Origin of the sequence: Streptomyces sp. NPDC001093, from assembly GCF_040298985.1 — a bacterium.
Lineage (GTDB): Bacteria > Actinomycetota > Actinomycetes > Streptomycetales > Streptomycetaceae > Streptomyces.
Window position 1 is genome coordinate 1 of sequence record NZ_JBEPBF010000043.1, and the last position, 57,369, is coordinate 57,369.

General features: G+C 70.2%; 49 protein-coding genes and 3 pseudogenes (1 of these 52 only partly in view). 25 read left to right on the forward strand and 27 right to left on the reverse strand.

Annotated features, from left to right (window positions below; genetic code table 11):
* The first annotated feature begins 412 nt into the window (after positions 1-412).
* Complete coding sequence (locus tag ABT288_RS22045; protein ID WP_351610324.1) at positions 413-862, forward strand: hypothetical protein; 450 nt, start codon at positions 413-415, stop codon at positions 860-862.
* Here ABT288_RS22045 and ABT288_RS22050 read toward each other — a convergent pair.
* The 4 genes and pseudogenes from ABT288_RS22050 to ABT288_RS22065 all read right to left on the reverse strand — a co-directional run.
* Positions 841-1,668 (reverse strand): annotated as a pseudogene (locus ABT288_RS22050) (ABC transporter substrate-binding protein); the annotation flags it as partial. The gene ABT288_RS22045 and the pseudogene ABT288_RS22050 overlap by 22 nt on opposite strands.
* Positions 1,669-1,907: 239 nt before the next feature.
* A complete protein-coding gene (locus ABT288_RS22055) occupies positions 1,908-2,534 on the reverse strand; it encodes a sigma-70 family RNA polymerase sigma factor (RefSeq protein ID WP_450864034.1) in 627 nt (208 codons plus the stop codon).
* Positions 2,535-2,738: 204 nt separating this feature from the next.
* The gene (locus ABT288_RS22060) at positions 2,739-3,425 is read right to left on the reverse strand and encodes a hypothetical protein (RefSeq protein ID WP_351610330.1); all 687 of its coding nucleotides are present in this window, start codon (positions 3,423-3,425) and stop codon (positions 2,739-2,741) included.
* Positions 3,426-3,696: 271 nt separating this feature from the next.
* The gene (locus ABT288_RS22065) at positions 3,697-3,921 is read right to left on the reverse strand and encodes a hypothetical protein (RefSeq protein ID WP_351610333.1); all 225 of its coding nucleotides are present in this window, start codon (positions 3,919-3,921) and stop codon (positions 3,697-3,699) included.
* 157 nt (positions 3,922-4,078) lie between these two features.
* On the opposite strand from ABT288_RS22065, the gene ABT288_RS22070 reads away from it, so the two are divergent.
* Positions 4,079-4,615: a DinB family protein gene (locus ABT288_RS22070; protein WP_450864036.1), complete on the forward strand. Its 537-nt coding sequence runs from the start codon at positions 4,079-4,081 to the stop codon at positions 4,613-4,615.
* Positions 4,616-5,212: 597 nt separating this feature from the next.
* Positions 5,213-5,998 carry a pentapeptide repeat-containing protein gene (locus ABT288_RS22075; protein ID WP_351610467.1) on the forward strand — a complete coding sequence of 262 codons (786 nt, stop codon included), beginning with the start codon at positions 5,213-5,215 and terminating at the stop codon, positions 5,996-5,998.
* A gap of 637 nt (positions 5,999-6,635) precedes the next feature.
* Here the strand turns inward: ABT288_RS22075 and ABT288_RS22080 are convergent.
* The gene (locus tag ABT288_RS22080) at positions 6,636-7,202 is read right to left on the reverse strand and encodes an SMI1/KNR4 family protein (protein WP_351610338.1); all 567 of its coding nucleotides are present in this window, start codon (positions 7,200-7,202) and stop codon (positions 6,636-6,638) included.
* Between the two features lie 278 nt (positions 7,203-7,480).
* Here ABT288_RS22080 and ABT288_RS22085 point away from each other — a divergent pair, with 278 nt between their 5' ends.
* Positions 7,481-7,945 (forward strand): SRPBCC family protein, encoded by a 465-nt coding sequence (locus ABT288_RS22085; RefSeq protein WP_351610340.1) that lies wholly within the window; start codon positions 7,481-7,483, stop codon positions 7,943-7,945.
* 365 nt (positions 7,946-8,310) lie between these two features.
* Here ABT288_RS22085 and ABT288_RS22090 read toward each other — a convergent pair whose 3' ends face one another.
* Positions 8,311-9,591: an MFS transporter gene (locus tag ABT288_RS22090; RefSeq protein WP_351610342.1), complete on the reverse strand. Its 1,281-nt coding sequence runs from the start codon at positions 9,589-9,591 to the stop codon at positions 8,311-8,313.
* Between the two features lie 133 nt (positions 9,592-9,724).
* On the opposite strand from ABT288_RS22090, the gene ABT288_RS22095 reads away from it, so the two are divergent.
* Positions 9,725-10,660, forward strand: a complete 936-nt coding sequence (locus ABT288_RS22095; protein ID WP_351610345.1) for a LysR family transcriptional regulator — start codon at positions 9,725-9,727, stop codon at positions 10,658-10,660.
* 544 nt (positions 10,661-11,204) lie between these two features.
* On the opposite strand, the gene ABT288_RS22100 is transcribed toward ABT288_RS22095, so the two are convergent.
* Together ABT288_RS22100 and ABT288_RS22105 are read right to left on the reverse strand one after the other, a co-directional pair.
* On the reverse strand, positions 11,205-11,744 hold the full coding sequence (locus ABT288_RS22100; RefSeq protein ID WP_351610470.1) for a GNAT family N-acetyltransferase: 540 nt from the start codon (positions 11,742-11,744) through the stop codon (positions 11,205-11,207).
* 376 nt (positions 11,745-12,120) lie between these two features.
* Positions 12,121-13,407, reverse strand: a complete 1,287-nt coding sequence (locus tag ABT288_RS22105) for a phosphatase PAP2 family protein (RefSeq protein ID WP_450864039.1) — start codon at positions 13,405-13,407, stop codon at positions 12,121-12,123.
* Positions 13,408-13,849: 442 nt separating this feature from the next.
* Here ABT288_RS22105 and ABT288_RS22110 point away from each other — a divergent pair, with 442 nt between their 5' ends.
* Entirely contained in the window at positions 13,850-14,005 is a 156-nt protein-coding gene (locus ABT288_RS22110) for a DUF6131 family protein (protein WP_351610347.1), read from the forward strand.
* Between the two features lie 343 nt (positions 14,006-14,348).
* Here ABT288_RS22110 and ABT288_RS22115 read toward each other — a convergent pair whose 3' ends face one another.
* On the reverse strand, positions 14,349-15,599 hold the full coding sequence (locus ABT288_RS22115) for an ATP-grasp domain-containing protein (RefSeq protein WP_351610350.1): 1,251 nt from the start codon (positions 15,597-15,599) through the stop codon (positions 14,349-14,351).
* A gap of 1,119 nt (positions 15,600-16,718) precedes the next feature.
* Here ABT288_RS22115 and ABT288_RS22120 point away from each other — a divergent pair.
* Positions 16,719-17,633: a GNAT family N-acetyltransferase gene (locus tag ABT288_RS22120; RefSeq protein ID WP_351610353.1), complete on the forward strand. Its 915-nt coding sequence runs from the start codon at positions 16,719-16,721 to the stop codon at positions 17,631-17,633.
* Positions 17,634-18,008: 375 nt separating this feature from the next.
* On the opposite strand, the gene ABT288_RS22125 is transcribed toward ABT288_RS22120, so the two are convergent.
* A complete protein-coding gene (locus ABT288_RS22125; RefSeq protein WP_351610356.1) occupies positions 18,009-19,010 on the reverse strand; it encodes a tetratricopeptide repeat protein in 1,002 nt (333 codons plus the stop codon).
* A 203-nt stretch (positions 19,011-19,213) separates the two neighbouring features.
* On the opposite strand from ABT288_RS22125, the gene ABT288_RS22130 reads away from it, so the two are divergent.
* Entirely contained in the window at positions 19,214-19,750 is a 537-nt protein-coding gene (locus ABT288_RS22130; protein WP_351610358.1) for a hypothetical protein, read from the forward strand.
* Between the two features lie 269 nt (positions 19,751-20,019).
* Here ABT288_RS22130 and ABT288_RS22135 read toward each other — a convergent pair whose 3' ends face one another.
* Positions 20,020-20,967 (reverse strand): DUF2218 domain-containing protein, encoded by a 948-nt coding sequence (locus ABT288_RS22135; RefSeq protein ID WP_351610361.1) that lies wholly within the window; start codon positions 20,965-20,967, stop codon positions 20,020-20,022.
* 122 nt (positions 20,968-21,089) lie between these two features.
* On the opposite strand from ABT288_RS22135, the gene ABT288_RS22140 reads away from it, so the two are divergent.
* From ABT288_RS22140 to ABT288_RS22155, 4 genes are all read left to right on the forward strand, one after another.
* Positions 21,090-21,671: an ArsR/SmtB family transcription factor gene (locus ABT288_RS22140; protein ID WP_351610364.1), complete on the forward strand. Its 582-nt coding sequence runs from the start codon at positions 21,090-21,092 to the stop codon at positions 21,669-21,671.
* A gap of 439 nt (positions 21,672-22,110) precedes the next feature.
* A complete protein-coding gene (locus ABT288_RS22145; protein WP_351610366.1) occupies positions 22,111-24,282 on the forward strand; it encodes a TerD family protein in 2,172 nt (723 codons plus the stop codon).
* A 180-nt stretch (positions 24,283-24,462) separates the two neighbouring features.
* A complete protein-coding gene (locus ABT288_RS22150; RefSeq protein WP_351610369.1) occupies positions 24,463-24,885 on the forward strand; it encodes a hypothetical protein in 423 nt (140 codons plus the stop codon).
* Positions 24,886-25,402: 517 nt separating this feature from the next.
* Positions 25,403-26,596: a permease gene (locus ABT288_RS22155; RefSeq protein WP_351610371.1), complete on the forward strand. Its 1,194-nt coding sequence runs from the start codon at positions 25,403-25,405 to the stop codon at positions 26,594-26,596.
* A gap of 42 nt (positions 26,597-26,638) precedes the next feature.
* On the opposite strand, the gene ABT288_RS22160 is transcribed toward ABT288_RS22155, so the two are convergent.
* The 4 genes from ABT288_RS22160 to ABT288_RS22175 form a co-directional block, all read right to left on the reverse strand.
* Positions 26,639-27,856: a threonine synthase gene (locus ABT288_RS22160; RefSeq protein ID WP_351610374.1), complete on the reverse strand. Its 1,218-nt coding sequence runs from the start codon at positions 27,854-27,856 to the stop codon at positions 26,639-26,641.
* Positions 27,857-28,135: 279 nt separating this feature from the next.
* On the reverse strand, positions 28,136-28,336 hold the full coding sequence (locus ABT288_RS22165; RefSeq protein ID WP_351610377.1) for a hypothetical protein: 201 nt from the start codon (positions 28,334-28,336) through the stop codon (positions 28,136-28,138).
* 276 nt (positions 28,337-28,612) lie between these two features.
* Positions 28,613-29,719 carry a carboxylate-amine ligase gene (locus ABT288_RS22170; protein WP_351610379.1) on the reverse strand — a complete coding sequence of 369 codons (1,107 nt, stop codon included), beginning with the start codon at positions 29,717-29,719 and terminating at the stop codon, positions 28,613-28,615.
* A gap of 276 nt (positions 29,720-29,995) precedes the next feature.
* Positions 29,996-30,496 carry a DUF3592 domain-containing protein gene (locus tag ABT288_RS22175; RefSeq protein WP_351610382.1) on the reverse strand — a complete coding sequence of 167 codons (501 nt, stop codon included), beginning with the start codon at positions 30,494-30,496 and terminating at the stop codon, positions 29,996-29,998.
* A gap of 192 nt (positions 30,497-30,688) precedes the next feature.
* Between ABT288_RS22175 and ABT288_RS22180 the strand changes: the two genes are divergently transcribed.
* A complete protein-coding gene (locus ABT288_RS22180; protein ID WP_351610384.1) occupies positions 30,689-32,065 on the forward strand; it encodes a glycoside hydrolase family 43 protein in 1,377 nt (458 codons plus the stop codon).
* Positions 32,066-32,210: 145 nt separating this feature from the next.
* On the opposite strand, the gene ABT288_RS22185 is transcribed toward ABT288_RS22180, so the two are convergent.
* Positions 32,211-33,698: an extracellular catalytic domain type 1 short-chain-length polyhydroxyalkanoate depolymerase gene (locus ABT288_RS22185; RefSeq protein ID WP_351610387.1), complete on the reverse strand. Its 1,488-nt coding sequence runs from the start codon at positions 33,696-33,698 to the stop codon at positions 32,211-32,213.
* A gap of 587 nt (positions 33,699-34,285) precedes the next feature.
* Entirely contained in the window at positions 34,286-34,858 is a 573-nt protein-coding gene (locus tag ABT288_RS22190) for a TetR/AcrR family transcriptional regulator (RefSeq protein WP_351610389.1), read from the reverse strand.
* An 88-nt stretch (positions 34,859-34,946) separates the two neighbouring features.
* On the opposite strand from ABT288_RS22190, the gene ABT288_RS22195 reads away from it, so the two are divergent.
* From ABT288_RS22195 to ABT288_RS22210, 4 genes are all read left to right on the forward strand, one after another.
* Positions 34,947-35,648 carry an SDR family oxidoreductase gene (locus tag ABT288_RS22195; RefSeq protein WP_351610392.1) on the forward strand — a complete coding sequence of 234 codons (702 nt, stop codon included), beginning with the start codon at positions 34,947-34,949 and terminating at the stop codon, positions 35,646-35,648.
* Positions 35,649-36,412: 764 nt separating this feature from the next.
* A complete protein-coding gene (locus ABT288_RS22200; RefSeq protein WP_351610476.1) occupies positions 36,413-36,622 on the forward strand; it encodes a ferredoxin in 210 nt (69 codons plus the stop codon).
* Entirely contained in the window at positions 36,612-37,967 is a 1,356-nt protein-coding gene (locus ABT288_RS22205; RefSeq protein ID WP_351610395.1) for an NAD(P)/FAD-dependent oxidoreductase, read from the forward strand. The genes ABT288_RS22200 and ABT288_RS22205 overlap by 11 nt, the downstream gene beginning before the upstream one ends.
* 31 nt (positions 37,968-37,998) lie before the next feature.
* On the forward strand, positions 37,999-39,183 hold the full coding sequence (locus ABT288_RS22210; RefSeq protein WP_351610398.1) for a cytochrome P450: 1,185 nt from the start codon (positions 37,999-38,001) through the stop codon (positions 39,181-39,183).
* 211 nt (positions 39,184-39,394) lie between these two features.
* Here the strand turns inward: ABT288_RS22210 and ABT288_RS22215 are convergent, their stop codons facing one another.
* From ABT288_RS22215 to ABT288_RS22225, 3 genes are all read right to left on the reverse strand, one after another.
* Complete coding sequence (locus ABT288_RS22215; protein WP_351610400.1) at positions 39,395-39,664, reverse strand: TetR/AcrR family transcriptional regulator; 270 nt, start codon at positions 39,662-39,664, stop codon at positions 39,395-39,397.
* Between the two features lie 823 nt (positions 39,665-40,487).
* Entirely contained in the window at positions 40,488-41,483 is a 996-nt protein-coding gene (locus ABT288_RS22220) for a hypothetical protein (protein WP_351610403.1), read from the reverse strand.
* 92 nt (positions 41,484-41,575) lie between these two features.
* Positions 41,576-42,013 (reverse strand): PPOX class F420-dependent oxidoreductase, encoded by a 438-nt coding sequence (locus tag ABT288_RS22225; protein WP_351610404.1) that lies wholly within the window; start codon positions 42,011-42,013, stop codon positions 41,576-41,578.
* Positions 42,014-42,137: 124 nt separating this feature from the next.
* Here ABT288_RS22225 and ABT288_RS22230 point away from each other — a divergent pair, with 124 nt between their 5' ends.
* Complete coding sequence (locus ABT288_RS22230; protein ID WP_351610407.1) at positions 42,138-42,950, forward strand: amidohydrolase family protein; 813 nt, start codon at positions 42,138-42,140, stop codon at positions 42,948-42,950.
* A gap of 24 nt (positions 42,951-42,974) precedes the next feature.
* Here the strand turns inward: ABT288_RS22230 and ABT288_RS22235 are convergent, their stop codons facing one another.
* The gene (locus ABT288_RS22235) at positions 42,975-43,778 is read right to left on the reverse strand and encodes a hypothetical protein (RefSeq protein ID WP_351610409.1); all 804 of its coding nucleotides are present in this window, start codon (positions 43,776-43,778) and stop codon (positions 42,975-42,977) included.
* Between the two features lie 235 nt (positions 43,779-44,013).
* Between ABT288_RS22235 and ABT288_RS22240 the strand changes: the two are divergent.
* From ABT288_RS22240 to ABT288_RS22265, 6 genes and pseudogenes are all read left to right on the forward strand, one after another.
* A pseudogene (locus ABT288_RS22240) lies at positions 44,014-45,351 on the forward strand (gluconate:H+ symporter).
* A gap of 116 nt (positions 45,352-45,467) precedes the next feature.
* The gene (locus tag ABT288_RS22245; protein ID WP_351610412.1) at positions 45,468-46,334 is read left to right on the forward strand and encodes a hypothetical protein; all 867 of its coding nucleotides are present in this window, start codon (positions 45,468-45,470) and stop codon (positions 46,332-46,334) included.
* Positions 46,335-46,413: 79 nt separating this feature from the next.
* Positions 46,414-48,270: a molecular chaperone DnaK gene (gene dnaK, locus ABT288_RS22250; RefSeq protein ID WP_351610415.1), complete on the forward strand. Its 1,857-nt coding sequence runs from the start codon at positions 46,414-46,416 to the stop codon at positions 48,268-48,270.
* 2 nt (positions 48,271-48,272) lie between these two features.
* Entirely contained in the window at positions 48,273-48,818 is a 546-nt protein-coding gene (grpE, locus tag ABT288_RS22255) for a nucleotide exchange factor GrpE (RefSeq protein ID WP_351610417.1), read from the forward strand.
* A gap of 127 nt (positions 48,819-48,945) precedes the next feature.
* Positions 48,946-50,190, forward strand: coding sequence for an LmeA family phospholipid-binding protein (locus tag ABT288_RS22260; RefSeq protein ID WP_450857038.1), 1,245 nt, complete (start codon positions 48,946-48,948; stop codon positions 50,188-50,190).
* Positions 50,191-50,300: 110 nt separating this feature from the next.
* Positions 50,301-51,578 carry an ATP-binding protein gene (locus ABT288_RS22265; RefSeq protein ID WP_450857040.1) on the forward strand — a complete coding sequence of 426 codons (1,278 nt, stop codon included), beginning with the start codon at positions 50,301-50,303 and terminating at the stop codon, positions 51,576-51,578.
* Between the two features lie 80 nt (positions 51,579-51,658).
* Here the strand turns inward: ABT288_RS22265 and ABT288_RS22270 are convergent, their stop codons facing one another.
* Entirely contained in the window at positions 51,659-52,882 is a 1,224-nt protein-coding gene (locus ABT288_RS22270) for a saccharopine dehydrogenase family protein (RefSeq protein WP_351610424.1), read from the reverse strand.
* Between the two features lie 137 nt (positions 52,883-53,019).
* Here ABT288_RS22270 and ABT288_RS22275 point away from each other — a divergent pair.
* Positions 53,020-53,727 (forward strand): annotated as a pseudogene (locus ABT288_RS22275) (TetR/AcrR family transcriptional regulator).
* A 433-nt stretch (positions 53,728-54,160) separates the two neighbouring features.
* On the opposite strand, the gene ABT288_RS22280 reads toward ABT288_RS22275, so the two are convergent.
* The 5 genes from ABT288_RS22280 to ABT288_RS22300 all read right to left on the reverse strand — a co-directional run.
* Entirely contained in the window at positions 54,161-54,301 is a 141-nt protein-coding gene (locus ABT288_RS22280; protein ID WP_351610427.1) for a hypothetical protein, read from the reverse strand.
* A gap of 121 nt (positions 54,302-54,422) precedes the next feature.
* Complete coding sequence (locus ABT288_RS22285; protein ID WP_351610429.1) at positions 54,423-54,773, reverse strand: ArsR/SmtB family transcription factor; 351 nt, start codon at positions 54,771-54,773, stop codon at positions 54,423-54,425.
* A gap of 159 nt (positions 54,774-54,932) precedes the next feature.
* A complete protein-coding gene (locus ABT288_RS22290; protein ID WP_351610431.1) occupies positions 54,933-55,358 on the reverse strand; it encodes an ATP-binding protein in 426 nt (141 codons plus the stop codon).
* The gene (locus tag ABT288_RS22295) at positions 55,358-55,765 is read right to left on the reverse strand and encodes a pyridoxamine 5'-phosphate oxidase family protein (RefSeq protein WP_351610434.1); all 408 of its coding nucleotides are present in this window, start codon (positions 55,763-55,765) and stop codon (positions 55,358-55,360) included. The genes ABT288_RS22290 and ABT288_RS22295 overlap by 1 nt, the downstream gene beginning before the upstream one ends.
* On the reverse strand, positions 55,762-57,369 hold the 3' portion of the coding sequence (locus tag ABT288_RS22300; RefSeq protein WP_351610437.1) for a SulP family inorganic anion transporter. 117 nt of this gene lie beyond the right edge of the window; 1,608 of the gene's 1,725 nt are visible here — the last part of the coding sequence; its start codon lies off the right edge, out of view; its stop codon occupies positions 55,762-55,764. The genes ABT288_RS22295 and ABT288_RS22300 overlap by 4 nt, the downstream gene beginning before the upstream one ends.

A 57,369-nucleotide genomic window follows, 5' to 3' on the forward strand; every position in this document is an offset into this window, starting at 1 on the left:
GGGGCGGGGCCCCGTACTGCGTCGGGAGCGGGCGGGGCCGGCGGAATCCCGCTCGGTCCGGCCGGTGGCTCCCGGCGACGACAGCAATGTTTAGCGGCGGCCGGGGCGGAAGGCAATGATGTGACCTACTACCCCACTACCGGCAAAACGCCTGAAATCGGAAACAATGCCTGCATCTGTCCTGTTCAGGGGCATCTCGTTCTACGATCCTGCTTAGGATGTGATCCCGCTCTCGTGGGCACCGTCACCCCTGGAAGCCCCTGCCGCCCGTGATTGACATGACCGGAATCAGCGCCGTCCAGCGGGGCAGGCGCCCGCGCGCGGCTGGTGGGGGGCGTGTGGAGTGCCGTTCGGAGGAGCGGCGGGTGTCGCGGAGAGGAGCCCGGGGACGCTGCTCGTACGTTCGGCTGGCGTGACGTACGTATCGAGTGATCGCGCATCCGGCCCCACCCGCCGCACCGCGCTCGCGGGGCTCGCCGGTGGGGCCGGGGCCGTGCTGGCCGCCGGGTGCACCTCGTCGGACGCGATGTCCGGGAATGCACCCACTCCCCGTGGCGCGACGTCGGCCTCCGCCCCGGCCCGCGGTCCCACGCCCGGGGTGATGACGCTCTTCGACGACCCGGGCTTCAACCTCAGCGGGCTCCTCGCGCTCGGCGCGTCCGGTTACTGCGCCGGTGAGGTGGGCCAGGTGCTCACCGCCGTGAACACGATCAACAAGGCCGGCCTCTCCGCACAGACGTACACGAAGACCTTCAAGAAGCTCGGCGATCAGCTGATGAGGGCGCCCCAGGGCAGCAAGCCCGGGACCGAGACCACACGCTTCCGTGCACTGCGAGCGGCGACCTGCCTGTGGTCGCCGTAGCAGTCGGCGAAGGCGTTGCGGGCGCCGGCCAGAGTGATCACGGCGTTGGCCACCTGGCGGTTGCAGGTGACGGTGGGCTGTTCGGCACCGGCGTCGTAGTCGAAGAAGAAGTACGTCGGCCGCTTGGTCTGTGCCGTGCCGGCGACCGCCTTCTGCACGGCGTCCACCTTGTTCTTCATCCCGGCGACGAGTTCCTTCGCCCGTGCGCTCGTGCCGGTGACCGCCCCGAGGGAGGTGATGTCGGCCTCGACCGCGGACAGGTCGGTCACCGGGGTCCTGCTCTGCGCCGCGCAGGCCGTGGACTTCAGGTAGATGTGCTTGATCCCGGCCGCCTTGAACTCCTCCGCCGTCGGCGTGTCCCCCATCCCTCCGCCGCCCATGCCGCCCACGGAGGCGAAGGTGTCGATGTACAGGTCGGCGCCAGAGCCGAGCAGCTTCTCCTTCGGGATGACGGTCCGGCTGAGCACCTTCACCTTCCGCGCCTGCGCGTCGAGCGTGCCGGGCAGTGTGCCCCTGCCGGGCGGGAAGCCGATGCCGATCACCTTGTCGCCGGCACCGAGGCGGAGCAGTAGCTCCAGGCTGGAGGCATTGCTGGTGACGATCTTCTTCGGAGCGGCGGAGAAGGTGGTCCGGGCCCCCATGCAGTCGGTGACGGACACCGGGTAGGCGCCCGAGACGGCGTTTCCGGCCCGCCCCGCGCTCTCGCTCCCCGTGCCCCCACTTCCGCGGCCCCCGCCGCCGCAGCCCGCCGCCAGCAGGCCGCCGAGCACGACGGCCGCCGTACCGCCCCACACACGAGAACGCATCGAAAAACTCCCGGACCCACTCGGTACGCGGGCGAATCTCCGTCGCCCGGTCCAGAAGTCGGAACAAACACCCGGCGAGTTCCCGGGAAGTCGGCGATACGGCTCGGGAGGAAACGCCACGGCCGCTCACGCCCCAGGTTCTCCTTCACCATCGCAAGCGCGGCCACCCCGGTTCGGTGTCAGCTGCTGACGACGGTGTCAGTGCCAGGACTTGCAGGCACCGACACCTTCCCGGATCGTCACGCCGCCAGCGCGGCGGGCCTCGACGCCTCGTCCAGCAGGTCCATCAGAGTCGCGCGAGCTCGGGCGACCCGGGAACGGACCGTGCCGATCGGGCAGTCGCTGACCTCGGCCGCCTCCGCATAGGGAAGGCCGAGCAGCTGCGTGAGGATGAACGCCTCCCGACGGTCTTGCGGCAGCGAAGCCAGCAGATCCAGCAGGGCGACGCCGTCGTCGAAGCCGGGCAGGTCGCACGACTGGGCCAGTTCGACGGCCAGTTGCCAGTCCGGTACGTCCGACAGGCGCGGCCGGGCGGCGCGATGCCGGTAGCTGTCGATCACCGCGCGGCGGGCGATGGACAGCAGCCAGGCACGGGCCGAGGAACGCCCCTCGAACCGGTGCAGACTGCCGAGCGCCCGCAGGAACGTGTCCTGCGCCAGATCGTCGACGGTCTGGGGATCGCCGCACAGATGGGCGACATAGCGCTGGACGTCCGAGTGCAGGGCCCGCACGAACAGCTCCACCGCGTCCGCGTCACCCCCTCGAGCGGCCAACGCCCACGCGGTGATCGATTCGTCGAGCGCTGCTGTTTCGTTGCGTGTTGTGCCGTGCTTGGCGCGCGAGGCGGGCAGGGCAGAGGTCATCACCTGGTGTCCTTCTCGGGTCGACCGTGATCCGGACCAGGGCACGCAAGGCCGCGTGCGGTCCGGTGAAGTGGGCAGACGGCCCTACGCCGCTGTGGCGCGGCAACGCCTGGATCACCTCGGTGGCGTTGCAGCGCCTGGATCACCCGTGCGGTCGTAGGACCTGGCCCGAGGCGCACATGGGCAGCCTCGGGAAACCAGCTGTCGTCAGACGACAGCCGTTCCCACAGGCGGACCCCGAGAGGTGATCGCGTGGACGAGAAGGAGGAGCCGCGGTGCCCGGTCCGAGCGGCGACGCCGGTTGCGAACGCGTGGGCGGTCCGGGGTGACGGGCAGAGCCAGCAGCAGCCGCATCGGCGCCGCCAGCCAGCCGGCCACCGCCCGCATGATCCGGAATGCGGCCCTCTCGCCGTACGCCAGCCACAGGCCGCACAGCACCGCGGCGAGCAGGTGGGCGGTGAACATGCCGAACGAGGACAAGCCGCCGCCCATGGAGTGGCCCATGCGGTCCATGTGGCTCATGCCCATGTGGCTCATGCCCATGTGCCCCATGTGTCCCATGTCCATGGAGCCCATCTGCATCGACGTCATGTCCATGGAGTCCATGCCACTCATGTCCAGGGAGGCCGAACGGCCGGACGCCGACTGGGCGTAGGAGAACGCCTCATGCAACACGGCCTGGGCGGCGACCACGACCGCGACGATCAACGGCAGGCCGCGCTCACGTCCCGCGAAACACCAGCCCGCGGCACCGGTCCCGGCCACGCCACCGGCCAACGCCCACGCGGGCACGTCGCTCCCGGACATCAGCACGTGGCCCAGGGCGGCGAGCAGCACGCAGACGGCCGCGAACACCGCGGCCCGTATCGCGCGAGCACACCACCCTGCTGTCATGGCGTCTCATCCTCGCATCCGGGCTTCGGTCGTCATGCGGGGGCATGGAAGTCCACCGGGCATGAGCTGACGGACGCGGAGCAGGCGCCCGACCAGGCCCGCACCTCGCCGGGTGCACAGCGACCACGACGGCCCTGGCCAGGATCGTGTGTGCTCTAATCCGCCGGGCCGCAGCAGACGCCCTGCGACGCGCCGCAGGGCCCAGGTCATCCAGGCCCTGGCGTCCGACGTTCGCACGCCGGCAGGGGGTGTGGCAGGACAACGAGGGCGACTACGCCTCGCCGGTGGCGAACAGCTCCAAGTGCCCGCACTTGGGGCAGAGGAACGCCTCTATCTGCCGTCGGGGCCGGCCCATCCGCTTGGCACCCCCGAAAATCCCCCTCTCCAACGCCCCTTCGATCCAGCGCGCGTAGCCACGCGAATGCTCGCCGGCGTCTTCGATGAAACCTTCCATCAGACCGACGGTGCCACATTGTGTGCACGTGTAGTTGCTCATCCGGTGAGTGTAGAAAACGGTGCGCACACTCCGCCGTCCCCGCCGGCCTCGCTCTTGCGGCACCTCACGGCACCGTGGCCTACGACGCCCCGGCCGGAGCCCGTGCTGCCGGCAGCGCCGCACGACCACCACCCAGGAGCGTAGATACTGGCCCTGAATGCAGGCACGGACGAGGAGCCGACCAGTGGTCAGTGACCATCGCACAGGACCCCCCAACTTCGGCAGCGAACGCGACATGTTGAGGGCCTTCCTGGACTACCACCGAGCGACCCTCGCCATGAAGTGCGAAGGGCTTACCGACGAGGAACTGCGGCAGCAGTCGATGCCGCCGTCGACGCTTTCGCTGCTCGGTCTGGTGCGGCACATGGCAGAGGTGGAGCGTGCCTGGTTCCGTCGCGTGTTCGAGGACAACGACGCGCCCATGGTCTGGTCCGACAAGATCGACTTCCAGGCCGCGTACGACGCGAGCGCTTCGACGAGGGCCGAGGCGTTCGCAGCCTGGGAGGCCGAGGTGGAGAACTCGCGCCGCATCGAGCAGCAGGCCGAATCCCTGGAGCTGGCCGGCTACCAGCCAAGATGGGGCGAGGAAGTATCGCTGCGGATGGTGATGGTGCACATGCTTCTGGAGTACGGCCGCCACAACGGTCACGCGGACTTTCTGCGCGAAGGCATCGACGGGACCGTGGGCGCATGAGCCCGCAGAGGCCCTCGCCCCCGTCCGCGCATACTGACCGTCACAGAGAAACGCAGCCGATCAAGCGCGCTCACTGACCGCCGACGTCGGATCACTGGCACTTGGAATCGATCATCTGGAGAATCCTCTGCTCCGGCTGGCCGCCAGTCGGATCGAGCGGTGCCGCAGAAGAACGGCAGCCGCGGTAGCGCGTGCCGTCTGCGAGAATGCAAGGCGTTCTAGGAGCGCCGCGTTGTGCGGTGTCATCGCCTCACAGGAGTACACACGGTGTCGCCACAGCACGGACCCCCCGCTGCCTCCGGGGAGCGCAAGCGGTCCCTTGCCGCCGACGGGCAAGGGCGGCCGTCCGAGGCCGGCGAGCGCAAGCGCCCTTCCGGGGCGCAGGGCCGGGAGCGTGCCGCCTCCACGGGCCAGGGGCGCGAGCGCGCCGCCGTCGGCCAGGACCGCAAGGCGCAGCAGGCCGGGAAGAACCGCCAGAACCGTGGGAAGGACCGACCGGACCAAAAGGGCGACGACCGAAGGGCATCCCACGCCCCCGAAGCACACCGGAACCGCAGGGCCACCCACGAGCGTGAGACCTCCCACGACCGCAAGGACCTGCAGGCCGACTGTGCCAACTGTTCCGGCCTGTGCTGCGTGGCATTGCCTTTCGCCCGGTCCGCCGACTTCGCCGTCACCAAGCCGGCCGGGCAACCGTGCTCGAATCTCCAGTCGGACTTCCGCTGCGGCATCCACGCGCAACTGCGCGACAAGGGCTACCCGGGCTGCACCGTCTTCGACTGCTTCGGCGCCGGCCAGAAGGTGTCCCAGATCACCTTCGGCGGCACCGACTGGCGTCAGGCACCGAAGACGGCGCGCTCCATGTTCGAGGTCTTCCCGGTCATGCGGCAGCTGCACGAGCTGCTCTGGTACGTCACCGAGGCCCTCGACCTCACACCGGCCCGCCCCGTCCACAAGGAGCTGCGGCGGGCGCTGGCCCACATCGACGACCTGACCCGCGGCAGCGCCGAGTCGATCATCGGACTCGACGTGAACGCGCTGCGCGGCGAGGTCAACACACTGCTGCTGCGGGCCAGCGAGCTGGCGCGGGCCCAGGTCCCGGGCCGCAAGAAGAACCACCGCGGAGCCGACCTCATGGGCGCGAAGCTGGCCGGCGCCGACCTCCGGGGGGCGAGCCTGCGCGGCGCCCTGCTCGTCGCCGCCGATCTCAGCGGGGCCGATCTGCGCGACGCCGACCTGATCGGGGCCGATCTGCGCGACGCCGACCTCAGCGGGGCCGACCTCACCGGCGCCCTGTTCCTCACCCAGGCACAGCTGAACGCGGCCAAGGGAGACGCGGCGACCGCGCTGCCTCCCACGCTCGGCCGCCCCGCTCACTGGTAGGCGCGGGGAGCACCACGGCCGTCCCACCAGCCCGTGACGCACCCGCCACCGCCCGTCGAAACGGTGCAGGCGCACCCGGCCCTCGACCGGCCCGGGCACATCCAGAGCCGCACTGAACGTGCCGTGCCGAATGGGATCGCAGCGCGCGCCGGGGTCGGCTGGCGTCGAGCCGCCCCAGCCGGGACCTCTCCGAGGACAGCCTGATCAACTCACGCGCTGCGCTCCATTGCGCTGCCGCCTTGCCGGGGTCCGTGGCGGATGTCTTTTCAACAGTCCACGGTGAGGCGGCGGTTCAGGTGCTCCGGGCTCTCGGTCTCGTCCGGCCGGCCAGCCGGGGCCGGTGTGGTAGACGCCGGTGCGCTCACCGGGGGGCGAAGTGGACCGGCGGCGAGGACCACGACGGCAAGGAACTCGACGAGGCCCCCGTCGAAGGCGAACCACCCGGCCCACGCGCCTGGTTCACGACAATGCTGCCCGTTCGCTCGGTCGGCTGCCGGCTGCCGGCTGCCGTTCCACGACACCGGTCATGGGCCCGGTCAGCGAGATCCAGTCGGTGGAGCCGAGGGGATTGCCGTATGCCGATGAAGGCGCCGAAGGCGCCAGTGGCGGACGAAGGCATCGAGAGCGGTCGGTGGGGTCACCGCGGGGGCGCCTCCAGCATCTCGGCGGCCGGCACGAATCGGTGCTCCTCCGGTCGCAGCACCTCGTAGAAGTAGCAGAAGTACTCCGTTTCCGCCGTCCCCGTGAGCACCGCCAGCAGGAAGGCGAGGCACCCGGTGTCGTGGTACTCCCACAGTGGGCCGCGCCCCTCGTTGTAGAGCACCGTCCACTCGTCGGGGTGCTGACCGGGCCGCACCAGCCAGTACAGGAACGCCCCCGTGCCCTCCTCGAAAGCCCATGGCAGCACCCGCGCATCCGTTTCCTGCAGTTCGGCGGGTCTCTCCTCGCCCGCGTCCCACAACGCGGCCAGGATCTCGGCCCGTTCCGCGGTCTGCGCGTGCAAGTCGCAGTCGCCGTGGGCGGAGTCGGGGACGAGCAGCCAGATCGTCTCGTCGAAGAGCCCGTCGCCGTACGTCTCGACCAGCAGCTTGTAGTCGGCGGGCAGAGCTGTGCCGAGGGAGCGTTCGGCCTTCGCCCAGTCCACCGCGCACCGTGAGCCGAGCGGAGGTGGGCAGAGGCGGACCAGGGCGTCAAGGGTGTTCACGGGTGGGACGCTACTGGAAGCCCGGTCGGCGAGCGAAACGATGTCGCGGGGCTGAGATGTTTCTGTAGCGCATTCCGACGAGTGCATTCCGACGCCCCACACCTGATCGCACATTCAACAAATTGAGCCCGGATATTGCCGCGATCAACTTCTCCACTGCGTTTTCGCGCAGCAAGGCCCGGTCGGTGCCGCCGGGTCGTGGAAGCACGAGCCCGAGGTAGTAGCCGGTGACTCGCCGGGTACTCGGCTCAGCACTAGATCCATCAACGGAGGCACTGATGAGCACGGTCAAGGAAACAGTGGAAGTCGACGTGCCCGTTCGCACCGCCTACAACCAATGGACGCAGTTCGAGACGTTCCCGGAATTCATGGAAGGCGTCGAGGAAGTCAGGCAGCTGGACGATCGCCACAACCACTGGACCACCAAGATCGGTGGAGTCCGCCGGGAGTTCGACACGGAGATCGTCGACCAGCATCCCGACGACCGCATCACATGGCGCACCACGAGCGGTGACACGTCACAGAAGGGTTCCGTCCGCTTCCAGCGTGTGGACGACATGCACACCAGGGTGGAACTCGTCATGGATGTCGAACCCAGTGGGGCCGCAGAGAAGGCCGCGGACATGCTCGGAACACTGGACCGGCGTGTCAAGGGCGACATGAAGCGCTTCAAGCAGTACATCGAGCAGCGCGGAGGAGAGTCCGGAGCGTGGCGCGGACGCATCAGGCCAGGGGGACAGTGACACCTGCCTGGGGCTGCGGTCGGCCGCCACGTCCTGGGCGATGGGGACTGGTTGCCGAGTCCACGGACAGGCCTACGGGAAGGCGCCGGACACACTGCTACTACGCGCACCGCGGACTTGGGCGGCCGCGTCGTCCACGCCCCGAGTCTGTCCTCGCAAGCCCAGCGGGGCCCGCCGGCGCACAGGCGCCGTGGCCTGCGGCTTGCTGTAGAGCACATTGAGTGCGGTGAGCCACGATGGGCCGCACCGCGCCCCCACTGGCTGCGGCGGAGGCCGTCGCGCTCGTCGCCGAGCTGAACGCTCAGGCGTGGACCGCTTCGAAGAAGGGCGGCGCAGCTCGATCACGGTGACGGCCGTGACAGCCGTCAGGTGCGGCTAGGTGCCGGTTCCGGGTCGCAGAGCTGCGCTGACGCACGACGCGGAAGCAGCAGCGGGGTCGCCAGCAGGAGCACGCCGGCCAGGCCAATGGCCGTACGCGGGCCGAGCAGGCTGCCCAGCACGCCCCAGACGGCCGTGAGGAGCGCGGTCGAGGCCTTGGTCGTCACTGTCCAGGCGGACAGCGTGCGGGTGACCCGGTCTGTCGGGGTGCGCTCGAGGCGGTAGGTGGCGTAGACAGGGTTGAAGACCCCGCAGCAGAAGATGAGCCCGAGCTCGACGCCCATCACCAGCAGGAGCCCTCCGGTGCCCGGCCCCAGGAAGGCCAGGCCGACCGACCAGAGCGCGCGCAGTCCCCCGGCCACGACCATGACCTTGTGCTGCCCGAACCGGGTGACGAGCGGTCGGGCCAGCCGCGAACCGATCAGCCCGCCGATCGAGGGCGCGGCGAAGGCGAGACCGTACTGCCAGGGTGCGAACCCGAGCCGGCCGAGCATCAGGACGGCCAGCAGCGGCTGGGCGGCCATCACCAGGCCGTTGAACAAGGCGGTGTTGAAGAACAGCGGACGTAGCGCCGCGTCGCCGAGGATGTACCGCCAGCCGTCGAGCAGGTCTCCGGCCCGCATGCGCGCGACCTCCCGGCGCTCGGGCCGCGCCTCGTGCCCGCCCGTCGCGCGGATGCCCAGGGCCGAGAGCAGGTAGCTGACCGCGTCGGCCGCCACCGTCGCCACCGGTCCGAGGAGCCCGATGGCCGCGCCGCCCAGCGGCGGTCCGATGATCGTGGTCGTCCAGGCCGTGGACTCGAATCGGGCGTTGGCGACGAGCAGGTCCTCGGCCGGCAGCAGCGTCTTCAGATACGCGCCGGAGGCGGCGCCGAAGGTGATGTCGGCGGCCGCGACGACGACCGAGACCAGCAGGAGCTGAAGGAAGGTGAGCACGCCGAGCGCGAACGCGGTGGGGATCGTCAGCAGCGCCGCGAACCGCACCAGATCCATCGCGATCAGCACCGGCCGCTTGCGGCGGAACTCCACCCACGGGCCGAGCGGCAACGCCACGGCCGCGCCCACCGCAGCCCCCACGGAGGAGAGCGCGGCGACCTCGGCCGGTCCGGCGTGCAGCACCCGGATGGCGATCAGCGGGATCGCGCCGAAGGCGAGCCACGTGCCGAGCGCGCTGGTCGCGTACGCTCCCCAGAGCCACCCGAACCGCCGCCCGAGCCGACGCCCGAGCCGACGTCCGAGCAGATGTCCCTGCCGGTGCCCGCTGTTCATGCCCGACGCCCCCCTCGCCACTCCCGCACAACCGATCCGCGTTAGGAAACATCAAAGCGAGCACCGTACCCAGGGATCAAACAACCGCAGGGTCACCGTCCACAACCACTGGTTGTTTGCATAGGGTGTCGACATGGACCTCGAGACCGTCCGGACCTTCGTCGCCGCCGCCGACGCGGGGCAGTTCCAGGAGGCCGCCGCCGAGCTGGCGGTCACCCAGCAGGCCGTCTCCAAGCGCATCGCCGCGCTGGAGCGCACCCTCGGTGTGCGGTTGTTCACTCGCACCACGCGCGGCGCCGAACTCACCATCGACGGGCAGGCGTTCCTGCCCCACGCACGCGAGCTGCTGCGCGTCGCCGAGCGTGCGGTCGCGTCCGTGCGTACCGGCCGGCGTCCGCTGCGCGTCGACGTGATCGCCTCGCGTGTCGCGCCGTCGGGCCTGATGCGCGGCTTCCACCACGCGCACCCCAAAATCGACCTCGACGTGGTGATGCTGTTCGATATCGAGGCGGCCGTCGCCGCCATCCGCTCCGGCACGATCGACGCATCCTTTCGCGCTGTCGGCGCTCCCGGCCGGCCCCTGCCCGAGGACATCGAGTCCGTCCGTGTGCTCGACGAGCCGCTCCAGCTTCTCACCGGCCCCGCCCACGCGTTGGCGGGGGCCCGCTCGGTGACCCTCGCTCAGCTCGCCGGGCACCGGATCTGGATGCCCGGCATCGTCCCCGGTACCGAGTGGGCCGCCTACTACGACGACCTCGTCGCCGAGTTCGGCCTCACCCTCGAGGCGACAGGCCCCAACTTCGGCTCCGACGCGCTCCTCGACACCATCGCCGACACCCCGGCCCTGGCCACGTTCATGGGCGAACACACCCGCCTTGTCTGGCCCGCCGATCACGGCCTGCGCCGCATCCCGGTGACCGACCCGACGCCCGTCTACCCGCACTCGCTCCTCTGGCACCGCGACAACCCCCACCCAGCGCTGGCCACCCTGCGCGCCCACCTCGCCACCACAGCGGCCGACCACGACGCCGCCGGGACCTGGGTGCCGGGCTGGGTGATTCCGCGCTGAACACCAGCCCTTTCCGCGATGCCCCTTCTCCCAGAGCCCCTGGCCGGCCGGCCTCGCGCGGGGCGGGTGCGCGGCGCGGGTGCGCGGCGCGGGTGCGATGTGGGGTGTGGTGCGGGGTGTGGTGCGGGGTGCGGCTCCTCGGCCGGGGGTGCGGGCGCCCTGATCTTCACCGTGGCCGTCGGCCCCCTTCCGTACCACCTGCGAGAACCCCCACCGCACCTGCCCGGCCGACGTGCGCAGGCGTGGGCGCCTGCATCGGGCTGTCCGGCCTTCTGCTCACAGTCCTGCGGAGGGTCGCCGACTGCCAGGCCGCCTGGTGGGCCGCAGGCGCGCGCATGAGACAGGGATGCGACTGATGCCGCTTCAGCCTGCGTGCAGTCGTTGCGGGTGCCGGCGGTGAGGGCTCGCACGATTGTGGAGTCGGGTGCTACCTGTCAGTCCATCTCCGTGCGTGTACGGGCTGCGGCGAGGAGCGGTCGAATGTGCCGTCGGCGCCGCTCGGGTACGTCACGCCACGACCGGAAAGAGATGCCCGATCTCCGCCCTACCCCGCATGCGAGAGCTGCTTCTCCAGCAGCGTGAAGGACTTGGGCGTCCCGCCCGGCTGCGGTTTGCCTTCCTTGTGGCCCACGACGCGGTAACCGGCGTTCTGATAGTAGGCGTTGAGCTGTGCATTGTCGGCCACGCAGTCCAGGCGCACACATGTCCTACCCGCCGCAGCCACTCGGTGTTCCGCGGCGCTCAACAGTTGCCGCCCCGTCCCGGGCGCGGCGACGTCTCGGTCCACCATGAGCCGGTGCACGTATCCGGCCACGGGCGGCTGCGGACCCCAGGCAGCCTCGTCCTCCCACCAAAGCTCCCAGGCGCCGGCGATGTGCCCGCCGACCTCCGCGAGCCAGACCTCGCCATGCACCATGGCCCGGCGGAAGTGGTCCTCGTCCAGCTCTCCGGGCCGCCACTGCCCGGTGACACCGCGGGTGAGCATCCAGCGTGCCGCGTCGTCGCGGAGGCGGACGAGGACAGCCAAGTCGGCCTCTCCGGCCGGGCGGACGAACAGATCATTCACCCGGGTATCCTCGCACATTCGTCCAGCGACGATCTCCGCCAGACCTGCTGGTACTCCGCAACCGGTGATCGACAAGACGCTCCCTCCAGGGCATGAAAAAGGCCTCCCCGGCGGATTCGCATCCGAGCCGGGAAGGCCTTACTGCTGAGAGTGATCATTGGTTACGGCGCCCCGAGCGCGGCAGTTCCGACCGGTTCGCAAGGCGGCGCGGACCGCGCGCGATCCCCGGGCGGGGCCCGCCGCCCCGGTCATCCCGCCCGTTCCTTCTGTGATTGAGTCATACGCACGGGGCGGGCGTTCTGCTCGGCGACAACGCAACGTGCGTAATCCACAACGCAAAGTCACGTTATGTGCAGGTCCCGGAGTGCTCGCGCTCCTCCTGGCGCCATATGACTCATACGGGTTCGGGTTGCGGTTCCGGTTGCCGCACTGGTGCAGTCGCCGGATCCCACAGTTTGGTGGTCCGCACGTAGCCGTGGACCACTGAGGCCATCGCCAGGATGAGAAGTGGTCCGAACACCCACGGGTGTCTGGCCATCTGCATAGGCAGATACCTATAGGACAGCAAGAGCGCGACAAACACCGCGGTGCCATGAACGACCAGCTGGATTCCCGACCGGTCCCAGCCACGTTCGGACAAGCGCAGAGCCGCCTCGATGGTGAGTGCAAACACCACGCCGGCAACGAGATCCACGCCGTAGTGGTAGCCGAACCCCAGCGTTGCGCAAAGCGTGGCAACCAGCCAGAACGCGCCTGCGCAGCGCAGAATCCGTGGCCCCTTTCGGGAATGAAGGAAAATGGCCGTGGCCCAGGCTGTGTGCAGGCTGGGCATGCAGTTGCGCGGGGTGATCTCGTCGAACGGAATCTGGTGCGGCGCATAGATCGGCGGAGGCGTGTCGGGCCACAGGTTGGCCACCGCCCAGTGACCGCCATCTGCGCCGTAGGCGAAGACCGGTCCGACCACCGGGAAGACCATGTAGATTCCCGGCCCGAGCAGGCCGATGACCAGAAAGGTGCGCACGAGATGGTGGCTCGGAAATCGACGCTCGATCGCCACGTTGCGCAGTTGGTACGCCGCAACGACGACTGCGGCTACCGCAAGCTGAATGTAGACATAGTCGAGAATATGGGAGCCGATCGGACCGGTAGCCCTGACCATCCGGCCTGCCAGCCACGACGGGTTGCCCAGAGCGTGATCAGCGGTTGCCACGTACTGGTCGAAGACGGCCGTTCGGGTCTTCGACGTGATCAGCAGCCAGGTATCGCCGGCCTTGCGACCGGCCACCAACAGCAGGCCCAGCCCGACGCCCTGCAACAGCAGGACACGCTCTCGCCCCTTTCGCCGCGTGACAGCGATGACGGCATGGCCCAAAATCACCCACAACGCACCGGTACCGAAGGGGTGACCATCGGTGATCTTGATGCCGAGCGCCCACCTCGCCAGCAATAAGGCGACGTCAATACCGATCGCCACACCAGCCCCGATGAACCGTTGCCGCCAGGTGAGCACGACCATCATCAACGCCATACTGGCATACAGAATGAAACCAGATTTGGGCGGGAATATCACCTCTCGCACTTGATTGGTGATCGGCCCCGGAAAGCAGTAGCGACGCGCGCCGACCTCCAGTGCAACGAGGAACCCGAGGGCCACCACACCCGCCGTTGCCCACAGCGTCACCCGCGGCCGGTGGCACACGGCGAACTCAAATCTGGATTTTATTCGCGAAAACACCCGCGACGCGATTGGTATCAATTATCTGACCGATTTGCTAGTTGTTAATTTGTTAATCAATTGTCGCCTTCGTGCCGGACAGCATGATCTCCCGGTGAAGGACACGATGAGGGAGCTCGTCGTGAGTTCGATCATGCTACCCGAGCGGCACGAGTGGATTCCGCCGGTCACCGGCGGCGCGAACGCGTAGGTCGTGGCCCAGACAAAGCAGCCAGGTGATCACTCCGGGTAGCGGAGCTGGCGTCTCCCGTCCAACCCCTGCCCACCCGTCCGGCCCTGCCGCACGGCCCGCTCACACAGAGCAAGGACGACATGAGCCTCATGGCGTATCACGTTCCGGTTCGGGGCACTCGGATGGCTGGACCCATTCATCACCAGGAGGCCTGTCATGATCGCCTTGGGTGTCATCCTGCTCGTCATCGGTTTCGTCACAGGGATATCCATCCTGTGGACCATCGGCGTAATCCTCGTGGTCGTAGGCGCCGTGTTGTGGATCCTGGGCTCTATGGGGCACGCGGTCGCCGGCCGGCGGCACTATTGGTAGGCGCTGAGCCTTCTTTCTGGACGCCGGGCCCGAACTTCCGGCTCGCGTCTGAACCGCCCACCGGCTCGGCACGTCCAGCCCGGCGGGCGGGGAGTGGGCTACATGTCTGCTCGAGCGAGGTAATCAAGGACCACAGCAAGCGGACCGCAGTGAGCGTCCCAAGCTCGGTCTGATGACGGCACCGACCGAACCGCGCGATCAGCACGACCGCCTCTCGGGCTGGAACACGTCGACCGAGATGGTGGAGCGCGGCCCCCACGTCCCGTCGCCGGAGACCGTCACATCGGCGCCGAGAGCGAAGGGCATCGAAGCGCGTCCTACGCTCGCCCGCTGGTCGGGATGTTCACCGGCTCGCGGGGGTCAGCTGGCGGCGGATCTTTTCGAGCTTGGGGGTCGGGATGAAGCCGGTCTGCGCGCACAGCGCGGTGAGTTCCTTCACCGTCCGCTGTTCGTCGCCGGGGTTCACGGTGAACGTGAGGATGCCGCCGCGGTTGTGGCCGTCGATGATCAGGTCGTGGCAGGTGACGAGTTCGATGCGGGCGCGGAGTTCGGCGAGCAGCGCGGGAGTGGGGTTCGCGGTGAGGCATTCGATCGCGAATCGCTCGGCCGGTGCGTCGGTCCGGGTCGGCCAGGCACCGCCCAGGATGTCGAGGAGGGCGACGAAGGTGTTGAATCCGCTGGCGGCGATGGACAAGGTGGTGGCGCCGCCGATCCGGGGGTTGATCTCCAGGACGTGGTAGATGCCGTCGGCGTAGATCATGTCGACGTTGACGGACCCCTCGGCCCCGAGTTCCGTACACAGGTCCACCAAGCGCTGCGCGGTGGGCCGGAAGTCGTCGTCCGGGGCGGGGTTGACGTATCGCAGGTCCTCGAAGGTGAAGGCGGGAGGGCCTCCCGCCGTGCCGGTCCAGATGAGCGGCATGACGGTGTAGTGGCCGTCGGCGCCGACGATGTCGACCGAGCAGAGCCGTCCGCTGACGCACTTCTCCAGGACCGCGTGCGCCGCGGGGCGGGCGGCCAGGTGGCGGTCGAGGGCGGCCGGGTCCGGGATGAACTCGATGCCCATGCTGGTGGAGTCCCAGAGCGGCTTTGCCATGAGGGGATATCCGATGTCCTGAGCGGCAAGCCGGACAGTGTCCGGGTAGGCCGGGACGGGCAGCGCCCGGTCGTTGAGGAGGTCGCTGTCGACCAGGACGGCGGGCGGGGTGGTGATGCCGTGCGCCTCCAGGACCCGCTTGGTCTCCCACTTGTCGCACAGGACGCGCGTGGCGGCGAGGGGAGTCATGACGGTGCGAATGCCGAGGGCTTCGAGCTTGGTCTTGGTCACGGCGTCGCGCAGGGCGTTCTCGTCCGGCAGGGATATCGCCACGGCGGCATCGGCTCCCCAGGCCCGCACCCGCTCGACGAACTCGTCCGGTGTCGCGGCGGGGTCGAGCCGCTCGCTCGTACCCGGGAACAGGTCCGGGCTGCAGTCGCCATGGGTGTGGAAGAGGCGGGCCTCGGCGCCGAGCCGTGCCAGGGCGGGGGCGATGCCGTGGATGTAGGGGTCGGCGCGCCGGATGTCGACGGAGCGGAGGAAGGCGATGCGCTGCATGTCAGCTCACTTCTCTGCGGATGTGGGCGAGTGCGTGGGCGGCGTCGGCGTTGACCTGGGCGGTCGAGGGGGCGGTGCGGGGGCCAGGTGGCCGGTGCGGGCCGAGCTGTCGTGGCACGGCCGGCGGCGGCGCCGGGCGGCGTGGCGGTGTCCTGGTCGACCAGGCCGTCGTACCGGGCGTGGATGGCCGGCCGGTGGAAGGTGCCGGGCCGCGGTGGGGTGAGGAACCGGATCGCGCACTCCCTTGCCAGCCTTGGCAGCACGGCGGCGTGGCGCGTGCGACCGGTCTCGGCCCGGTAGGCGCCGCCGATGGAGTGCGTCTCGACCAGGGGCGGGTTGAAGTACTCATCGCGGCCACATCTGCCGGCGCCCACTGTGGGTGGGTGACGCCGGTGAACACCGTGCCGTGGATCTTGTCCCGCAATGCGGCGGGGTGGCTCTCGTGGAGGTCCGCGTGGGTGGCGACGAGAACGCGCGCGCCGAGTGCACGGGCGGCATCCAGCGCATAGGGACCCGAGTGTGCGAGCGCTTCGATCAGCAGGATCCTCTCCACGCCGCGCAGTAGACCGCACCCGCTGGGCCCGCGCACACGCACGTAACAACCAGAGCAGGAAGGTGATTTCATGCCAACGGTCGTAGCAAGCTCCAGCCGTCGCACCAGCCTCGCAACCGTGAGGTGGACTTTGTGGAAGCGACCTCTGCGCAGGTATTCGCATCACCGCGCAGGAGCGCACGTTCCCCATAGGCCGCGGTTTCGCGGTTACCCGACTGCATGACCGGCTACGCCGCACCGCTCACCGACTACTTCTCCATCAGGTCCCGCCAAGCTTCATGACCGAGGTGTTCATCGCCGCGGGCTGTGGCGGTGATCCGATCGGCACCGCGCTCACGCGCCTGCGACCTGCCGACACCACTCGCCCTCCTCGACTCCCCACGCCGAAGCCGGACGAGCTCCGCCGATCAGATCGGACGGACCGCCGGCGCACCCGGCGTCGACCACACCGGACACCCGTCTCCCCGGCAGCGGAACCGACTTCAGCTCCCATCCGGGACAGGCGGCGTCCCCCCTCCCCCGCGATATTCCGCCCAGGTCCATGACCACGTGACTACTGTGATCAGGTGAGGGAATTCAGCATCCTTGGTGACAACACGCATTGGCAGAAGGACTTCGAGCGGCGGCTGCTCGCCTCCTACACAGCGGCCGGGCTCGGTGAGGCGGCCGCGGAGCGCATGGTCGAAGATATACGCGCAGACATCGGCGACTGGACCGTTGCCGAGATCACCGACGCCGGGAGGCGTGTGGGACATGTCGCCGTGGTCGTGGCCGACCACCACGGCGCCCTCGCGGGCCGTATCTGCGACCTCCACATCGACGCGCCCCACGCCGGTCGGGGACACGAGGAGGCCGCCCGAGACTGGGCCGAGCAGTGGTGTGCCGAGGGCGGCGCACGCCGGCTGAGCATCCGGCTCACCGGGCCCGCGGGCGAGCTGTTCGACGGTTACAGCGTCCGCGGCCAGCTCAGGGCGCGGTGCATCGATGCCCCGCAGACACCCCTCTCCGGTGTCACCGCACGGCCGATGACACAGGCCGAATACCCCCACTGGCTCGCCTTCGAGAAGGCCGCCTACGTGGGCGACATCGTCCGCTCGGGAGCCTTGAGTCACGAGGAGGCCGTACGCAAGTCCGACCGCGACTTCGCCGACCTGATACCCCAGGGCCTGGCGACGCCCGACAACACCTTCCTGGTGCTCGAGGACCGGGGCGAGGACATCGGCACCGGGTGGCTGAAGCACGGGCACCTCCCTGGAGTCACCTATGGCTACTCCCTCCACATCAAGGAGCAGCACCGCGGCAACGGGTACGGGCGGGCCGCGATGGCGGCCGGCGAGCAGGCGACGCTCGAAGCGGGCGACACGACGCTGATGTTCACCGTGTGGGGCGGCAACGAGGTGGCCATGAACCTGTACACGAGCGCCGGCTATCGCGTGGTGGAGGAAAGCCGTTCCATCAGTCTGCCGCATCCTGCGTCCTGACGCGGAATCACCCAGAGCGCACGGAGGCCCGAGAAAGGGACGAGACTGTGGTGGCTCGGCCGGCCTCCACGCGTGATCAGTGCCGCTCACCCCGAACATGCCCGGGTCGATCAGCCGTTGGGGTACCCATGCCGAGGACCGCGGCGCCGATGCGCACTCGGCGGCCCTGGTCAAACGAGCGCAGTTCGTGCGGCACGGCGGAGGCGGCAAAGCGGTGCAGGCAGGCGATGGTTCGCGCCACCGCGCTTCGGTGGGGCCCGCTCAGCTCCCTCGGGCGGCTCCGTGGCGGGCGACGGTGCCATCCGAAGCCATCCGCCTCACCCTTTCCGTCGTTGTACCGGGACGTACCGGCCGAAGCCGAGCGGGCCCGCGGCGTCAGAGGCCACGCGTGCGGGTGGCGATCTCGTCGAGCACCTTCCTCGCCTGCATGATGCGCCCGTGACCGGATCCCAAAGTGCCCTGCATCTCCTGCAGGCCCAGGCGGGCTTCGGCTTCCGCCTCGGCGTGGCGTCCGAGGCCGGACAGCGCGACGGCACGCACCAACTCGATCACGCCCGCTTCGGTGTGGCGCACCTTCGCCGACGCCAGTCCGGTGTCCAGAAGATCCAGCGCTTCCTCATGCCGGCCCTGGCCGTTGAGCGCACGCGCGAGCGCAGCGTGGAAGACCACATCCAAGCGCTCACGCACGAGGGTGCTCGCGGACTGGTCGAGATCGCGCAGCGCCTGCCGTGCCACCTCCTCGGCCTCGGTGTGACGGCCCTGCTGCGTCAGTGCGTAGGCCAGCCCGTTGGACGCGGCCCACGCCACCAAGCGAGAGTACGCGCTGTCCCGGCGACACCGTCTGAGCACCTCCCGGCACTCGGACTCCACCTCGGTGTGGTCCGCCCCGGTGTACGCCAGAGCCTGCGCGCGCTCGCAGCGCGCTTTCAGGACCAGCGGATGGCGCGGTCCATGGAGATCTCGGTACCCCTTGGCGACTTCTGCGAAGAGCGCAGCGGCCCGCGCATGCTCGCCCTGCGCGTTGATCGCGTGAGCGAGGACATCGCGAGGCTGGAGCCGCAGCAGTTCCCACCCTGGCCGGGGAACCAGCCGCGCCGCCAACACGGCTTCCGCCTCACGTCTCGCCTGCTGGTACTCACCCGCAGCCAGAAGTGCGCTCGCCAGCTTGCACCGAGCCTGATGCGTCACCGTGTGATCCGGGCCGATCGAGGGGTCCGCCAGGCAGAGCCGCAGGACCTCGCGCAGCGCGGCCTCGGCTTCCTGCGGCCGCCCCGCCCCGATCAGCCTGCCCGCCTGCTCGACCCGGAGCACCAATGCACGTACACCGCCGTCCACGGCCCCGGCGGCTCGTCGCCGCAAGGCCTTCAACAGGCTCACCGAACCACCTTCCGCTTTGCTTGTGCGGCACAGATCATTCCAGCGCTCGGTAAGAGCTGCTCAAGCAGTGAGCGCGGTCGGCGCAGGGTGATGAGGCGGCAGGCTTGAGGAACGCTTGGTGGATGTCCTGGCCGGCCGCTGCCGACGACCTGAATGGAAACGCCGTCAAGTCGCAGCTGCCACCAGCGATATACCGTGTGGCCATGTCGGCGTTCATGCAACAGCTCCCCGCGCTGATCGGGGTGGTCATCGGTGCCCTTGGATCGTACTTGGCGAGCACGCGCGGCGACCAAGCCCGCTTCCGTCGCGAGCAGGCGGCCCGTTGGGAAGAGCGGCGGCTGACGGCCTACGCCGACTACGCCAGGTCGCTGAAGCGGAGTGTCACCCTGGCTTACCGGGTCGCGGCGCACCTCGGCAACGACCCTCACCCGCACCCCCTCTCGCCTGAGGAAGCGGCGCCTGACGTGGCCGATGCCGCTGATGCCCGGGACCCGGCCGGTGAGGCACTGTTGATGCTTGGCACCCCGGACGTGGTGGAGAAAGCCCGCGAATGGGTCGTCGTGGTGATGGAGATGGAAGGGTTCGTGCGAGACCAGACTCATAGCCCGGAAACCTGGTCAGCCATGCTGAAGCGCCAACGCGCCGCACGTGACGGGTACTACGCGGCCGTCCGCCGTGACCTGACGCTCCCACCTGGCCATTCCGGGGAATGGCGACTTGTCCCGCCTCATACACCGTGAGTACCTGGCCGCCGGAGACATCGGCTCACCCCGGGAGGTGAGATCCTCCAAACCAGGCGCGACCAACGAAGGCACGAACTCCACATCGCTGTGTGTGGCAACGCCGTTGAGAACGTAGGGATCAGTGGCCAGGATGCGGTCAGTGGCCACGTGGCGTTCGACGTTCTCGGCGGGCATCAAGGCAGCAGGGTGGACACCATCCTGCCAAGGCGCTTGTCTCCCGGCCGCCAGAAGCAGCTGCCGTGATATCAGGTGGTTCAGTCAGCGCGTCAGCGGCGCCGGGCGATGGTCACCCCGTCGCGCACCGGCAGCATCACCGAGTCCACCCGCTCGTCGGCCGCGATCAGATCGTTCAGCCGCCGTATCGCCAGGTGGTGCTCCTCCTGGTAGGCGGGGTCGAAGACGCGGCCGCCGAGGAAGACGTTGTCCAGGACCACCAGCCCGCCGGGACGCAGTCGGCGCACGATCTCCTCGTAGTACGCCGGGTAGGTGCCCTTGTCGGCATCGATGAAGGCGATGTCGATGACCGGATCGGTGTCGAGCGCGCGCAGCGTCTGAAGCGCAGGCGCGATGCGCAGGTCGATCCGGTCGGCGACGCCCGCACGCTCCCAGTACGGCCGGCCGATCGCGGCCCACTCCTCGCTCACGTCACAGGCCAGCAGTCGGCCGCCCTCGGCCAGGCCGCGGGCGATGCACAGAGTCGAGTAGCCGGTGAAGACTCCGACCTCGACGGCGAAGCGGGCACCGGTCAGCCTGGTCAGCATGGTGAGCAGCGTGCCCTCGTCGGAGGAGACCTGCATGTGCGCGGCGCCGGCGGCGGCCTCGCGCGTGGCGACGGCCAGCTCCCTGAGGACGTCGTCGGCCGGCGTGTGGTGGGTGAGCAGGTAGTCACCGACGACGGGGGCGGTGGGCTCCAGCTCTCCGCCGTCGAGCGGGGCACTCCACTCCACGACGAGCTCCTCCTGGGTGGCGAAGCGCACCAAGTGACGTGTGATCACGTCCTGGACGCAGGCCAGCGACCGCTCGTCGACCGCGACGGCGGTCAGCTCCAGCCCGTCCGGAGCCGTCGTGAGGCTGCAGGTCCCGGCGGCCACCGTGATCGCGCCGTGGCCGTCAGGAGTCAGTGTGGCAGTGGCCTTGTGTCCCATGTGTGCGAGCAGCCGCTTGAGATGGCGCGCGGGGCGAGCGGTGGCGACGCGGGCCGTGGCGAGGGGCATCGGGCTCCTTGAGGTCTCACGAAAACTAAGTGACGAGAATTCTCGTCACTTCCACAACGTGGGATTCTGCGGCCGGCAGGCCGAGTTGTCAAAAGCGTTTAGGTTCGTGGACACTTTCCTTCATGGCAGAAGATCAGCCACCCGCACGCGGCAGCGACTCCGACCAGGAACAGCGACTCCAGGGCGAGGAGGTCCACCTCGTACTGCCCGAGCAGTTCAAAGCCCTCGGTCACCCGATACGCCACCGCATGGTCAACGCGCTGCGACAGCGCCCCGCGACCCTGCGTCAGCTCGCCCACGCCCTCGGCACGAGCAAGGGCACCATCGGCTACCACGTGCGCGTGTTGCGCGAGGCCGGGCTGGTCCGACTGGCCGAGACCCGCCAGGTGCGCGGTGGCACCGAGCAGTACTTCGCCCTGGTCAGCCGTACTTTCAGAGTGCACCCGGACGCTCCGGTCGGGCCGGAGTTCCTCATCAACGCCGCACTCGGCGAGATGCTGCCGGACAAGCCCGGACAGGCCTCGCACACCGCGCTGCGCCACGTCTGGCTCACCGACGCCGAGGCGCACGCGCTGGAAGCGAGGCTGCGCGCGATGACCGCCGAGCCACACCCGACAAGCCCCGCCGACGGCAAGCCGTACGGACTGCTGATCAGCCTCTTCCGCGCCGATGTGCCCACCCTGCCGCCGGACGACGAGCACTGACCGCGCGGGCGGGACGGTGCCCCAGGCCCTGTCCGTCGGCTCTGCGTGACTACCCACCAGCACCCCGTCGGCGCCCACCAGCAGGCGCCGCGGAAACCCGACCGGCGCAGCCGGCCCGCCCAGCCTCACCCCGATGAGAGCCTCGGCCGTTCACCCGGCGGGCTGAGCACAAGGAGCCACCTGGCCGGTGAAGGCTGGCTGCGGCCTTCTCGCCCCGCTCGGCCCTCAGGCATCCGGGTTCTTGCCGCAGTTGCCGCCCTGATGCGGGCGCCCTGGGAGCTTGGCGAACTTCTGCAGGCACCGGACGAGAGCTGTTCGACTCGTTGTCAGCCCAGTACCGCTAAACGCCGGCCGGGCAGCAGTACGGGGCGGGGCAGCCTCGGTGCACATGCCCGAAAACCGGGTGCGCCGGCTCGCTCTGCCTTGCGACCATGCCGCAATGGTCCATCGTCTCCACTCCCTGGTCATCCGGCACACCCACCGCCTGCCCGCCCCGACGGGGCCCAGCGGTGAAGGTGCCGTCGCGGCGCGGCAGTTCGACGCCGCGTTGATGTCCGTGGGCTTCAAGCTCTCGGCCGAGTTGCTCGAGCATCTGTCGGGGCTGCCCGAGAAGACGGTGGTCGACACCGCCGTGGCGACGCTGGGTACGGTCCGTGAGATGGTCGGCGACCATGTCCGGCACAACGCGTACTTCATCGACTTCCCGGCCAACGTGCCGGACACCTTCGACTTCTGGATGCGGTGCATCACCGAGGCCCTCGCCGACGACAGGTCGCGCACGAGCACGCTCGAGCAGCTCAGCGCCGGTGTGGTGAACCTGCTCACCCTCCCCGCGTACGGCAACTACCAGCACACGTACGCCGAGATGCTCGCCCGGCACGACGAGCTGGCGGGCGCTGCGGGCGACCGGTTGACGGTCCTGCACCTGGGCGGCACGGTGGAGGACGAACTGGAAGCCGTGTACGTGGCGTTGGCGGGCAGCAGCACGCCGCTGGGCGAGGACGACCTGCGGGATCTGCAGGATCTCGCCGGTGTCTGTGCACACGGGCCGCAGCCCGATCGGATCCCGGTGCGCGAGACGCGGGCGGTGGTCAACCAGGCCCGGCTCACGGCCGGTACGGGTCTGTTGCTGGACACCGTCACCGATGTGCTCCGGCTGGCCTGCGCGCTGTCGGGCGGTGACGTGACGCTCCAGGAGCCGACGCGGCTGCGGGCACTGCCCCGTGGGGTGCGCCGGGCGTTGCTCACGGGCCTGGACGCGGTCGTGGCCGCGACTCCGGCGAAACTCGCCGACGTACACGCACACCGCGAGATGTGGAAAAGGCTCGGCGAGCGACTGCACCCGCACGAGTACCCGCAGTGGCCCCATGCGGCCGAGGTGTTCGCCGTCGCGCGCGGCGAGAAGGCGGCGCGCTCCCTGGACAGCCGGGTGGAGGAGCTGTTCGGCGTGGGCGACACCATCGGCGCGGCCGAGCTGCTCAAGGCTGCCCCGGGCAAGCTGCTGCGCTCCCTGGACCGGCTGCTGCGCGCCGCCCGCACACAGGACGAGCGCGACGCCGTCGTGTCCGCCGCCGAGGAGGCCGCCCCCGGCGTCTCCGGACGGGTCCTGCTGTCGGTGCGTGAGCACCTGCACAACCGCGGCGCGGAGACCGGTCGGCGGCGGGTGTTCGTCAACCGCCTCGGCCGGGCCTGGGTCACCGACGACACCCGCCCGCCGGTGCCTGCACCGGAGCGGAACCGGGTGATCGCCGCGCTCGACGCGGAGGTGCGCCGCCGACTGCCCGCCCCGGATCACCTGCTGGTCGACCCGGACGTCCTGGACGTGGCGCTGCCACTGAGCGGCAGGGCCACCGCCCCCGGTCTCGGTGTGCTGCCGCGCGGCTCGCTCTCCCGCGTCGACGGAGAGCTGCTGCGCTTCTTCGTCTACTGGAAACAGGCCCGGCGCACCACCGACTTCGACCTGTCGGCCTTGCTGCTGAACGCCGACTACGCGACCGTCTCCTGGCTGTCGTACACCAATCTCCGAGACGCGGAGGGCGAGCACTCCGGAGACATCACCGATGCGCCGGACGGGGCCTCGGAGTTCATCAACCTGCGGCTGGGCGCCGTGCGGGGCAGCTGCATCGTCCCGCAGGTCAACATCTTCTCGGGGGAGGGCTTCGAGGAGGTCGAGGAGTCGTTCTTCGGGTTCATGCTGCGCGAGGCCGAGCAGAAGGGCCGCCCGTTCGAGCCGCGTACGGTGCGGATGAAGTCGGAGCTGCGCGGTCCGGGCCGGGTCGCGCTGCCGCTGGCGTTCCTGCGTGCCCCGGACGGCCGGTGGCACGCCAAGTGGCTGCACCTGTATCTGAAGGGGACCCCGACCTCCAACCGCGTCGAGGGCAACCGGGTGACGGTGGCGACCCTGCTGCGCGGCATCGTCGAACGCGAACAGGTCACGGTGCGGTACCTCACCGGCCTCATGGCCTGTGGCGGGACGGCCATCACCCTGTGGGACGGCAAGACCGTACCGGCGGGCCCCGTCACCTATATCGGCCTGGAACGACCCGAGGGGCTGCACCCGGGGTCGCAGATCGTCACCGTCGAAAATCTGCGCGACCTGATCCCCGCCTGACTGTTAACGTGGGCCATGGCGAGGCCATGAAGGGGCTTCCTTCTCACCACTCCTTGAATCTAGCCTCTTCGCTTTCCTCGCCACCGACTTCAGGCCTCGGGCCGTCCCGCTCTGCGCGGGGCGGCCGGAGCGCGCCACCCCTTGCCGCCTGCTCCGTCTCAGTCGCCTATGATCGTGAGCATGTCCGCCCTCCGTGAGCGTTCCGCCCACAGTCAACTGGCCCCCGGTGAAAGCCTCTTGGCGTACGCCTCCGTCGTCCCCGCCAAGAGTGCCAAGGGCATCGGTATCGGGGCATCCCTCGCGAACCACATGGTCAACTCCGTGGGCGCGCAGTCGGGTGGGGCGGGCAGCATCGCCGCCGGGATGCCGCGCACCTCCGGCGCGCTGCTGATGCGCGTGACCGACCAGCGCATCGGACTGGTCCAGCCGCTGGACGGCACCCCGGTGTGGGAGGTGCCGCGTGCGTGGGTGACCCGGGTCGAACGCCGGCCCCGGACCCAGCTCATGGCCCGCTTCCGGCTGCACTACGCCGACGGTTCCTGGCTCGCCTTCCTCACCATGCGACGCCGTACGATCGAGCAGTTCCGCTCACTCATCGGCTGACGCAGGGCCCGCCCCTCCCCGCTGAACCCGCATCCCTCACCCCCCCCGGCTCCCCCCGGCCCCCCGCCGGCCTGCGTCCCGGACGATGCGGCCGCCGAGGTCGGGGCCCGCCGCCGCCGTTGCCGGATCTAGGCGCTGACCGCGGCGGACACCCCGTCACCGAGGCCAGGTGGAGTCGCGCCGGCGCAGAGCCGCCTCGATCGTCCCGCAATCCGGGAATCCTCCTGCTCGATGCCGATGATGTCCGGGTGTACCGGCCGCCCCCGCCCGGGTGGCGCAGGTGCACCGACCGGGCCCCGCTCGCCGGCCGGCGCTCGGCCAGGACCTCGTTCACGACCCGGCCGACGGCCTCGAACACCAGCTGGTACACGGCGTATTCGCCGCTCGAGCCGACGTTCGTCCCAGGCCGCCTCTTCACGGCTTCCCACCACCGCCAGCACACCTGTCCATGCGATATACCCCCATGGGGTATATCATCGAGCCCACTGACGGCAGATGACGGCGAAGGGTGTGCATCATGCATGCGATCGGACACGCTCTGTCCATCGCCGGGTCCATGACCTGGGAGATCACCTGGGCATTGATCCTCGGCTTCACGCTGTCCGCCGTCGTCCAGGCGGTGGTTCACCGGGAGACGGTCGTACGACTGCTGGGCGACGACCGGCCCCGTACGCTCGCCCTGTCCGCGGGGCTCGGCGCGGCCTCGTCGTCCTGCTCGTACGCCGCGGTCGCGCTCGCCCGCTCGCTGTTCCGCAAGGGGGCGGACTTCACGGCGGCGATGGGATTCGAGATCGCCTCGACCAACCTTGTGGTCGAACTGGGCGTGATCCTGGCGCTGTTGATGGGGTGGCAGTTCACCGCGGCGGAGTTCGTCGGCGGTCCGATCATGATCGTCGTACTCGCGCTGCTGTTCCGGCTCCTCCTGCGTGAGCGGCTGCTGCGGCAGGCGCGGGAACAGGCCGAGCGCGGGCTGGCCGGGTCCATGGAGGGGCACGCGGCGATGGACATGTCCCTGCGCGGCGAAGGCGGCTTCCTGCGCCGGCTCCTCTCCCGCGACGGCCTCACCTCCGTCTCGCACATCTTCGTCATGGAGTGGGCGGCGATCCTGCGTGACCTGGTCGCGGGACTCCTGATCGCCGGGGCGATCGCCGCGTGGGTGCCGGACGACTTCTGGCACAGCTTCTTCCTGGCCGGCCATCCGCTCGCGGCCAAGCTGATCGGGCCGCTGATCGGGCCGGTGGTGGCCATCGCCGCGTTCGTCTGCTCCATCGGCAACGTGCCGCTGGCCGTGGTGCTGTGGAAGGGCGGCATCAGTTTCGGCGGTGTCATCGCCTTCATCTACGCCGACCTGCTGATCCTGCCGATCCTGAACATCTACCGGAAGTACTACGGCGCCCGGATGGCCGCCTTCCTGCTGGGCACCTTCTTCGCGGCGATGGCGGTGGCCGGCTATGTCGTGGAGTTCGTCTTCGGGGGTCTGGGCCTCGTCCCCGACCAGGCCGACGCGAAGATCCCCGCGGAGGGCGTCAGCTGGAACTACACGACCTGGCTCAACATCGCCTTCCTGCTGCTGGCCGCCGCCCTCCTGGTCCGTTTCCTGCGCACCGGCGGTCCGGCGATGCTGCGCATGATGAGCGGCTCACCGAACCAGGGCGACCACGACCACGAGCACGACCACGCACATGGGCAGGGTGAACACCACCGTCGCTGAACCGCTCAAGGGCTGTCCGTGCCGTGGCCGATCACCGTACGCTCACTCGCCGAGCCCGGCCGCGCGCAGCCGGGCCCGCACGGCAGTCCACTCGGGTGCCACCGGCTCGCTGCGGTGCCGCCCGACCCCTCGGTCCTTGAACCCGCTGGAGGTGGACACGCAGACCACCGGGCCGTCGAAGTCCTCGTCGGCGCAGGCCCGCAGCCCCGCCAGGCCGGCCGCCGCCGAGAGCTCCGCCCACAGGCCGGCCCGGGCCAACTCGGACTGGGCCGCGTACAGTTGCTCGTCCGTGAGCAGGACCGCGCGGCCTCCGCTGCCGCGCACCGCGAGTACGCCGCGGTAGCTGTTCACCGGGCAGTCGATGCCGTACGCGTCGGTGGCGCCGACATCCACATGCGCTGCCGGCAGCCCCTGGCGCAGGGCGGCGGCAAGCGGTCCGCCGGCGGCGGGTTCGCAGGCGATCAGCCGGGGGACCCGGTCCGTCACCCCGAGGCGGCGCAGCTCGGCGAAGCCCTTCCCGATGCCGAAGAGCAGCTCGCCGTAGCCGGTCGGGACGAAGACGGCCGCGGGGACACCGAGATCGGCGTGGATCTCGTACGCGACCGTCTTGTAGCCCTCGGGCCCGAAGGCGTGGCCGGTATGGGTGCGGGTCTGGTTGCTGACGGGCTGCAGCCCGACGTGCTCAGCGATCCGTCGGGTGAGCGGCCAGCGTGCTTCGACCGGCACGGGCAGCACGACAGCGCCGTATGCGCGCAGGAAGGCGTCCATCGCCGGTGGCAGGTCGGTGGAGGTGAGGACGACGCAGCGCAGCCCGGCACGCGCCGCGAACGCCGCGGCGGAGGCGCCGTGATTGCCGGATGACGCGACGACGACGCCGGGGGCGCCGGAGGCCAGGGCGGCGCTGACGGTGCAGCGGTTGAGCCGGTCCTTGTGGCTCCAGGTCGGATTGCGGGCCTCGTCCTTGACGAACACCCCGGGCTCCAGCTCCACCAGGGGGGTGCCGCCCTCGCCGAGCCCGGGAGCGGCGAGGGGCGGGAGAAGTGGGGCCCAGTGGTCGAGGCCGGTGCGAGGGGGGCGACTGCCGAAGAGGCCGGCGGGCACACGGTCGTACGCGTAGTCCACCTCGACCGGGTATGCGACGTCGTCCGTGCTCGTCTTCGGGCAGCCGCTGGTCAGCGGAGGCCACAGAGGATAGCGGCAGGCGGGGTCGCCCAGCGAGCGTTGGGCGGTGGCCAGCGAGGCGGTGGGGGCAGTCGTCATGGGCCGATGGTAGGCACGGGTGACGGTCCACCTGAGCGGATCAGGACGGTGCCTGAGGCAGGGTCAGGCCACGCCTTGCTGTCCGCAGCACATGCGGCGGCATCGTCGGGCCGTGCCGGCGCCGGGCACGGGGGCTCCGGCCCGGGACGACCGGCGGCCGGGACGGGCCGGCCCGCGGAGTCCGGTGGCGGGCGCGCCTACGGCCGTGAGCAGCTCCGTGCGGGCGGTCCGGGTGCGCCTCCGCGGCCGGGCGGTCGGTCACGCCCCGCACCGACGGCGTCAGCGAGCGCAGCCGACGTCCAGCACCTCGACCACGTCGCCGCGGATCGTGTACACGAGCCAGCACCACTCCCCGAAGGCGGCCGCGAGGTCCGGCGCCCGTGTCTCGGTGTCGTCGGTGACCGCGCTGATGAGCATGATGATCTCTTGGTGCATCTCGTCCGGTACGTCGAAGAGAACGTTGGCGGCCGTTTGGATCATTTCGACTTTCATGGCACCCCCCGCACGGGCAGGAGCGGCACGGTTCGGCGAAGCCGAGTCCTCCGGGCTGCGCTCGGTTTCCGAACAGAGCCCTCGGGACCACCGTAGACCCAAGGGTGTCCGTCGATGTCGACGGAGTGCAGCCGAGTTCGGTTCGCCCGTCCACGAACCGCTCCCACTCCTGCGGCTTGCGCAACGAGGGCAACACCAGCCACATCCTCCCCAGCCGCGTGGCGCGCCAGGTTCTCCGCGGTCGTCCTGACGTCCGGCTCGGATTCACGGAACCTCGACGGCCAGGTCGTCCACCACAGCCCATAGGCCGTCCTCGTGCCGTTCCGCCACACGCCTCTGCCGCGCGGAGCCGGACCCGTTCAGCTGGACATCGCCCAGCCAGTCGCGGACGCGCCGATCGTCGCCGTGCCGGCTGAGGTGGGGCTCGACCCGTTTCCAGAGCTCCTCGATCAGCCGGCCGGCACTCGTGGGAGCGCAGTCGTGGGTGTGGGTGCCGGGAAGGGTCCCGCTCGGCCCGTGCCGGGCGGCCTGCCAGCACGCGGCCCGCAACAGCAGATCGGGAACGTCGGGCGCGAGTTCCCCGGCGCGTACCAGCTCCACGGCATGCCCGACGAGGGCGCGGACGAGCAGTGCGTACGCGGTGGTGGCCGCGGCGTCGGGCAGCACGTCCGCGATGCGCACCTCGATGGTGGGAAGATGCGCCGAGGGCCGGACGTGCCAGTAGACCATGGCCGGATCCAGCGCCGCCCCGCTGCCCACGAGTTGGCCGACAACCTGTTCGTAGTGGGCCGTGCCGCGCAGGCGGGGAGGGGGCCCTGCCGAGGGCCATCGACTCCACACCACCGAGCGCCAGCTCGCGTATCCGGTGTCACTCCCGTCGCAGTACGGGGAGTTGGCGGTCAGGGCCAACAGCAGAGGCATCCAGCCCCGCAGGTGGTTGACCGCCTGTATGGCTTCTTCCCGGTCGGCCACGCCGACGTGCACGTGGCAGGCGTTCACGCCCTGCTCGTGGATCAGCGGCCCGAAGCGGCGTGCGAGGGCCTGGTACCGTGCCTGGTCCAGGACGGGCGGCGGCCCGGAGCGGCCCAGGACCGCCACGCCGCTGGGCACCAGCAGGCAGTCGTGCTCGGCCGCCGCGGCAGCCGCCCCCGTGCGTAATCGGATGATCTCCGCCTCCAGTTCGACGCCCGTACGACACACCTCACTGACCGTCTCCACCTGGGACTGCGACAGCTCGGGTGCCACATGCTGCCCGCCGAGGCGATCGCCGGCGGCACGGACAACGGAACGCGACCTGCAGACGGCCGACCTGGTGCCCCGGTCGGCCAGCACGAACTCCTCCTCCACGCCGACTGTCGGCGGTGCGGGCACCCGCGGCGGGCACCCGGCCCCGCCCGCGGCAGCAGCAGGGGTCACGGCATCAAACGGCTCTGGCACATCCAGCCCCTTCGGAAGACACGGGACACCGTCATCCACTCGTCATGACTCCGCGCAGCTCGCGATCACTCCTCACGCGCCCGGGCGCCTAGGCCAGGTACCGACGAACAACGAGTGGGAACCGTCATGCTGAGCCTTCGAGCAAAGCCCCTGCAAGCGATTACCAAGCCACCATCGCCCCGCGCAGGAGGTCGCCCGGCGTCGCTTCCCTCAGTCGCGGAGCCGGTCGCCGACGAGTGCCGCCGCACCGGCCGCGGCCAGCACCAGGCCGATGGTGAAGGCGAGCCATCGGTGCTCGATCAGGTTCCATGCGTTCCAGCGCAGTACGCCGACCGCCTGCGCGTCTTCCGGGTCTGCCGGGTCGTAGACCACAGTGGTGTGCACATGGCCCTCGTCGTCCCTCGGGCCGCTCGGTACATAGAGGGTGTGGGCCAGGCGGGCCTCGGACGTGAACTGTGGCAGCCCCTTGGCATCGTGGAAGCTGAGCCATACCGCGCTCGTGGAACACTCGGCGCCGCGGCCGGTGGAGCACGTGCCGAGGACGGAGGCGTTGCCGGGAACCCGGCGCCCGTGTGCGCGCAGGTCGGATATCCGGTCATCGCCCTGGACGACCTCGACGATGTTCGCGGCAAGGATGCCCACGCCGAGCACAGCCATCACCAGAGCGGCGACGGTGTGACTCCATCTTCTCTCACGCCTGTTGAACTGCACCTCCCCACGCTATCCGGGGGGTGACGCAGGCGCTGCGGGTGGGGCGCCGGGCCGTTCGCCTTGGGCCGATGACGCACGAGGATTGACGCGGACATGGCCACGTCTTACCTTCTGACCGATTAACCGAACCATGTTCGATATTCCAAACAGCGCTTGCCGTCCTGAAGGGCCCCACTCCCCCTTGGAGCACGCATGACCACCTCCCGTCGCCACTTCCTCGGCATGGCGGCCGCCACCCCCTTGGCGGTGACCGGCGCGCTCACCCTCGGCGCCGGCACCGCGCACGCGGCCGACTCGGCGTACGTGATGTGCTACTTCACCGAGTCCACCAGCCTCGGCGAGGGCACGGACTACGGCCTCCACCTCGCCGTCAGCGCCGACTCGCTCAACTGGATGCCCCTGAACCAGAACAACCCCGTCGTCACGCCCACCGAGGGCGACCTCGGGCTGCGCGATCCCTTCATCCTGCGCAAACAGGACGGCACGTTCGTCGTCCTGGCCACGGACCTCAAGGGCACCGACTGGACCTACGTCAGCCAGTACATCCACGTCTGGTACTCGACCGACCTGCGCACCTTCACCGGCTACCACCGGCTGAAGCTGCACGACATGAACACCCACTGCTGGGCGCCCGAGGCCTTCTGGGACGCGGCCCGGGGCCAGTACGCGGTCATCTACTCGGCCGTCAACGGCAGCGGGCACAACGTGGTCATGGTCAACTACACGACCGACTTCGTCACCGCCTCCGCACCCCAGGTCTTCTTCGACCCCGGCTACGACGTGATCGACGGCGACATGGCCGTCGGCGTGAACGGCGTCAACTACCTCTACTTCAAGAAGAACCAGACACTCGTCGGAGCGAGATCCACCTCCCTCGAGCCCGGCAGCTTCACGGAGTTCAGCACGGCCGTCTCCCATGGCGGCACCGAGGCCCCTACCCTCGTCAGATCGCTGACCTCGAACACCTGGTACCTGTGGGGCGACACCTACACGCCCAACGGCGTGTTCTATGCCTGGCAGACCAACGATCTCGCCACGGGCACCTGGACGGCCCTCGACCAGAAGACCTACACCCAGCCGCTGAACTCCAAGCACTGCGGCATCACGGCCATCAGCAGGACCGAGTACGACAACCTCGTCGCCAAGTGGGGTGCGCCCACCTGGAACCGCCTCAAGTCCTACAACAATCCGGGCCGTTACGTCCGCCACAGCAATTTCGTCGGCCGGATCGACGAGTACCCCGTCGACCCGCCCACCGACTCGCAGTGGACGCTCGTCCCCGGCCTCGCGGACGCCGGGGGTGTCTCGTTCCGGTCGGTCAACTACCCGACCCGCTACCTCCGCCACTACGACTACCAGCTGCAACTGGACGTCAACGACGGTACGTCGACGTTCGCCGCGGACGCGACCTTCTACCGCACAGCAGGCCTGGCGGACGCGGGATGGGCATCCTTCCGTTCCTACAACAACCCGACCCGCTACATACGGCACTCGAACTACGTGCTGCGCATCGACCCGATCTCCACGACCACGGACCGGCAGGACGCGACCTTCCGGGTCGGGTACTGACCGAGGCTCCCGCCCGGCGGCCGGCAGGAACCCTGGTCCGCCGGCGTGCCGGTGACCACCGTCCAGGGCCGGTACGGGATCACCGGCGCGGTCTACTGCGGCTACCGCGCCTGGGGCCGCCGACGCGTTGTGCGTGTCCGAACCGTCAGGACGGGCAGCCGGAGTCGGCTATGACGTAGTAGCCGGACGAGGTCTCCTCAAGGGTGTGGGTGACCGCGACGTTGTAGAGGCCCATGTTCTGGTTGGATCCGTTGGCGTAGACGTAGCCGCCGCTCTGGTGAGCGCGGCCCGCCGCGACCTGGTTGTAGTTGTTGTCGGTGAAGCACTGCGGCTGGTACCCGGTGGTGGTGGCCGCGACCGCCGAAGACGGGGAGCCGACCGCGCCGCCGGAGTCCACCGCGGCGACCGTGTAGCCGTACCGCGTACCGGACTTGAGCCCGGAGTCGCTGTACGACGTGCCGGTCGCCGAGCCGACCTTGGTGCCGTCCCGGTAGACGTTGTACGACGCCGCGCCGCTCACCGCGGACCAGGACAGGGACACGGTGGTGTCGGTCGTGCCGGTCACCGTGAGCCCGGTGGGCGCCGGGAGGCTGCCGGTGCCACTCCCGGCGGAGGTGTCGAGACCCCAGAACTTCGCGGTCCAGTACGACGAGCAGATGTAGTTGAGGTAGTACGTCCCCGTGCTGCCGCACTGGTCGGTGGCGGACCCGGGGTTCACCGCGAGGCCGTGTGCCATCCCTGAGACGGAGAAGGTCTCCACCGCCGGCTTGCCGTTCGCCTCGTTGTACATGGCCTGTGTCGTGCCGCCGGTCAGGCTCGTGGTCGAGGACGGGGTCTGGCCGATGCCCCAGACGTTGGTCCACTGGTCCCGTTCCTCGGTGGCGTTGGCGGGGTTGACCGTGGTGTCGCCGGTGCCCTGCCAGATCGCGACGCGCGGCCACGGCCCGCCCCAGCCGCCGGACGCGCTGCGCACCGCGTCGCCCCACTGTTGCGGCGTCTTGTTCACCGCGTTGTACTCGCAGGTCAGACCGCTGGACAGGTCGGTCGCGCAGCCTGCCGGGATACCGGAGTCGATGGCGCCGCCCGCGAACACGTCGGGGTAGTCGGCGAGCATGACCGAGGTCATCGCGCCGCCGGCCGACAGTCCCGTGACGTAGACGCGGCTCGGATCGCTGCCGTAGTGGGACTTGGCGTAGTCCACCATCTGCTTGATCGACAGTGCCTCGCCCTGGTCACGGGTGTAGTCGGAGGACTGGTACCAGTTGAAGCAGGAGTTGGCGTTGTTGGAGCTGGTGGTCTGCGGGAAGACCAGTGCGAAGCCGTACATGTCGGCGTACTTGGGCCAGCCGGAGTGGCTGTAGTAGTCGCTCGCGCTCTGTGTGCACCCGTGCAGGGCCACGACCAACGGCGCGCCGGACGGCAGGTTGTCGGGGACGTACTGGAACATCTGCAGGCTGCCGGGGTTGGAGCCGAAGCCCGTGACCTCCTGCAGGCTCGCGGCGTGCGCGGGGGCCGGGGAGAGTCCGAGGACCACTGCGATCAGGGACAGGACCAGCCCCGCGGCGGAGGCAGGGCGCGGCCATGTTCGGCGCCACCAGCGGCGCGGCAGCGAATGGGGGGAAGTGGGGTTCATCGTGCCACCTGGGTGATCGCGTCGGTTGGGGAGGTCGAGGACAGCCGTGCCCCTTCTTCGCATGCGGGTGCGTGGCTGCGGAGTTACAGGGACGTTACGTCCGGCCTTACGGGGCCGTAATGGAGATGCGCCCCACCTCCCGGCGGTGGGGCGTGTGGCTCCTCACCGTTGTGGAACGCTTCGCCCCGGCGGATGTGCACCGAGGTGATCGGCGAGGTCTCCGTCATGCCCCACACGCGGAACCCCATGACGAGGTGCAGGCGGCGCCGGCCCGAGAGACGTGAATGAGCACGGGCCCGAGACGCCTCCGGGCCCGTCCACACGGTGGGCAACGGTGATGACGTGCCCGGACCGGCGCTCCCTCATGGTGAGGAGGACGGCCGCGGCGTCTGGCTCCACTCGTCGGCGCCCAGCTCTTCCATGAGGGCGAGCGGCATGACGCCGGCGTTGTTGACCAGGGCATCGACCCAGCACGAGACGATGGCGCCCGGAGTGCCCGCACCGCCGTGCGATGCACCGCACCGCAGGTCGCGACTCGCCCGGCGCACAGCACTGGGCCTTCCCGACAGGAGGGCGCCCGTGCGCGGCTACCCGCGGGGGATGTCCGCCGCGTCCAGCAGGGCAGTGGCCGTGGTGACGGCGAGGCCTCTCAGTGGTTCCGCCCGGACGACGGCGCGGGCGCTCGCGCCGTCGAACACCATGGTCAGTTGCTGAGCGAGCGTCTCGGGGTCGCGGGCACCGCCCCGTTCGGCCTGGCGCTGGAAGAAGTTCGTCATCTCCTGCTTGTGCCGCCGGACGACCTCGCTCGCCGGATGCCCCGGGTCCTTGTCCTCGATCGCGGTGGCCACCAGCGGGCAGCCCCGGTAGTCGGGGCGGGCGGCCAGCTCCTCCAGCCGCTCGAAGACCCGCAGAATGGTGCCGCGGGGCGAGCCGGTCTCGTCCTCCGTCATCAGCAGGGCCTGGTATGCCGGGCCTCTCCGCTCCAGGCTCGCCGCCATGAGCTCGTCCTTGCTGCCGAACAGCTGGTACATCGAGCGCTTGGACACCCCGGCCGCCTGGCAGAGGGCTTCGACGCCGATACCCGCGCCCTCGCGGTAGAACAGGTCGCTCGCCGCGTCCAGCAGCCGATCGCGCGAGGAGCCCCTGTCTGTCGTGGTCACGCAATGAGACTACTCCCCTCCCTTGCACTCGGAAACCGATCGGTTTACCGTTCTGGAAACCGATCGGTTTACCTGTTGGGAGATATGTATGACCACCATCCAAGACGCCGTCGTCCTCGTCACCGGTGGAAGCCGCGGCCTGGGAAAGGCCGTGGTGGAGAGCCTCTACACCCGTGGCGCCAAGAAGGTCTACGCGACCGCGCGCGACCCCCGCACCGTGACCCACCCGGACGCGGTGGCGCTTGCCCTGGAGACGACCGACCCGGCATCCGTGGCCGCGGCCGCAGAGCAGGCCCAGGACGTCACCATCCTGGTCAACAACGCCGCCGGCGCGGTCAGTGCGTCCTTTCTGGACAGCCCGGTCGAGGACATCCGCCGGGAGTTCGAGGTGAACTTCTACGGTCCGCTCAGCGTGGCCCGGGCCTTCGTCCCCGTCATCGAGAGAAACGGCGGCGGCCACATCCTCAATGTCCACTCCGTGCTCTCCTGGATCGCCCTCGCCGGCTCCTACAGCGCCTCCAAGGCCGCACTGTGGTCGATGACCAACTCGCTGCGGCTGGACCTCCGGCCGCGCGGCATCGGTGTCACCGGTCTGCACGTGGGCTACATCGACACGGACCTGGCGGCCCATGTCGACGCGCCCAAGGTCACACCGCAGAGTGTCGCGGAACAGGCACTCGACGGCATCGAGAGCGGCGCCTTCGAGGTGCTCGCCGACGACCGGACCCGGCAGGTCAAGGCAGGTCTCGCCGCAGACCCTTCCGCGCTTTATCAGCAACTGGCCGGCTAGACGCGGCTGGATGAGGAGTCCGATGTCGGGCCGAGCGCCCGGTCAGGGTGACCTCCCGGATCGGGAATGCAGGGGGCCCGGGCGCCCACGATTACATCGAGAGCACCGGCACCGACCTCTGCACGGGCGCCGGCCGACCAGGGCGGCGCATGGGTCATCGTCGCCACGGCCTCCGGCGGTACGTCCATGAACCCACCCGTTCGCGGACCGGCCCCGGGCGGCACGCTGGTGGCGGTCGGCGCCGCGCCCGACCTGCTGACGGTCGCCACGCCTGACCTGGTCCTCGGCACCCGCCGCATCGTCGGCAGCCTGACCGGATCGTCGATCCAGAACGAGGACAACCTCAGCGGATCTGTCGGGCAACCCGCGCCGCGCACATCGGGTGCTGCCCGCCGGCCTCGGCACCGCCGGCCTCGGCCGAGCCCGGCACCACAGGCCGGCGACGACCGTTCCGCCCCCAGAGGTCAGCGACGGGTGCCTTCTGCCACGGCGTCCGGAACGAAACCGCATGGCCTGCGCGGAGATGTTCACCGGCGTCGGCCATGTCGGCGCGCGCACCGAGGAGATCAGCCACACGGGCCGCAACTGGGCGTTTTCCTCCGGACGTTCAGCCGCCTCGCCCTTGTCGGCGTCACGTTCAGCCCCGCCCGCGCACTGGGCTGACGACGGACCGGCGGCGTCCCTCGAGCAGTCGCCGTGCGGGCCTCCGGCTCCCGGCCCATGCTGGAGGTGAGGGGGGTGTGACAGCGGAGGAAGTGGTGGAGATGCGGACCGTTGTCGACCTCACGCGCTGCCAGGGCTATGCACAGTGCGTGTTCCTCGCGCCGGAGGTGTTCGCACTGCACGGCGAGGAGGGGCTGCTCTATGCCACGGCCGTGCCCGCCGACCAGGAAGAACGCGTGCGCCAAGCCGCCGCGGCATGCCCGGTGCAGGCCATCCTCCTCGGTGAAGAGGTGAGCACCGGTGCCCGGTGACCTGAAAGACGGCCGTATCGTCATCGTCGGCGCGTCCCTGGCCGGGCTGCGAGCCGCGGAGACGCTGCGCGAGGAGGGCTTCACCGGCTCACTGACCGTGGTCGGCGACGAGCCCCACGTGCCCTACGACCGGCCGCCGCTGTCCAAGCAGGTGCTGCTCGGGCAGGCGACGGCGGACACCCTCGAGCTGCCGATGCGCCGCGACCCCGAGGCCGAGTGGCGGCTGGGCGTCCGCGCCACCGGTGTGGACCTGCTGGCCAAACGGGTGCTGCTGGAGGACGGCGAGTCACTGCCGTACGACCGGCTGCTGATCGCCACCGGCACCCGGGCGCGCCCCTGGCCCAACCCGGAGGAAGCCGCCCTGAACGGGGTGTTCACGCTGCGCACGCGCGAGGACGGGGAGGGGCTGGCCGAGCGGCTGGCCGCCGGGCCGGGACGGGTGCTGGTGATCGGCGGCGGATTCACCGGCTCCGAGATCGCTTCCGCCTGCCGTGAACTGGGGCTGCAGGTCACGGTCGCCGAACGCGGCCCCGCGCCCCTGGTGGGCGCGCTCGGCGGCACACTGTCGAAGCTCGCGGCCGTCATGCAGCGCAACCACGGCGTGGACCTGCGCACCGGGGTGACGGTCACCGCCCTGAACGGCAACGGCGCCTTCACCGGCGCGGATCTGTCCGACGGCGGCCACGTCGAGGCGGACGTGTGCGTCGTGGCACTGGGCGCGGTCCGCAACGTGGAGTGGCTGGCCGACTCCGGGCTGGCGGCGGGCCCGCGCGGGATCGCCTGTGACGCCGGGTGCCGCGCCTTCAACATGTACGGGATCGTCACCGACGACGTCTTCGTGGCCGGCGACGTGTCCCGCTTCCCCCACCCGCTCTTCGGCTACCAGATGCTGTCCCTGGAACACTGGGGCAACGCGGTCGAGCAGGCCGAGGTGGCGGCTCACAACATGGTCAGCCCCGGGCCGCTGCAGCGCCCGCACCTGGCCGTCCCGGTGTTCTGGTCGACCCAGTTCGGCCTCAACATCAAGTCGGTGGGCGTGCCCACCTACTCCGACCACGTGGTCATCGCGCAGGGCTCCCTCGAAGCGCGCCGTCTCGCGATGGTCTACGGCTACCAGGGCCGGGTCACCGCCGCCGTCACCGTCGACATGGCCAAGTGCCTCGACTACTACCGGCACCTGATCGAGACGGCCGCCCCGTTCCCCCCGCCGCCCGGCGCGGCGGACCGGGCGATCGCGGCCGACATCCCGATCCCCTCCCTCGTACCCGATCCGTCGGTGCTCTCCCACGGCCCGACCGTCGCGCTCACCGGTCACCTTCCCGACCGCCGGCTGACGGTGGTGTGACGCACGTCCCGTACAACGACGAGGAGCCGTCATGGACTCCGAGACCTTGCTGGCACGGATCACCGACTACGCCAGTCGCCCGAACCCCTACCCGCTGTACGCGGAGCTCCGCGAGGCCGGACCGGTGGTGTGGCAGGCAGGCGGCACCTGTCTGGTCGGCGGCTACCACCAGATCGCCGCTCTGCTCCACGACCCACGGATGAGTGCCGACCCCCGTACCCGCGGCGAAGTGGCCCACAAGCCGCCCTTCCTGCGGCTCGACGACCCCGAACACCACCGACTGCGCACCCTGGCCATGCGGCCCTTCGGACCCCCGCACAGCCCCGGTCGCGTCGACGGAATGCGCGGTGAGATCGACCGGATCACCGGCGAACTGATGACATCCTTCGAGGCGGGCCGGCAGATCGACATCGTCGACGACTTCGCCTATCCGCTGCCCGTCACCGTGATCTGCCGCCTGCTCGGTGTGCCCCGAGAGGACGAGCCGCTCTTCCGGGCCTGGTCCGATGCCCTGGTCGCGGCCGCGGACGTCAGGGCCGACGAGGACACCGCGGACACCGACAAGGCCGGCGAGCAGGCGCGGATCGAGATGGGCGGCTACCTGGTGAATCTCGCCGAAGAGCGCCGGGGCAGGCCGGGCGACGATCTGCTCTCCGCCTTCGTCAACGAGCCCGACCCGACCCTGCGGCTCACCCAGGAGGAGCTCGCCGAGACCGCCGTACTGCTCCTCATCGCCGGACACGAGACCACGGTCAACCTCATCACCAACGGCGTGCTCACCCTGCTGCGCCGGCCCGACCAGCTCGACCGCCTGCGCCGCGAACCCGGCCTGATGCCGCGAGCGGTTGAGGAGCTGCTGCGCTACGAACCACCGGTCCACATGCGCGAGCGCATCCCGCACGCCGACCTCGACGTCGCCGGCACCACCATCCCCCGAGGCACCTCCGTCATCCTTGCCCTCGCCTCGGGCAACCGGGACCCCAGACGGTTCGACGAACCCGACCGCTTCGACCCCACCCGCCCCGACAACCAGCACCTCGGCTTCGGCAGCGGCATCCACCTGTGCTACGGCGCGCCCCTCGCCCGCCTCGAAGCCCAGGCCGCGCTCGGCGCGCTGCTCCCCCACCTCGGCACCGCAGGCCTCGTCCAGGACCCGCCGCCGTACCGGCAGAACGCCATGCTCCGCGGCCCCCGCCACCTGCCCATCCAACTGTGAGGCCGCGCGGCAAAGGTCACGACGGCTGACGGCGGGAGTGGTCCTGCGCCATGGTCACCGCCGACCGCGTCCTCACCGCGCTCCTCACCGGACGCGTCGGCTACGGCCGCTCGTCGGGCTGCCGCCGCTTCGCCGCCCGGCCCGCCGGCGCTTTCCCGTCACGCAGGCGTCCGTCGAGTGCCGCGAGGACGTGGCGGCAGATCGCGTCGGGTTACGCGCTCGCCAGTGGCTCCTGGCCGACGACGACGCGCATCACGCCGATGCCGAGCAGCCAGGCCATGGCGAGCTGGGCGCGCAGCTTGCCGTCGTCGGCCGAGGAGAGGGCGGCGAGCGCGGCGGCGTACTCCTCCCCCAGCGCTCGGACGGTCTCCGGGGCGGCGTCGGCGCTGCCGATGGAGCGCAGGTAGACGGCCGGCAGCCGGTCCGACCCGGGTTCGCCGCCGGCTTCCGCGAGGACACCGCGCAGCGCGGTCTCGAACAACCCACGTCGATGCCCTGGGCTCGCAAGCCGGCCTCCCTCTGACACCGGCGAGCCTCCGGCGCTGCTGGACGGGTACGGCCGTCACCGCGGCACGCACCGACGTCCGCTCCGCGCTTTCCGCCCGGCTGCAGGCCCGTGAGGACGCCACGGTGCTTGCGGTCCTGTCCTGGGCACCGGCGTGCAGGCCCGCTCCCACGCCCGCGCGGAGATCCGGCCAAAGTGGGCGCCCCGGCCGGGGAGTTGTCGGCCGTGCTGGACGCCGAGGTCCGCGCAGCGTCCAGCCAGGCCGAGGCTCTCGGCGGCTAGGACATCGCCGCCGCGACCACCCGTTCCCTGGAACCGGTGATCCGCCGCCCCTGGCTGTCACCGGGAGCGCACATCACGTCGGTGGGGTTCCATGCGGTCGGCCGGGAGACCGATGACGTCACGGTCGCCGAGGCAACGGTGTGCGTCGAACCGCGGCAGGCTGCGCTGGCTCCTTTCCGCGGCCACGGCGACCTGCACCAGCACGCCGACCGATTTACAGAGGGTGATCCGGTCCCGCCCTGGTCGTCACCGTCGCTCGGGAGCAGTGGATCGGCGAAGAGATCACCTTTTGACACCGAATCCTGAGGTGACCTGGACCACACATCGGAAGGGCTTCCGCCACAGCCGGTGGAGGCGTAGGTTCCGTTTACCCCGCGAGAGCGCCTTCGCAGGCGCCGGTCCGCCAAGTCCCGGGACGGCGGACCAGCGGGGGCCAACCTTCAGATTGTGACGATCCGGCCGACCCTGCGGTCGGGCTCCCGAACGGCCGGTGGCCGGGCCGGCTCAGGCATGGTCCTCAGCCGGTCGGGAGACCCAGGCCGTAGAACGTGACGTGGTACGGGCCCATGTACTCCGCCTCGCCGCCGACGATGAGGTCCTCCGGCTGCTGCACCCCCGCCGCGCGTGCCGTCGCCACCAGCATCTCCGCCAGTTCGTGGCCCCGCGGCTCCCCCGGGCCGCCCGCGTCGACGCGCCAGCGGGGGTCGTGGTCGTCGTCCCACACCTCCCGCGTGGCCGGGTGGTCCGCCACCTGGCCCCAGCCGAGGGCCTCTGGTCGCGAGTCCATGTCGTACGGCGGGAAGCAGCCGATCGCCAGGCGGTCGTCGCAGGATATTTCGAACAGGAGCGGTGCGCCGGGGCCCGCCCCACGGCCGTAAACCGGCATGCCGATCGGCCTGCCCAGGGCTGTGGTCTCGGCCGGGAGGGTGGACAGGAAGTCCGCCAGCGAGCCCGTCACCGTCTTCCAGCTCTGTGCGCGCCAGCCGCCGGGGTGGCCCAGGCCGGCGTTCGCGGGGTCGCTGCGGCTGCCGAAGAATCCGCTGATCGCGTGTTCCTCGCCGTGGCCCTGACGCCAGAACCAGTTCTCCAGCGGATCGGTCGGCTGCAGCACCAGCTCGGGGCCGTCCGCACCGGCTCGGAGTTCCAGAGTGTTCGGCCGGCCGCGCCAGCGCAGGTACGGGCTGCCCCAGACCGGCCCTGAGGCGTAGAACGGGCCCAGGTCGCCGTACACGCCCATGATCGACGCCTCGCCGAGTTCCGCCGTGAGCTCCTCCCTCACCGCGCGGAAGGCGGCCGCCTGGGCCGCGGCACCCGGGCCGGCCGGCGTCAGCACCGGCACCGCGAGCTCCACGTACGCCTCGCCGTTCACGTACGCCTCCTCGAACCGCCCCACCGGGCGCAGGCGGCCCTCCCGGCCGAGGGCGGCGAGCAGGGCCCGGGTGCCGGCTTCCGTCCAGCCGTCCGCGTCGGTCGCGAGCAGGCGCCTTGCCAGGTGTGCGTTCGTCTCGTTCATACGGTGATCATGGCAGCCTGCACTGACAATCGCGGAAGTCGGCCACAGTTGCCGGGCATGGAGAAGGCAGGCAGTGATGCAGGAGGTCCCGGTCAGGAAGGGATGACTCCCGGGCGGAACGGTTCGACGCCGACGATGTGGCGCACCCGCTCCGGCTCGACCAGCACGTGTACCCGCCGCTCGCCCTCGAGCAGCCAGGGATAACCGTTCAGGCCCAGGTACTTGCGGGCCAGCCGGTCCATGCCGCGCTCGGCCTCCTCGCCCTCCACGAAACGCACCGCGCGGCCGGAGATCTGCACCCGGTCGTAGGGGTTCTCGGCGTCGGCGTGCGAGAGGTGGACCCGGGTGTCGTTGCGCAGGTTCTCCTCCTTGATCCGGCCGACCGAGGTGTTGAAGACGATCAGCCGCCCCTCCAGCCCCACCCACATCGGCGTGACATGCGGTGCTCCGTCCGGCCTCACCGTGGCCACGTACCAGAAGTTCGGCTCCTCCAGCCGCTTCCGCACCAGCTCGTTCAACTCCGCCGCCATGACCGCTCTCCTCGCTTTGATCTCCTCGTGCACAATCACTCTGTCACAGAGGCACATTGACGGTCCGTCAGCCAGGCAGCGTCGTCGTACGGCGGCGATGCCACGAGAGAGAGGCGAGGAGCCCGTGTCGGTCATCGATGTGTGGATGCAGCACCCCACGCTCCGTCATTCCAACCACGAGATGTTCGAGTCGTTGCGCCGATGGACGGGGCAGGGGCTGCTGGAGGAGCCGCTGCCGGTCAAGGCCACGGTGGCGGCCATGGCCGCGGCAGATGTGGAGACCGGTCTTTCGGCCGCCTGGTACGGGCCTCAGGGACCGCTGATCAGCAACGACGAGGTGGCCGAGTTCGTCGCGCAGGCCGACGGACGGCTGCGCGGGGTCGCGGGCGCCGACCTCACCCGGCCCGTCCAGGCCGTGCGCGAGCTGCGCCGGGCCGTGGAGGAGCTCGGCTTCATCGCGCTGCGGATCGTGCCCTGGCTGTGGCAACTGCCGCCCACCGACCGGCTGTACTACCCGCTGTACGCCGCCTGCGTCGACCTCGGCATCCCCTTCTGCACCCAGGTCGGTCACACCGGCCCGCTGCGCCCCTCCGAGACCGGTCGCCCCATCCCCTACATCGACCAGGTCGCGCTCGACTTCCCCGAACTGACCATCGTCTGCGGTCACATCGGCTACCCGTGGACCACGGAGATGATCGCCGTGGCCGACAAACACGCCAACGTCTACATCGACACCAGCGCCTACACCGCCCGCCGCTACCCGCGAGAGCTTGTCGAGTATCTGCGCGGCCGGGGCCGCAGGAAGGTGTTGTTCGGCACGAACTACCCCATGATCACCCCTGTCCAGGCACTGGAACACCTCGGTGATCTCGGCCTGGACGAAGAGGCCACCGACCTGTTCCTGTCCGCGAACGCCCGCCGGGTCTTCGGCCTCTGACCGCCGAGTCGGCCCGGGTCGGGTTCACCCGCGGCGGCGGTAGTAGCTGATGTCGTCCGTGGTCGCGTAGTTGCCGTGGTCGACGTCGATGACGGTGATCACCGCGATGTCGCCGCTCGTCGTGTCACGCAGGCAGAACGTGCTGCCGGGCGGCGCCTGCCGGAAGTGCAGCCACCCGTCGGCAGGGTGGCGAGTGGCCTCGGCGGCGCACTGCCCGGCGGTCGGCACGGCCTTCCCCGGTACGACGAAGGCGTCGGTGAGCGGCTGGAGTTCAAAGGCTCCGTTGCCGTCGCCACCGGCGTCCGTGCCGACACTCCAGGCGGTCTCCGAGCCGCTGACCGCTCCCGCGCGCAGGTCGAAGTAATAGCGGTAGTTCTTCAAGGACAGAGTCCGGTGCCGGTAGACCGGGGCATAGTCGTCCGGGGTGGTCGTCGCGGGGGCGGACGGCCGAGCACTGGAGGCCGCTGCATCGGATGCCGCGCCCCCGTGGGCGGCCTCCGGCGCCAGCACCCCGTAGACCACTCCGGCCACCGCGGTCGTGACGGCCGCCGACACCACCGCCGTCGTCACGCGATCCCGGGTCAGCCACCGCCGTCCACCGGGCGGCACCGGCGGCGGGCCGGACGGAACCGCGTCCGGGCCGTCGGAGGGATCCGCGTCCGGGGGCGTCGTCGGCGCGGCCGGCCGGCCGTTGTTCTGGTCGGTGGAGGGCACTGGCAGGATCTGTGCGGCCCACGGACTCAGCGCCTTGTCCGCGGCTCCGGAGGCCGCCACGGCGAAGGCGAAGGCGATGGCGATGGCCCACCGATTGCCCGCATCGTGCGTCACTCATAACCCGCTCAGCGCGTACAGCGCCATCAGCGCGGCGGCAAAAGTCCACAGTGTCACAAGGAGCACGACCAATCGCCGGCGTCCCGCGCTCACATCCGCTCCCCAGCGTCTGCGGCACAGCGACCCGTCAAGTCTGGTACGGGCCGACCGCGTTGGGGAGGGCGCAAGCGACAGCAGGTCAGATCCCGTCCGTGTTCACACAGGCGACCGTAGTTCAAAGGGGAACCGGCCCATGCCACTTGTCGTCGTAGCCGTCGGCGTACTGATCCTGCTGTTCCTGATGACGAAGCTGAGACTGAACGGCTTCGCCGCGCTGCTGCTCGTGGCCGTGGGCGTCGGTCTCGTCCGGGGCATCCCGCTGGAGAAGATCCCCGACGTGCTCTCCGAGGGCATCGGCGGGCAGATCGGCGACACCATGCTGACCATCGGACTCGGCGCGATGGTCGGCCGCGTGATGGGTGACTCGGGCGCGGCCCAGTGGATCGCCGGCAGGCTGCTCGACCTCTGCGGCCCGCGCCGGGTCCAGGTGGCCATGGTGCTGGCGGCCATGCTCATCGGCGTCACCATGTTCTACGAGGTCGCGTTCGTCATCATCGTGCCGGTCGCCTTCACCCTCGTACGGGTCACGCGGACGAATCTGCTGTGGGTCGGGCTGCCGATGTCGATCGCCCTGTCCACCATGCACAGCTTCCTGCCGCCGCACCCCGGCCCGACCTCGGTCGCCGCGGCCTAACACGCCTCGGTCGGACTGACCCTGTTCTACGGCCTGTTCATCGCCGTCCCGGCCGGTGCGCTGGTGGCGCTGACATGGCCGCGCCTTCCGTTCGCCCGGCGGATGACCCCCTCCATACCCACGGGCCTGGTCAGCGACCGGGTCTTCACCGACGAGGAGATGCCGGGCATGGGCTGGTCGCTGTCGGTGGCCCTGCTGCCCATGGTGCTCATCGCCGGAGCCGCGGTGACGGACCTGGCCACCTCCGGGTCCGGGCCCGCCCTGCACTTCGCCGCCTTCATCGGTTCGGCGCCCATCGCCCTGCTGCTCACCCTCGGCGTCGCGATGTGGGCGTTCGGGCCTCGGATCGGCCGCAGCCTGGAAGAGGTCGGTGCCTCCTGCCGGTCGGCGGCCCAGGCGATGGCGATGATCCTGCTCGTGATCGGCGCGGGCGGCGCGTTCAAGCAGGTCCTCGTGAACGGCGGGATATCGGACTACATCAAGGACACCACCGCCGGCTGGTCGCTCTCGCCGATCATCCTGGCCTGGCTCATCGCCACCATCCTCCGCGTGGCCCTCGGCTCCGCGACGGTCGCCGTGGTCACCGCCTCCGGTGTGGCGCTGCCACTCCTCGCCGGCAGCGGAGTCCACCCGGAGATCATGGTCCTCGCCATCTCCTGCGGATCGATCGCCTTCTCCCACGTCAACGATCCCGGGTTCTGGATGTTCAAGGAGTACTTCAACCTGTCCGTCATCGACGCGATCAAGGCGCGCACCACGTACACGACCGTGCTCTCCGTCCTCGGCCTGGGCGGCGTCCTCGCCATGGAGTCCGTCCTGGATGTCCTGAACGTGTGACCGTACGGCCGGCTCCCCGCAAGCCCGCCACCGCCGTGCGACCGAAGGACACCGGAGCACCTCGGTGTGGCAGACATACCGGAACACAAGGGGCGAGACATGATGGAGGCACCGATGTGTTCCGCGAGGAGGAGTACGGCATGGCCGAGTCGGGCTCTGACGACACCGAGGCCGTGGCGAGCGGCAAGTCGCGGTTCGACGACATCTACGACCGGCCGGACCCCCGCATGTACTTCAGCCGGCTGGCCCCGCTGGAGTACGAGATCCCGCACCATGCCCAGCCGGCCTTCCGGCAGGCCGCCGCCGAACGGGCCGCGCTCGACGACGGCGTCCCCCACCGGCCTGCGGTGCTGGACGTGTGCTGCTCCTACGGGATCAACGCCGCGCTGCTCAACCACGACCTGACGCTGGCGGACCTGTACGAGCGGTACACCGCACCCGACTTCCAGAAGATGTCGACGGCGCGACTCGCGGCCCGGGACAAGGAGTTCTACGCCGGGCGGCGCCGACCGGACGCGGTGCCGGTGTTCGGCCTGGACGTCGCGGCCCCCGCCGTGCGGTACGCGGTGGAGGTGGGTCTCCTGGACGCCGCCTTCACCGACGACCTGGAGCAGGGACCGCCCGGCCCCGGGCTGAAGCGTGCGCTCGCCGAGGTCGGGCTCATCACGCTGACCGGGGGCGGCAGCTATGTCACCGCCCGCACCTTCACCGCACTGCTCGACGGCGTCCGCAGGCCGGTGTGGGTCAGCGCGTTCGTGCTGCGGACGGTGTCGTACCACCCGATCGTCCGCGCATTGGCCGCGCATGGCCTGCACACCACACTCGATGCATCCCACACCTATCCCCAGCGGCTCTTCACGGACGAGCGGGAACGGCAGTATGCGATCGCGACGGTCCGGGCGCTGGGCCATGATCCTGCCGGCCGCGAGGAGAACGGCCGTTTTCACAGCCTGCACTACGAGTCCCGGCCCCGTACGCCCTGACATCCCGCCACGGGGCCTGGCCACTTTCCGCCGTCGGCCAGGGCGCCGACAATGGAGGTGACGAGGAAGGAGAGTGCAGATGGCGCGTCCAGTCGGTATAGACCTGGGAACGACGAACTCCGTGGTCTCGGTCCTCGAGGGCGGCGAGCCCACCGTGGTCACCAACGCCGAAGGAGCCCGGACCACGCCGTCGGTCGTGGCGTTCGCGAAGAACGGTGAGGTGCTGGTCGGGGAGGTCGCCAAGCGCCAGGCCGTCACCAACGTCGATCGCACCGCGCGTTCCGTGAAGCGGCACATGGGCGATCACGCCTGGCGGTTCCCCGAGCACGGTGACGTCGACGGCAAGCGCTACACGGCACAGGAGATCTCCGCACGCGTGCTGCAGAAACTGAAGCGGGACGCGGAAGCGCACCTGGGCGAGGACGTCACCGACGCCGTGGTCACCGTCCCCGCCTACTTCGACGACGCCCAGCGGCAGGCGACCAAGGAGGCCGGGGAGATCGCCGGCCTGAACGTGCTGAGGATCATCAACGAGCCGACGGCGGCGGCGCTGGCGTACGGCCTGGACAAGGAGAACGATCAGACGGTCCTCGTCTTCGACCTGGGCGGCGGCACCTTCGACGTGTCCCTGCTGGAGATCGGCGAGGGCGTCATCGAGGTCAAGGCCACCAACGGCGACACGCACCTCGGGGGCGACGACTGGGACCAGCGGATCGTCGACCACCTGGTCACGACCTTCAAGAACAACTACGGCATCGATCTCGCCAAGGACAAGATGGCCGTGCAGCGGCTGCGGGAGGCCGCGGAGCGGGCCAAGGTCGAGCTGTCGAGCTCGACGGAGACCAACGTCAACCTCCCTTACATCACGGCCTCCGCGGAGGGACCGCTGCACCTGGACGAGAAACTCACCCGCTCCCAGTTCCAGCAGCTGACATCCGACCTGCTGGAGCGTTGCCAGGGCCCGTTCCACAACGCGGTCAGGGACGCCGGGATCAAGGTGTCCGACATCAACCACGTCATCCTGGTGGGCGGCTCCACCCGTATGCCGGCGGTCACGGAGCTGGTGCGGGAGCTGACCGGCAAGGACCCGCACAAGGGCGTGAACCCGGACGAGGTGGTGGCGGTCGGTGCCTCGCTCCAGGCCGGTGTCCTCAAGGGCGAGGTCAAGGACGTCCTGCTGCTCGACGTCACCCCGCTGTCCCTGGGCATCGAGACCAAGGGCGGCATCATGACCAAACTGATCGAACGCAACACCACGATCCCCACCCGTCGTTCGGAGATCTTCACCACCGCCGAGGACAACCAGCCCTCGGTGACCGTGCAGGTCTACCAGGGCGAACGGGAGATCGCCGCCTACAACAAGAAACTCGGCATGTTCGAGCTCACGGGCCTCGCACCCGCGCCGCGCGGCGTACCGCAGATCGAGGTCGCCTTCGACATCGACGCCAACGGCATCATGCACGTCTCGGCCAAGGACCTCGGCACCGGCAAGGAACAGAAGATGACCGTCACCGGCGGCTCGGCGCTGCCGAGGGACGACATCGACCGCATGGTCCGCGAGGCGGAGCAGCACGCCGAGGAGGACCGCAGGCGCCGGGAGGCCGCGGAGACCCGTAACCAGGCCGAACAGCTCGTCTACTCCACCGAGAAGCTGATCAGGGACAACCCCGACAAGATCCCGGCGGACGCGAAGAGCGAGACGGAGAGCGCGATCACCGAGCTGAAGGAGAAGCTGAAGGGCGAGGACACGGCGGCGATCCGGCAGGCCATGGAACGTGCGGCCGAGGCGGCACAGAAGATCGGTACGGCGATGTACGAGAGTTCGCGCGCGGAGAGCCAGACGCCCTCCGGTGCGGACACGTCCTCCGCCGCCTCCGCGGACGAAGGCGTGGTGGACGCCGAGATCGTCGACGACGACAAGCCGGAGGCGGGCTGACGATGGACAAGGGCCGGCTGCAGAACCCGGACCCGGCCCAGCTGCAGCGTCTGCTGGAGGAACGCACGGCCGACCTGCAGCGGGTGAAGGCCGAGTACGACAACTACCGCAAGCGGGTGCGCCGGGACCGGATGGCCGTAGGCGAGATCGCCGTGGCCAACGTCCTGCACGCCCTGCTGCCCGTCCTGGACGCCGTCGACCGCACGTGCGCGCACGAGCCCATGACGCCGGGCCTGAGGGACATCACCGACACCCTGGCCGCCCAGCTGGGATCCCTGGGACTCGAGGTCTTCGGGGAGAAGGGCGACCTCTTCGACCCGGCGTGCCACGACGCCGTCACCCATCACGTCTCCCCCGACACCGACCAGCTGATCTGCACGAAGATCCTGCGCCCGGGCTACCGGCTCGGTCCCCGGCTGCTCCGCCCGGCACACGTGGAGGTCACCGGGCCGGAGCCGCCCCCGAGAAACCCGCTCGTGCACGACCGAGCGGAGCCCCGGTTCACGGTGATCGACACGGGTGACGGTCCCCGGGGCTGCGGCACGTAGGCGCGAGACGCCGCGCGATGCCGACTGCCTGACCGGGGGCTGCGTACCGGCCGCGGAGGGGCTGAGTTCACGCCTTACTTCAGGGAGGACTTGCGGTTCGGGTGTGACTATGTGATCAAATCTACCGATGCGTACCCCCCACCATCAGACGCATCATGCTGCCCAGTCGGACGGACCTCCCACCGAGATGGTTCCGCCCCGCCGTAATCCCTACGACGAACTGGCCTCGCTGGCAGGCCATCCGCTGGACGACTTCCTCACCGAGGACGGCGGGGCGGCCCGGCGGGACGAAGACGCCGAGGAGCCCTGGGCACCGCCCAACCACCGGCGCGGCAGCCGCCGTCGCAACCGCGCCACGGGCCTGCCCACCGTGGCCCGATGCCTTGTCTGGGTTCTCACCCTCGCCTGCCTCGCCACCCTGGCCGACCGCTGGGCACTGCTCTACGCCGAGCACAAGGCCTCTCAACAGCTCAAGGACAAGCTGCATCTGGTCGCCGCCCCCGAGGTCCGCATCGGCGGCTTCCCCTTCCTCACCCAACTGGCCGCACAGCGCCTGGACTCCGTCTCCGTCACCGTCCCCGACATCCCCGCGCACCGGGTGACCCTCACCCAGGTCACCGCCACCGCCGACGACATACGCCTCGACGGCGACGGGCCCACCGCGGTGCGTGGTGCGCTCGTCCGGCAGGTGCACGGTCAGGTCCTGCTGTCCTTCGCCGACATGAACCGCGAACTGGGCGCCTCGCAGGTGGCGTTCACGGCAGATGGCCCCGGCCGTGTGCTGGCCCGGGGCACCCTGCGTGTCGGGGGCCGCGCGCTGAGCGTACGGGCCGACGCCCGCATCCGGCGCGACGGGGACCGTGGCATCGCCACCTCTGTGGACGGCATACGGCTCGACATCGACGACCTCGCCACGTACCGGCCCGGCACCGGGCCCGACGAGGGCCTCCACCTGACTCCCGCCTCAGCGCGCCGTCTCACCCGGGAGGCGGAGAAGATCAAGGCCCTGCTGGCGGTCCCGGCGATCGTGCACCGCCTGGGTGTCCCCGACAGCGCGGTGCGCGCCGCGCTCCACGACGAGGACAGACTCCATCAACTCACCGGCGCGCCGCGCTTCCTGCACGAACTGGCTCGCGTCAACCTCCTCGACGTGGCACTCGCCCACCCGACGCTCCTGAAGCGGCTGGGACTGGACCCGACCTTGCTCACCGCCCTGACCAAGCTCACCCGCCCCGAGATCGCCGACCGCTACTCCTTCGCCGTCCAGCTGCCGGCACCACCCGGCGGCGCCGTGCGCCTGCAGCGCGTGACGGTGGGCAGGGACGGCATCCGCGCGGACGTGTCGGGGACGGGACTGCTCCTGGGCCGCTGAGCACTCGGGCCCGGTCGCGGCGCCGCCGCCGAAGATCGGCATCGGCTCGGTTCGTCGCCGGCTGCCGCAGCAGAGACAATGGGACTCCCACACCGGGCGAGGTGGTGGCGATGCCCGCTTGGCATCTGCGTGACTATCACGACGACGATCTTGATCAGGCCATCCAGATCTGGGACCAGAGCCGCCGGGCCGACGAGGACCGGGTGTTTCCCGTGTCGGAGGTGATGGCCGCGGCCAAGGCCGGTCAGACGGCGGTGGTCGCCGTGGTCGGCGGCGAACTGGTGGGCATGGCCGTGGCGCAGGCCCAGGGCAAACGGGGCTGGATCCTGCTGGTGGCACTCGCCTCCCGATGGCGCGAGCGCGGGATCGGCAGTGCTCTGCTCGCCGAATTGGAACGGCGGCTGCGCGCACTGGGCGTGCGCCACATCAGCACGCTGCTGCCCGCCGGCGCCGCTGGGACGAAGGCTCTGGAGAACTCGGGCTACCGGTTCCGTGACGACCTGACCTACTACGAGAAACTCGAACCACCGGGAACCGCCAACGCCGATGTCCTCGCCGCGCTGGGCGGCCGCATGCTCCCCGAGGGACTCTGGGGCACCATGGCCGGCATGGAGCGCGAGAAGGAGGTCATCGAGCGCCGTGTCGTGCTCCCGCTGACCGAGCCCGCCCTGGCCGACCGCTACGGTCTCACCCCGCCCAAGGCGATCATCCTGTTCGGCCCGCCGGGCACCGGCAAGACCAGTTTCGCCAAGGCGGTGGCCTCGCGGCTCGGCTGGCCGTTCGTGGAACTCTTCCCGTCCCGGCTCGCGGCCGACACGAGTGAGGGTCTGTCCGTGGCGCTGCGGGACACCTTCGCGGACCTGGCGGAACTGGACTCGGTGCTGCTCTTCATCGACGAAGTCGAAGAGATCGCGGGGGTACGTTCAGGAAAGGCGGTCGATCCCGGCCATGGAGTGACCAACGAGCTGCTCAAGCTCATCCCTGTCTTCCGTGAGCACGACTCGCGGTTGCTGGCCTGTGCCACCAATTCGGTGCGCTCTCTCGACCCGGCCTTCCTGCGGCCGGGCCGGTTCGACTACGTCATCCCCGTCGGCCCTCCGGACCCCACGGCTCGCGCGGCGATCTGGGACCGCTATCTCAGGGCAGCCGCCGGCTCGGTCGACCTCAGCCAACTGGTCGAGGCCAGCGAGCTGTTCACCCCGGCCGACATCGAATTCGCCGCCCGCAAGGGTGCGCAGGCGGCGTTCGAACGCGAAGTCACGCAACGCCAGGGCCGGCCGGCCACCACCGAGGACTACATGACGGCCATCGCCGACACCCGGCCGACGCTCACCGCGCAGGCCATCGAGGAGTTCGCCGAGGACATCGACACGTACAGCCGGCTCTGAGTCACGGCCTCGCTCAGCACGCGGCTGCCTGTCCCGCAAGGAGGACGCGGAAGCAGACGAAGACGTGGAGGACAGCGGGATCAGCTGTCGTCGCGCAGGCCCCACGGAGAGCCGTACTCGGTGAGCAGGTCCAGGAAGGGGCGCGGGGGCAGGGCTTCCGGACCGAGAACGCCCTTGCCTGACCAGGCGCCGGTGGACAGCAGTTCCAGGGCGACGACCGGGTTGAGCGCCGTCTGCCAGACCACGGCCTGCGAGCCGTACTCGCGCATCGACCACTGGTTGTCGACCACGTGGTACAGGTACACCTCCCGAGGCGCCCCGTCCTTGCTGCCCTTGACCCACGTGCCGGCGCAGGTCTTGCCCGTCATCCGCTCCCCCAGGCCGGCCGGGTCGGGCAGGCACGCGGCGACCACGTCGCGCGGCGAGACGTGTACGGGTCCCTCATTTCCGGGCACGCCCACCGGGGCCGTCGAGTCCAGGCCCAGTTCGTGGAGGGTCTTCAGCTTGGCGATGAAGTCGTCGCCCAGCCCGTACTTGAACGTGACACGACGCGCGTCCACCCAGCGCGGTATCAGCAGCACCTCTTCGTGCTCGACGTTGACACACTCCACCGGGCCGATGCCCTCGGGGAAGTCGAAGACCTCGGGCTCGCTGAACGGCGGAGTGGTGAACCAGCCGCGGCCCTTTTCGTACACCACCGGCGGGTTGAGGCACTCCTCGATGGTCGTCCAGATACTGAAGGACGGCGCGAAGTCGTGGCCTTCGACCGTCAGGTTGGCGCCGTCCCGGACGCCGATCTCCTCGATGTCGTCGAAGAGTTCGTCGGCGGCGTACCGGGCGAAGACGTCGGACAGGCCCGGCTCCACGCCCATGCCGACCAGCGCCAGCCGCCCGGCCTCCTCCCAGCGCCGGGCCAGTGCGAACTGTTCGTCCCCGAGCTTGACACCGCACTCCTGATAAGGGCGCGAGCCGTGCGGCGCGGACAGCGACATCGCCATGTCCAGGTAGTGCGCGCCGGCCTCCAGGGCGGCCTGGAACAGCGGCATCACGAACCGGGGGTCGGTGGCGTTGAGCAGCACGTCGCACCGCTCCTCGACGAGCATCCGGCGGACCTCCCCCTGGTCCGAGGCGTCCAGCCGCCGCGCGCTGAACCGGGCGCCCCGCTCCCCGAGGGCCGCGACCGCGGCCTCGGCGCGGACGAGGTCGTAGTCGGCGACGACCATGTGGGCGAGGAACTCGCGACGAGCGGCGATCCGGGTGACGGCCGTCCCCACGCCACCCGCGCCGACCAGAAGTACGCGCATGTCACACACCTTTCTCCCGGGAGGCGAGCGCCTCCGGACGGGCTCGATGCAACGCGACGCCGGGATATAAGGTCAACCCTGTTGGCATAAGGGAGGGCACGCACGCGGCACGCGGCCGGCACGGAGGGACGAGTGACATGGCGAAGCAAGTGGTGCCGGAGGCGGCACGTCAGCGGCGGCGGCCCACGCGCGGCGGCACCGTGCTGTCGGAGGAGATCATCGTGCAGGCCGCCCTGCGTGTCCTGCGGGAGCACGGCAGCACCGGGCTGACGGCACGCCGTCTCGGCACGGCGCTGGGCGCCGATCCGAGCACCCTCTACCGCTACTTCGCCGGGATGGACGACCTGGCGCGGGCCATCGGGGACGAGCTGATGGGCAGGGCTCTCGACGGCTGGACGGCCACCGGGGACTGGCGCACGGACCTGCGCGCGCTGGGCCGGGCCATCCATGCCTCCTATCTCGCGCACCCGCAGGCAGCCGTTCTCACCGCCAGCCGGGTCACCGGGAGGCCTCGCGAGATCGCCGTGGACGAGACCATCCTCGGCATCCTGCGCGGCGCCGGGCTGCCCGACCCCGTGGCGGTGCGCGTGTACCACGCGTTCATCGACCAGAGTCTCGCCTTCGCCGCGCTCGACGCCGGAGCCCTCGCGCTGGCGGACGAGGCCCGGGCGGGCGACGAGGAGATGTGACACTCCACCTATGCCCGGCTGCCCGCCGAGTCCCATCCGAACATCGCGGCCACGGCACATCTGCTCGCCAGGTACATGCCGCACAGCGCCTATCCGGTCGCCCTGGAGATACTGCTGGAACACACCGCCGCGCAACTGTCACGATCGGGGGCGTGAGGCGTGCGGCTCCGGTCTGGGTCTCCTGCGTCAGGATCCGGACCCGGCCGCCGGACAGGTCCTCGACCAGCCAGGCGTGCGGCACGTCGAGCTGCTCCTCGGGCGTGCCGTCCCGCCCGGCGGTCCAGGACAGCCGGCCCGGCACACCGGCGGCCGGGGCCTGGGCCGGGACTCCACGACCACACACGTCGTTGCAGAACATCCCGAGGTCGGCGACGTGGTTGTGGATCCGTTCCAGTTCCAGATCGCCCCGGGCTCCGGCGGGCACCCCGGCACGGTCAGGTCCACCGGTACGACGTCGAAGGCGGCGCCCTCGACGCCGTGCCCGCCGGCGAAGTCCCTGCAGTCGGCCCCGCAGTCCCGGCCGCGATCACCAGGCGCGGCTCGCTCATCGCGGTCACGGTGCGGTGCAGTGGCTGGGCCATGTTCCGGGTCACCGAGCCGGTCTCCAGTGCCACGTCGGCGTGCCGGGGGCCGAGACCACCAGGCGTGCCCCGTACCGCTCGGCGTCGTACACCGGGCCGAAGGCGGCGGCGATCTCGATCTCGCAGCCGTTGCAGGAGCCCGCGTCCACGCAGCGAACCTGCGCCGAACCGCCCAACTGCCGTGCCTTCGGGGGCGCTTCGCCCCCCTTTCTCAGGCATTGCCGGCGTTCGCGAAATATTGCCGCAGGTGCAGGCGCCCGACGGCCGTCGCTACGACGGCGGCTCCCCCTGCGACTGGGCCGCCTTCAGGTCGGCGAGCAGTTCGGCCTGACCGGCCAGCACACCGGAGAGGATGGTGCGGGCGACCCGGAGCAGCTCGGCGACGTGGGGGCTGGTCAGGGAGTAGTACACGTTCGAGCCCTCCTTTCGCGTCCTGACCAGGTTCGCGCGCCGCAGCACGGCCAACTGCTGGGACAGGTGCGCGGGCTCGATGCCCACCTCGGGCAGCATCTCGGCGACCGCGTGCTCGCGCTCGCTCAGCAACTCCAGGACACGGATGCGCGCCGGGTGGCCGAGGGTCTTGAAGAACTCGGCCTTCAGCTGGTACAGCGGCGTACTCATCGAGCCGTCTCCTTCTCGGCACGACAGATCGGCCCCGCCGGCCGGGCCCCGGCGCATCGCATCCATCCACTCGTCAAGAACATGCGGCCATCCTCGCCTGCGGAAGCGGCCGGGCCCAACCCGCATCGAGGAGCCGGGCCGGCCGGGCGCTCGTGGGCGTCAGAGAGGCAGGGTGATCCATATGCTCTTGCCTCCGCCGTCGGCGTCCGTGCGGACGACGGCCGTGCCGCTCAGGCCGAGGACGAGCTCCATGACGGTGCCGAGACCGCCCGTGCCGCCGCTGGTCGCCGATCCGTACAGCAGCGGCTGGTAGGGGTGGCGGTCGTGGACGGCGAAGGCCAGACAGTCCCGGCCGGCCGCGTAGATCACCGTGAGCTGCGGGGAGAGGGCGGCCGCGTGCCGGACGCTGTTGGTGACGAGCTCGCTCAGGATCAGCAGGGCCGGGTTCACGGTGGGGTGTCGCAGTCCGATCCCCCACTCCACCAGCACCAGCTCCGCGGTCTCACGGGCCAGCCGGACGGCGGACGGTTCGCTGGGCAGCGTGAGCACATGCCGCTGCGGCAGGACTTCCAGCTGCGTCGACATCACGCCTCCGCGCGGGTCAGGCGAAACCCGGTGACCGTCTTGGGGTGGATCCGCAGGACCGTGTCGTGCGGACCGTGGGACCAGCCGGACAGCGTGCGCCGGTAGTGGGCGATCTCGTCGCGATCCGTGATCGCCTCGGCGGGGCCGGTCACGGTCACGGCCCAGCCCGTCCCGGTCGCTTCCTGGATCTCGTCCACCTGGTACGTCGCGGTGTCGGGCACCGCCGTGGCCGGCGCAGGGGTGCGCACGACCAGCCGACCGTACTGGAAGACGTGCCGGGCCGGGCGGATGACGGCCTGCTCCCGCAGCACGTACACCAGGCGGCCCAAACTGCCGCCCTCCAGCAGCCACAACGTCTCGGCGCCGGACAGCTCGAGCATGCGCACAGGGGTGGGGGACGCTCTCATACGACGGCTTCCTCGGGCGTGGGGCCGGTCTTGGGGGCGGGGACGGCCGGCAGGACCCCGGCGTTCTCCAGGTGGTCGCGGGCCGCACTGATCGCCTCGGGTGTGGTGGCGTACTCCGCACCCTCCTGGCACAGCACCTCCAGTGCGCCGACGGAGTCGAGGACCTGACGCTGGCCGGCGCGGATGCCGGAGGCGAGGACGAGAATGCCGCGCCGGTTCAGCTTCTCGACGGCGTCCTTGAGGACCAGGGCTCCGGTCGCGTCCATGGTCGACACGCGGGACATGCGCAGGATCACCACCCGGACGTCCGCCACTTCGGTCAGCTCCAGCAGGAAGCGGTGGGCGGCGGCGAAGAACAGGGGCCCGTCGATGCGGAAGGCGACGATGTGCTCGGCGAGCAGAGCGTGTTCCTCGGCGCTGTGGTTGCCCTGGTCGAGCGGCACCTGGTCGAGACGGGCCTGTCGGGCCACCGCACGCAGGGCGAGCGCGCCCGCGACGACCAGGCCTGTGATCACGGCGTAGACGAGGTCCAGGGCGAGTGTCGCGACAGCGGTCAGTACGAGTATCACCGCGTCCGAGCGGGTCGCCCTCGCCATCGCCCGCAGCGAACCGACCTCCACCATGCGGATCGCCGTGGCCAGCAGCACACCGGCGAGCGCGGCGAGGGGGATCTTCGAGACGAGGGGCGCGGCGGCGAAGACGATCACCGCGAGGACGGCGGCATGCGTGAGCGCGGCGAGCCTGGAGCTCGCCCCGGTGCGGACGTTGACGGCGGTGCGGGCGATCGCGCCGGTCGCCGGGACGCCGCCGAACAGCGGGGCGGCGATGTTGGCCAGGCCCTGGCCGAACAGCTCTCGGTCCGGGTCGTGCTTCTGGCCGACGGTCATGCCGTCGGCGACCGATGCCGACAGCAGCGACTCCAGTGCGGCCAGGGCCGCGACCGCGACGGCCGGGGCCAGCAGGGTGCCGAGGGATCCCGGGTCGAGGAAGGACAGCGAGGGCACGGGCAGCCCCGCAGGCAGGGCCCCGATCGGCCGCGCCGCTCCCGGCCCGGCCACCTGGGCCACGATCGTCGCGGCGATCACCGCGACGATGGAGAAGGGGATCGTCGGCCGCCACCGGACGCCGGCCAGCATGACCGCGGCGACGCCGACCGCGAAGGCGAGTGCGGTCCAGTTCGGGGCCTTCACGAACTCCTCGACCGCCCGCCAGGTGACGACCAGGACGCGGTCGCCCTCGGGCTTGGGTACTCCCAGGGCGTTCGGGACCTGCTGGAGTCCGATCACGCAGGCGATGCCGAGCGTGAAGCCCTCGACGACGGGCGCGGGCACGTACTGCATGTACTTCCCGGCGCGCAGCGCGGCGAGCGCGACGAGCATCAGGCCGGCCATCAGACCGACCGTGAGGACACCGCTCGGGCCGTACTTGCCGACGATCGGCACGAGTACGACGGTCATCGCGCCGGTCGGCCCCGACACCTGCAGGTTCGAACCACCGAAGACGGCGGCGAGCGCACCGGCGACGACCGCGGTCGCCAGGCCCGCCTGCGCGCCCAGCCCGGAGGAGACACCGAAACCGAGGGCGAGCGGCAGCGCCACGATCGC

What these genes read in the sequence shown, in the direction of transcription:
- ABT288_RS22155 (WP_351610371.1), top strand. Translation starts at nt 25,403, where the DNA reads ATGCATGCGATCGGACACGCTCTGTCCATCGCCGGGTCCATGACCTGG.
- ABT288_RS22070 (WP_450864036.1), top strand. Translation starts at nt 4,079, where the DNA reads ATGCAGGCACGGACGAGGAGCCGACCAGTGGTCAGTGACCATCGCACA.
- ABT288_RS22110 (WP_351610347.1), top strand. Translation starts at nt 13,850, where the DNA reads ATGATCGCCTTGGGTGTCATCCTGCTCGTCATCGGTTTCGTCACAGGG.
- ABT288_RS22195 (WP_351610392.1), top strand. Translation starts at nt 34,947, where the DNA reads ATGACCACCATCCAAGACGCCGTCGTCCTCGTCACCGGTGGAAGCCGC.
- ABT288_RS22090 (WP_351610342.1), bottom strand. Translation starts at nt 9,591, where the DNA reads ATGAACAGCGGGCACCGGCAGGGACATCTGCTCGGACGTCGGCTCGGG.
- ABT288_RS22185 (WP_351610387.1), bottom strand. Translation starts at nt 33,698, where the DNA reads ATGAACCCCACTTCCCCCCATTCGCTGCCGCGCCGCTGGTGGCGCCGA.
- ABT288_RS22225 (WP_351610404.1), bottom strand. Translation starts at nt 42,013, where the DNA reads ATGGCGGCGGAGTTGAACGAGCTGGTGCGGAAGCGGCTGGAGGAGCCG.
- ABT288_RS22200 (WP_351610476.1), top strand. Translation starts at nt 36,413, where the DNA reads ATGCGGACCGTTGTCGACCTCACGCGCTGCCAGGGCTATGCACAGTGC.
- ABT288_RS22160 (WP_351610374.1), bottom strand. Translation starts at nt 27,856, where the DNA reads ATGACGACTGCCCCCACCGCCTCGCTGGCCACCGCCCAACGCTCGCTG.
- ABT288_RS22085 (WP_351610340.1), top strand. Translation starts at nt 7,481, where the DNA reads ATGAGCACGGTCAAGGAAACAGTGGAAGTCGACGTGCCCGTTCGCACC.
- grpE (WP_351610417.1), top strand. Translation starts at nt 48,273, where the DNA reads ATGGACAAGGGCCGGCTGCAGAACCCGGACCCGGCCCAGCTGCAGCGT.
- ABT288_RS22100 (WP_351610470.1), bottom strand. Translation starts at nt 11,744, where the DNA reads ATGTGCGAGGATACCCGGGTGAATGATCTGTTCGTCCGCCCGGCCGGA.
- ABT288_RS22270 (WP_351610424.1), bottom strand. Translation starts at nt 52,882, where the DNA reads ATGCGCGTACTTCTGGTCGGCGCGGGTGGCGTGGGGACGGCCGTCACC.
- ABT288_RS22140 (WP_351610364.1), top strand. Translation starts at nt 21,090, where the DNA reads ATGGCAGAAGATCAGCCACCCGCACGCGGCAGCGACTCCGACCAGGAA.
- ABT288_RS22265 (WP_450857040.1), top strand. Translation starts at nt 50,301, where the DNA reads ATGCCCGCTTGGCATCTGCGTGACTATCACGACGACGATCTTGATCAG.
- ABT288_RS22285 (WP_351610429.1), bottom strand. Translation starts at nt 54,773, where the DNA reads ATGAGTACGCCGCTGTACCAGCTGAAGGCCGAGTTCTTCAAGACCCTC.
- ABT288_RS22295 (WP_351610434.1), bottom strand. Translation starts at nt 55,765, where the DNA reads ATGAGAGCGTCCCCCACCCCTGTGCGCATGCTCGAGCTGTCCGGCGCC.
- ABT288_RS22180 (WP_351610384.1), top strand. Translation starts at nt 30,689, where the DNA reads ATGACCACCTCCCGTCGCCACTTCCTCGGCATGGCGGCCGCCACCCCC.
- ABT288_RS22060 (WP_351610330.1), bottom strand. Translation starts at nt 3,425, where the DNA reads ATGACAGCAGGGTGGTGTGCTCGCGCGATACGGGCCGCGGTGTTCGCG.
- ABT288_RS22130 (WP_351610358.1), top strand. Translation starts at nt 19,214, where the DNA reads ATGTCGGCGTTCATGCAACAGCTCCCCGCGCTGATCGGGGTGGTCATC.
- ABT288_RS22065 (WP_351610333.1), bottom strand. Translation starts at nt 3,921, where the DNA reads ATGAGCAACTACACGTGCACACAATGTGGCACCGTCGGTCTGATGGAA.
- ABT288_RS22290 (WP_351610431.1), bottom strand. Translation starts at nt 55,358, where the DNA reads ATGTCGACGCAGCTGGAAGTCCTGCCGCAGCGGCATGTGCTCACGCTG.
- ABT288_RS22150 (WP_351610369.1), top strand. Translation starts at nt 24,463, where the DNA reads ATGTCCGCCCTCCGTGAGCGTTCCGCCCACAGTCAACTGGCCCCCGGT.
- ABT288_RS22095 (WP_351610345.1), top strand. Translation starts at nt 9,725, where the DNA reads ATGGACCTCGAGACCGTCCGGACCTTCGTCGCCGCCGCCGACGCGGGG.
- ABT288_RS22260 (WP_450857038.1), top strand. Translation starts at nt 48,946, where the DNA reads ATGCGTACCCCCCACCATCAGACGCATCATGCTGCCCAGTCGGACGGA.
- ABT288_RS22135 (WP_351610361.1), bottom strand. Translation starts at nt 20,967, where the DNA reads ATGCCCCTCGCCACGGCCCGCGTCGCCACCGCTCGCCCCGCGCGCCAT.
- dnaK (WP_351610415.1), top strand. Translation starts at nt 46,414, where the DNA reads ATGGCGCGTCCAGTCGGTATAGACCTGGGAACGACGAACTCCGTGGTC.
- ABT288_RS22220 (WP_351610403.1), bottom strand. Translation starts at nt 41,483, where the DNA reads ATGAACGAGACGAACGCACACCTGGCAAGGCGCCTGCTCGCGACCGAC.
- ABT288_RS22115 (WP_351610350.1), bottom strand. Translation starts at nt 15,599, where the DNA reads ATGCAGCGCATCGCCTTCCTCCGCTCCGTCGACATCCGGCGCGCCGAC.
- ABT288_RS22165 (WP_351610377.1), bottom strand. Translation starts at nt 28,336, where the DNA reads ATGATCCAAACGGCCGCCAACGTTCTCTTCGACGTACCGGACGAGATG.
- ABT288_RS22210 (WP_351610398.1), top strand. Translation starts at nt 37,999, where the DNA reads ATGGACTCCGAGACCTTGCTGGCACGGATCACCGACTACGCCAGTCGC.
- ABT288_RS22145 (WP_351610366.1), top strand. Translation starts at nt 22,111, where the DNA reads ATGGTCCATCGTCTCCACTCCCTGGTCATCCGGCACACCCACCGCCTG.